The organism is Amycolatopsis sp. NPDC114484 (assembly GCF_055633755.1).
Genome location: NZ_JBVKDQ010000006.1, coordinates 169,729 through 223,104, shown reverse-complemented (window position 1 = coordinate 223,104; position 53,376 = coordinate 169,729). Strand labels below are relative to the sequence as shown.

The 53,376-nt window shown below is 68.1% G+C and carries 56 protein-coding genes and 1 pseudogene (2 of these 57 cut by a window edge); 36 read left to right on the top strand and 21 right to left on the bottom strand.

Features of this window, described 5'->3' with window-relative positions:
• From ACZ7SW_RS17835 to ACZ7SW_RS17820, 4 genes are all read left to right on the top strand, one after another.
• Positions 1-14, top strand: the final stretch of a protein-coding gene (locus ACZ7SW_RS17835; protein WP_470231503.1) for a hypothetical protein. It extends 319 nt beyond the left edge of the window; the window shows 14 of its 333 coding nt (coding positions 320-333); the start codon falls outside the window, past its left edge; it ends in the stop codon at positions 12-14.
• On the top strand, positions 11-826 hold the full coding sequence (locus ACZ7SW_RS17830) for a hypothetical protein (RefSeq protein ID WP_470231502.1): 816 nt from the start codon (positions 11-13) through the stop codon (positions 824-826). The genes ACZ7SW_RS17835 and ACZ7SW_RS17830 overlap by 4 nt, the downstream gene beginning before the upstream one ends.
• Positions 823-3,168: a P-loop NTPase family protein gene (locus ACZ7SW_RS17825; protein ID WP_470231501.1), complete on the top strand. Its 2,346-nt coding sequence runs from the start codon at positions 823-825 to the stop codon at positions 3,166-3,168. Before ACZ7SW_RS17830 ends, ACZ7SW_RS17825 begins: the two co-directional genes overlap by 4 nt.
• A 584-nt stretch (positions 3,169-3,752) precedes the next feature.
• Positions 3,753-4,847, top strand: a complete 1,095-nt coding sequence (locus ACZ7SW_RS17820; RefSeq protein WP_470231500.1) for a hypothetical protein — start codon at positions 3,753-3,755, stop codon at positions 4,845-4,847.
• Between the two features lie 14 nt (positions 4,848-4,861).
• Here the strand turns inward: ACZ7SW_RS17820 and ACZ7SW_RS17815 are convergent, their stop codons facing one another.
• Entirely contained in the window at positions 4,862-6,463 is a 1,602-nt protein-coding gene (locus tag ACZ7SW_RS17815; RefSeq protein ID WP_470231499.1) for a recombinase family protein, read from the bottom strand.
• A 62-nt stretch (positions 6,464-6,525) separates the two neighbouring features.
• On the opposite strand from ACZ7SW_RS17815, the pseudogene ACZ7SW_RS17810 reads away from it, so the two are divergent.
• From ACZ7SW_RS17810 to ACZ7SW_RS17795, 4 genes and pseudogenes are all read left to right on the top strand, one after another.
• Positions 6,526-7,059: pseudogene (locus ACZ7SW_RS17810) on the top strand (alpha/beta hydrolase); the annotation flags it as partial.
• Positions 7,060-7,130: 71 nt separating this feature from the next.
• Positions 7,131-7,682 carry a hypothetical protein gene (locus tag ACZ7SW_RS17805; protein WP_470231498.1) on the top strand — a complete coding sequence of 184 codons (552 nt, stop codon included), beginning with the start codon at positions 7,131-7,133 and terminating at the stop codon, positions 7,680-7,682.
• Between the two features lie 47 nt (positions 7,683-7,729).
• On the top strand, positions 7,730-8,314 hold the full coding sequence (locus ACZ7SW_RS17800; protein WP_470231497.1) for a TetR/AcrR family transcriptional regulator: 585 nt from the start codon (positions 7,730-7,732) through the stop codon (positions 8,312-8,314).
• 69 nt (positions 8,315-8,383) lie between these two features.
• Positions 8,384-8,836 carry a pyridoxamine 5'-phosphate oxidase family protein gene (locus ACZ7SW_RS17795; protein ID WP_470231496.1) on the top strand — a complete coding sequence of 151 codons (453 nt, stop codon included), beginning with the start codon at positions 8,384-8,386 and terminating at the stop codon, positions 8,834-8,836.
• 49 nt (positions 8,837-8,885) lie between these two features.
• Here ACZ7SW_RS17795 and ACZ7SW_RS17790 read toward each other — a convergent pair whose 3' ends face one another.
• Positions 8,886-9,443 (bottom strand): YceI family protein, encoded by a 558-nt coding sequence (locus ACZ7SW_RS17790; RefSeq protein WP_470231495.1) that lies wholly within the window; start codon positions 9,441-9,443, stop codon positions 8,886-8,888.
• Positions 9,444-9,540: 97 nt separating this feature from the next.
• On the opposite strand from ACZ7SW_RS17790, the gene ACZ7SW_RS17785 reads away from it, so the two are divergent.
• On the top strand, positions 9,541-10,023 hold the full coding sequence (locus ACZ7SW_RS17785) for a MarR family winged helix-turn-helix transcriptional regulator (protein ID WP_470231494.1): 483 nt from the start codon (positions 9,541-9,543) through the stop codon (positions 10,021-10,023).
• Positions 10,024-10,048: 25 nt separating this feature from the next.
• The gene (locus ACZ7SW_RS17780) at positions 10,049-11,038 is read left to right on the top strand and encodes a glutathione S-transferase family protein (RefSeq protein WP_470231493.1); all 990 of its coding nucleotides are present in this window, start codon (positions 10,049-10,051) and stop codon (positions 11,036-11,038) included.
• 105 nt (positions 11,039-11,143) lie between these two features.
• Here ACZ7SW_RS17780 and ACZ7SW_RS17775 read toward each other — a convergent pair whose 3' ends face one another.
• The 3 genes from ACZ7SW_RS17775 to ACZ7SW_RS17765 all read right to left on the bottom strand — a co-directional run bounded on the left by ACZ7SW_RS17775 (position 11,144) and on the right by ACZ7SW_RS17765 (position 15,040).
• Positions 11,144-11,812 carry an alpha/beta fold hydrolase gene (locus ACZ7SW_RS17775; protein WP_470231492.1) on the bottom strand — a complete coding sequence of 223 codons (669 nt, stop codon included), beginning with the start codon at positions 11,810-11,812 and terminating at the stop codon, positions 11,144-11,146.
• A 69-nt stretch (positions 11,813-11,881) separates the two neighbouring features.
• Positions 11,882-14,143, bottom strand: coding sequence for a hypothetical protein (locus ACZ7SW_RS17770; protein ID WP_470231491.1), 2,262 nt, complete (start codon positions 14,141-14,143; stop codon positions 11,882-11,884).
• A gap of 51 nt (positions 14,144-14,194) precedes the next feature.
• Complete coding sequence (locus ACZ7SW_RS17765; RefSeq protein ID WP_470231490.1) at positions 14,195-15,040, bottom strand: helix-turn-helix transcriptional regulator; 846 nt, start codon at positions 15,038-15,040, stop codon at positions 14,195-14,197.
• A 103-nt stretch (positions 15,041-15,143) separates the two neighbouring features.
• On the opposite strand from ACZ7SW_RS17765, the gene ACZ7SW_RS17760 reads away from it, so the two are divergent.
• Positions 15,144-16,580, top strand: coding sequence for an MFS transporter (locus tag ACZ7SW_RS17760; RefSeq protein WP_470231489.1), 1,437 nt, complete (start codon positions 15,144-15,146; stop codon positions 16,578-16,580).
• Here the strand turns inward: ACZ7SW_RS17760 and ACZ7SW_RS17755 are convergent.
• The gene (locus ACZ7SW_RS17755; RefSeq protein WP_470231488.1) at positions 16,530-19,592 is read right to left on the bottom strand and encodes an AfsR/SARP family transcriptional regulator; all 3,063 of its coding nucleotides are present in this window, start codon (positions 19,590-19,592) and stop codon (positions 16,530-16,532) included. The genes ACZ7SW_RS17760 and ACZ7SW_RS17755 overlap by 51 nt on opposite strands.
• Before the next feature lie 118 nt (positions 19,593-19,710).
• On the opposite strand from ACZ7SW_RS17755, the gene ACZ7SW_RS17750 reads away from it, so the two are divergent.
• Positions 19,711-20,346, top strand: coding sequence for a TetR/AcrR family transcriptional regulator (locus tag ACZ7SW_RS17750; protein ID WP_470231487.1), 636 nt, complete (start codon positions 19,711-19,713; stop codon positions 20,344-20,346).
• 1 nt (position 20,347) lies between these two features.
• Complete coding sequence (locus ACZ7SW_RS17745) at positions 20,348-20,644, top strand: DUF6204 family protein (RefSeq protein WP_470231486.1); 297 nt, start codon at positions 20,348-20,350, stop codon at positions 20,642-20,644.
• Here the strand turns inward: ACZ7SW_RS17745 and kynU are convergent.
• Complete coding sequence (kynU, locus tag ACZ7SW_RS17740; protein ID WP_470231485.1) at positions 20,619-21,917, bottom strand: kynureninase; 1,299 nt, start codon at positions 21,915-21,917, stop codon at positions 20,619-20,621. The two genes, ACZ7SW_RS17745 and kynU, sit on opposite strands and share 26 nt — an antisense overlap.
• A gap of 182 nt (positions 21,918-22,099) precedes the next feature.
• On the opposite strand from kynU, the gene ACZ7SW_RS17735 reads away from it, so the two are divergent.
• From ACZ7SW_RS17735 to ACZ7SW_RS17720, 4 genes are all read left to right on the top strand, one after another.
• Positions 22,100-23,476 carry an APC family permease gene (locus ACZ7SW_RS17735; RefSeq protein WP_470231484.1) on the top strand — a complete coding sequence of 459 codons (1,377 nt, stop codon included), beginning with the start codon at positions 22,100-22,102 and terminating at the stop codon, positions 23,474-23,476.
• Complete coding sequence (locus ACZ7SW_RS17730; protein ID WP_470231483.1) at positions 23,473-24,312, top strand: MBL fold metallo-hydrolase; 840 nt, start codon at positions 23,473-23,475, stop codon at positions 24,310-24,312. The genes ACZ7SW_RS17735 and ACZ7SW_RS17730 overlap by 4 nt, the downstream gene beginning before the upstream one ends.
• 63 nt (positions 24,313-24,375) lie before the next feature.
• Positions 24,376-24,939 carry a hypothetical protein gene (locus tag ACZ7SW_RS17725; RefSeq protein ID WP_470231482.1) on the top strand — a complete coding sequence of 188 codons (564 nt, stop codon included), beginning with the start codon at positions 24,376-24,378 and terminating at the stop codon, positions 24,937-24,939.
• On the top strand, positions 24,936-25,931 hold the full coding sequence (locus ACZ7SW_RS17720; RefSeq protein WP_470231481.1) for a hypothetical protein: 996 nt from the start codon (positions 24,936-24,938) through the stop codon (positions 25,929-25,931). The genes ACZ7SW_RS17725 and ACZ7SW_RS17720 overlap by 4 nt, the downstream gene beginning before the upstream one ends.
• On the opposite strand, the gene ACZ7SW_RS17715 is transcribed toward ACZ7SW_RS17720, so the two are convergent.
• Positions 25,928-26,449 carry a GNAT family N-acetyltransferase gene (locus tag ACZ7SW_RS17715; RefSeq protein WP_470231480.1) on the bottom strand — a complete coding sequence of 174 codons (522 nt, stop codon included), beginning with the start codon at positions 26,447-26,449 and terminating at the stop codon, positions 25,928-25,930. The two genes, ACZ7SW_RS17720 and ACZ7SW_RS17715, sit on opposite strands and share 4 nt — an antisense overlap.
• A 42-nt stretch (positions 26,450-26,491) precedes the next feature.
• Between ACZ7SW_RS17715 and ACZ7SW_RS17710 the strand changes: the two genes are divergently transcribed.
• Positions 26,492-27,052 (top strand): helix-turn-helix domain-containing protein, encoded by a 561-nt coding sequence (locus tag ACZ7SW_RS17710; RefSeq protein ID WP_470231479.1) that lies wholly within the window; start codon positions 26,492-26,494, stop codon positions 27,050-27,052.
• A 91-nt stretch (positions 27,053-27,143) separates the two neighbouring features.
• Entirely contained in the window at positions 27,144-28,544 is a 1,401-nt protein-coding gene (locus tag ACZ7SW_RS17705; protein WP_470231478.1) for an MFS transporter, read from the top strand.
• Here ACZ7SW_RS17705 and ACZ7SW_RS17700 read toward each other — a convergent pair.
• Positions 28,435-30,024 (bottom strand): DNA polymerase domain-containing protein, encoded by a 1,590-nt coding sequence (locus ACZ7SW_RS17700; RefSeq protein WP_470231477.1) that lies wholly within the window; start codon positions 30,022-30,024, stop codon positions 28,435-28,437. The genes ACZ7SW_RS17705 and ACZ7SW_RS17700 overlap by 110 nt on opposite strands.
• A gap of 18 nt (positions 30,025-30,042) precedes the next feature.
• On the bottom strand, positions 30,043-30,519 hold the full coding sequence (locus ACZ7SW_RS17695; RefSeq protein WP_470231476.1) for a MarR family winged helix-turn-helix transcriptional regulator: 477 nt from the start codon (positions 30,517-30,519) through the stop codon (positions 30,043-30,045).
• An 84-nt stretch (positions 30,520-30,603) separates the two neighbouring features.
• Between ACZ7SW_RS17695 and ACZ7SW_RS17690 the strand changes: the two genes are divergently transcribed.
• Positions 30,604-31,236, top strand: coding sequence for an FMN-dependent NADH-azoreductase (locus tag ACZ7SW_RS17690; RefSeq protein ID WP_470231475.1), 633 nt, complete (start codon positions 30,604-30,606; stop codon positions 31,234-31,236).
• A gap of 426 nt (positions 31,237-31,662) precedes the next feature.
• Here the strand turns inward: ACZ7SW_RS17690 and ACZ7SW_RS17685 are convergent, their stop codons facing one another.
• Positions 31,663-32,196 carry a GNAT family N-acetyltransferase gene (locus ACZ7SW_RS17685; protein WP_470231474.1) on the bottom strand — a complete coding sequence of 178 codons (534 nt, stop codon included), beginning with the start codon at positions 32,194-32,196 and terminating at the stop codon, positions 31,663-31,665.
• Positions 32,197-32,306: 110 nt separating this feature from the next.
• Here ACZ7SW_RS17685 and ACZ7SW_RS17680 point away from each other — a divergent pair, with 110 nt between their 5' ends.
• Positions 32,307-32,663 (top strand): ArsC/Spx/MgsR family protein, encoded by a 357-nt coding sequence (locus ACZ7SW_RS17680; RefSeq protein WP_470231473.1) that lies wholly within the window; start codon positions 32,307-32,309, stop codon positions 32,661-32,663.
• On the opposite strand, the gene ACZ7SW_RS17675 is transcribed toward ACZ7SW_RS17680, so the two are convergent.
• Positions 32,656-33,420, bottom strand: a complete 765-nt coding sequence (locus tag ACZ7SW_RS17675) for a sulfite exporter TauE/SafE family protein (protein ID WP_470231472.1) — start codon at positions 33,418-33,420, stop codon at positions 32,656-32,658. The two genes, ACZ7SW_RS17680 and ACZ7SW_RS17675, sit on opposite strands and share 8 nt — an antisense overlap.
• Positions 33,421-33,505: 85 nt before the next feature.
• On the opposite strand from ACZ7SW_RS17675, the gene ACZ7SW_RS17670 reads away from it, so the two are divergent.
• The gene (locus ACZ7SW_RS17670) at positions 33,506-34,270 is read left to right on the top strand and encodes an AraC family transcriptional regulator (protein ID WP_470231471.1); all 765 of its coding nucleotides are present in this window, start codon (positions 33,506-33,508) and stop codon (positions 34,268-34,270) included.
• Between the two features lie 85 nt (positions 34,271-34,355).
• On the top strand, positions 34,356-35,045 hold the full coding sequence (locus ACZ7SW_RS17665) for an alpha/beta fold hydrolase (protein WP_470231470.1): 690 nt from the start codon (positions 34,356-34,358) through the stop codon (positions 35,043-35,045).
• 600 nt (positions 35,046-35,645) lie between these two features.
• Here the strand turns inward: ACZ7SW_RS17665 and ACZ7SW_RS17660 are convergent.
• Positions 35,646-36,254, bottom strand: a complete 609-nt coding sequence (locus ACZ7SW_RS17660; RefSeq protein WP_470231469.1) for a hypothetical protein — start codon at positions 36,252-36,254, stop codon at positions 35,646-35,648.
• Positions 36,255-36,431: 177 nt separating this feature from the next.
• Here ACZ7SW_RS17660 and ACZ7SW_RS17655 point away from each other — a divergent pair, with 177 nt between their 5' ends.
• The 4 genes from ACZ7SW_RS17655 to ACZ7SW_RS17640 all read left to right on the top strand — a co-directional run bounded on the left by ACZ7SW_RS17655 (position 36,432) and on the right by ACZ7SW_RS17640 (position 39,001).
• Positions 36,432-36,761: a hypothetical protein gene (locus ACZ7SW_RS17655; RefSeq protein ID WP_470231468.1), complete on the top strand. Its 330-nt coding sequence runs from the start codon at positions 36,432-36,434 to the stop codon at positions 36,759-36,761.
• A gap of 143 nt (positions 36,762-36,904) precedes the next feature.
• Complete coding sequence (locus tag ACZ7SW_RS17650; RefSeq protein WP_470231467.1) at positions 36,905-37,324, top strand: hypothetical protein; 420 nt, start codon at positions 36,905-36,907, stop codon at positions 37,322-37,324.
• Positions 37,325-37,334: 10 nt separating this feature from the next.
• Entirely contained in the window at positions 37,335-38,396 is a 1,062-nt protein-coding gene (locus ACZ7SW_RS17645) for a sensor histidine kinase (protein ID WP_470231466.1), read from the top strand.
• Positions 38,393-39,001 carry a response regulator gene (locus ACZ7SW_RS17640; RefSeq protein WP_470231465.1) on the top strand — a complete coding sequence of 203 codons (609 nt, stop codon included), beginning with the start codon at positions 38,393-38,395 and terminating at the stop codon, positions 38,999-39,001. Before ACZ7SW_RS17645 ends, ACZ7SW_RS17640 begins: the two co-directional genes overlap by 4 nt.
• A 495-nt stretch (positions 39,002-39,496) precedes the next feature.
• Here the strand turns inward: ACZ7SW_RS17640 and ACZ7SW_RS17635 are convergent, their stop codons facing one another.
• Complete coding sequence (locus ACZ7SW_RS17635; protein ID WP_470231464.1) at positions 39,497-39,871, bottom strand: DUF5997 family protein; 375 nt, start codon at positions 39,869-39,871, stop codon at positions 39,497-39,499.
• Positions 39,872-39,914: 43 nt separating this feature from the next.
• Here ACZ7SW_RS17635 and ACZ7SW_RS17630 point away from each other — a divergent pair, with 43 nt between their 5' ends.
• Both ACZ7SW_RS17630 and ACZ7SW_RS17625 read left to right on the top strand, forming a co-directional pair.
• Positions 39,915-40,652, top strand: a complete 738-nt coding sequence (locus ACZ7SW_RS17630; RefSeq protein WP_470231463.1) for a LysR substrate-binding domain-containing protein — start codon at positions 39,915-39,917, stop codon at positions 40,650-40,652.
• A 16-nt stretch (positions 40,653-40,668) separates the two neighbouring features.
• A complete protein-coding gene (locus ACZ7SW_RS17625; RefSeq protein ID WP_470231462.1) occupies positions 40,669-41,463 on the top strand; it encodes an SDR family NAD(P)-dependent oxidoreductase in 795 nt (264 codons plus the stop codon).
• A gap of 137 nt (positions 41,464-41,600) precedes the next feature.
• On the opposite strand, the gene ACZ7SW_RS17620 is transcribed toward ACZ7SW_RS17625, so the two are convergent.
• Complete coding sequence (locus ACZ7SW_RS17620; protein WP_470231461.1) at positions 41,601-41,783, bottom strand: hypothetical protein; 183 nt, start codon at positions 41,781-41,783, stop codon at positions 41,601-41,603.
• A 139-nt stretch (positions 41,784-41,922) separates the two neighbouring features.
• Between ACZ7SW_RS17620 and ACZ7SW_RS17615 the strand changes: the two genes are divergently transcribed.
• Both ACZ7SW_RS17615 and ACZ7SW_RS17610 read left to right on the top strand, forming a co-directional pair.
• Positions 41,923-43,170 carry a sensor histidine kinase gene (locus ACZ7SW_RS17615; protein WP_470231460.1) on the top strand — a complete coding sequence of 416 codons (1,248 nt, stop codon included), beginning with the start codon at positions 41,923-41,925 and terminating at the stop codon, positions 43,168-43,170.
• On the top strand, positions 43,158-43,811 hold the full coding sequence (locus ACZ7SW_RS17610) for a response regulator (RefSeq protein ID WP_470231459.1): 654 nt from the start codon (positions 43,158-43,160) through the stop codon (positions 43,809-43,811). Before ACZ7SW_RS17615 ends, ACZ7SW_RS17610 begins: the two co-directional genes overlap by 13 nt.
• Before the next feature lie 504 nt (positions 43,812-44,315).
• Here the strand turns inward: ACZ7SW_RS17610 and ACZ7SW_RS17605 are convergent.
• Both ACZ7SW_RS17605 and ACZ7SW_RS17600 read right to left on the bottom strand, forming a co-directional pair.
• Positions 44,316-44,456 (bottom strand): hypothetical protein, encoded by a 141-nt coding sequence (locus ACZ7SW_RS17605; protein WP_470231458.1) that lies wholly within the window; start codon positions 44,454-44,456, stop codon positions 44,316-44,318.
• On the bottom strand, positions 44,453-44,689 hold the full coding sequence (locus ACZ7SW_RS17600) for a hypothetical protein (protein WP_470231457.1): 237 nt from the start codon (positions 44,687-44,689) through the stop codon (positions 44,453-44,455). Before ACZ7SW_RS17600 ends, ACZ7SW_RS17605 begins: the two co-directional genes overlap by 4 nt.
• Positions 44,690-44,925: 236 nt before the next feature.
• On the opposite strand from ACZ7SW_RS17600, the gene ACZ7SW_RS17595 reads away from it, so the two are divergent.
• The gene (locus ACZ7SW_RS17595; RefSeq protein WP_470231456.1) at positions 44,926-45,615 is read left to right on the top strand and encodes a TetR/AcrR family transcriptional regulator; all 690 of its coding nucleotides are present in this window, start codon (positions 44,926-44,928) and stop codon (positions 45,613-45,615) included.
• A 63-nt stretch (positions 45,616-45,678) separates the two neighbouring features.
• Here ACZ7SW_RS17595 and ACZ7SW_RS17590 read toward each other — a convergent pair whose 3' ends face one another.
• The gene (locus tag ACZ7SW_RS17590) at positions 45,679-46,509 is read right to left on the bottom strand and encodes an SAM-dependent methyltransferase (RefSeq protein WP_470231455.1); all 831 of its coding nucleotides are present in this window, start codon (positions 46,507-46,509) and stop codon (positions 45,679-45,681) included.
• A gap of 147 nt (positions 46,510-46,656) precedes the next feature.
• Here ACZ7SW_RS17590 and ACZ7SW_RS17585 point away from each other — a divergent pair, with 147 nt between their 5' ends.
• Both ACZ7SW_RS17585 and katG read left to right on the top strand, forming a co-directional pair.
• Positions 46,657-47,085: a Fur family transcriptional regulator gene (locus ACZ7SW_RS17585; protein WP_470231454.1), complete on the top strand. Its 429-nt coding sequence runs from the start codon at positions 46,657-46,659 to the stop codon at positions 47,083-47,085.
• 23 nt (positions 47,086-47,108) lie between these two features.
• Positions 47,109-49,352 carry a catalase/peroxidase HPI gene (gene katG / locus ACZ7SW_RS17580; protein WP_470231453.1) on the top strand — a complete coding sequence of 748 codons (2,244 nt, stop codon included), beginning with the start codon at positions 47,109-47,111 and terminating at the stop codon, positions 49,350-49,352.
• Between the two features lie 87 nt (positions 49,353-49,439).
• Here the strand turns inward: katG and ACZ7SW_RS17575 are convergent, their stop codons facing one another.
• The 3 genes from ACZ7SW_RS17575 to ACZ7SW_RS17565 form a co-directional block, all read right to left on the bottom strand.
• Positions 49,440-50,336: a C1 family peptidase gene (locus ACZ7SW_RS17575; protein ID WP_470231452.1), complete on the bottom strand. Its 897-nt coding sequence runs from the start codon at positions 50,334-50,336 to the stop codon at positions 49,440-49,442.
• Between the two features lie 242 nt (positions 50,337-50,578).
• Positions 50,579-51,259: a TetR/AcrR family transcriptional regulator gene (locus tag ACZ7SW_RS17570; RefSeq protein WP_470231451.1), complete on the bottom strand. Its 681-nt coding sequence runs from the start codon at positions 51,257-51,259 to the stop codon at positions 50,579-50,581.
• Between the two features lie 48 nt (positions 51,260-51,307).
• Positions 51,308-51,880: a TlpA family protein disulfide reductase gene (locus ACZ7SW_RS17565; RefSeq protein ID WP_470231450.1), complete on the bottom strand. Its 573-nt coding sequence runs from the start codon at positions 51,878-51,880 to the stop codon at positions 51,308-51,310.
• Positions 51,881-51,940: 60 nt separating this feature from the next.
• Between ACZ7SW_RS17565 and ACZ7SW_RS17560 the strand changes: the two genes are divergently transcribed.
• Both ACZ7SW_RS17560 and ACZ7SW_RS17555 read left to right on the top strand, forming a co-directional pair.
• Complete coding sequence (locus tag ACZ7SW_RS17560) at positions 51,941-53,107, top strand: sensor histidine kinase (protein WP_470231449.1); 1,167 nt, start codon at positions 51,941-51,943, stop codon at positions 53,105-53,107.
• Positions 53,104-53,376 carry the start of a BTAD domain-containing putative transcriptional regulator gene (locus tag ACZ7SW_RS17555; protein ID WP_470231448.1) on the top strand. It continues 1,182 nt past the right edge of the window, so only the first 273 of its 1,455 coding nucleotides appear in the window; it begins with the start codon at positions 53,104-53,106; its stop codon lies off the right edge, out of view. Before ACZ7SW_RS17560 ends, ACZ7SW_RS17555 begins: the two co-directional genes overlap by 4 nt.

Below are 53,376 nucleotides of genomic sequence, written 5' to 3'. Positions count from 1 at the left end.
GTGGTCGCCGATGACTGTCCACGGGGCGGAATCGGTCGAACGGGTTGCCGTGCAAGTGGATCGGTTGTGCTGGGCGGGGGTGCTGCTGGGGTTGGCGTTCACGATGACCAACGTTCAGCAGTTCGCCGCGAACGGCGCGGCGGCGTGGTCGCTGCCGTGGTGCACGGCCTGGCTGCTGGATCCGATGGTGTCGGTGGTGCTGCTGTCCATCCTGCGGGCGGAGCAGGTGACCGCACGGCACGGGGTCCGGACGGGCCGGTGGGTGCGGGCAGCGAAGTGGTTCACGCTCACCGCCACCTATGTCATGAACACCTGGGAGGCGTTCACGGCCGGGAGCCCGGCCGGGGTTGTCTTGCACTCGGTGCCGCCGCTGGTGGTGTTCGTCGCCGCCGAAGCGGTGACCGATCTGCGGGACAAGCTGGGCGCGGCCCAGTCGGCGGCGGAGTCCGCCGGGCGCCCGTCGGCGCCGGGGCCGCAGCGGTGCTTGTCGGCGCCGGAATCGGCGGCGTTCGCCGGTGCCGTTGACCAGCCGGAACCGTCCACGATCGGACCAATGCCGGCGAATTCCGCGGTGAGGTCGCCGGCCGCGGACGGGCCGAAAAAACCCGCCTCTGACCAGGGAGTTTCTGCGGGCACGGCATCCGGCCGTCGGCGCCGGACGTCGTTCGCCGAATACCTCGCCGTAGCCCGCGAGGCACGCGCGGTCGGGTCGCCGGAGGCACCCGTCACCCCCGCGTGGGTGCGGGAGGTCACCGGATGCTCACGTGGCCTGTCCTCCCGGCTGGCCGCCACTCTCGCCGCCGACGCGGACGGGGGTGAGCGATGAGCACGCCGGAGGACCCGCGCGGGGGCGAACTGGTGCCGAAGGTGTACGACGGCGAGATCGTGACCGCCGACGACAGCCGGGCGACGGCGGACCGGCGGCCGGTGGCTGTGGTGCGGCGGGCGTTCATCGAGTGCACCGGGCGCCTGCTCGGCCGGGTGCGCGAGTCCGGGCGGGTTGCGCGCTGGCGGGGCCTGCTGGCCTACCGGGCGCGGAAGCTCCCGCGTGATTTGGCGCGGCTGTTGTGGTTCCTGCTGCGGGGGCACGGCCGGTGGATCGTCAAGGCATGGACGTGGGCCACCTACGCGGATCTCCGCAGCGATGCGCGGCAAGCCCGGATGTCTGGGGACGCGCAAGCGCGGCGGGAGGCGCAGGAAACCATCCGCGCCGACGCCAAAGCACGATGGGCGAAACTCGGCATCGGGTTGCGCCGGGTCCTGATCGGCTCGGCTGCGCTCACCGTGGTCCTGGTCCTGCTGGCCCTGACGAACATGTTGTTCGACCGGGCGGCCATGCCCCGATGGCTGGCCACGGTGTACGACGTGCGCGACGTGTGCGGCACGGTGCTCGTGACTGCCGCGCGATGGTTGGCGGTGCTCGGCCCGCTCGGCTGGGCCGTGGCGGCGGTGTGGGAAGGACGCGACCGCGCCCCCGGTGCGGGCTGGCTGACTCAGCCGGACCGGGCGGATGCGGATTCCTGGGTGGACGAACGGATGATCTCCCGGGCGCTGGCGCATCTCGGTATCGCGCCGATGAACGCGTTTTTCAAGAACGGCGGGGAACTGGTCTACCCCATCCCTCCCCGCACGGACGGAGACGGCACGTTCGCCCGCATCCGGATGCCGCTCGGGGTGACCGCCGACATGGTCGCCGACCGGCGGCCCACGCTGGCCGCGAACCTCGGGCGCGCGTCGCTGGAAACGTGGCCCACCAAAGGCGACGAAGACGGAGTGCTGGACCTGTGGGTGGCCGACAAGGGCACCTTGCAAGGCGGTGCGGGTGACTGGCCGTTGTTGCACGAGGGCAGCGCGGACGTGTTCGAGGGCGTGCCGTTCGGGCTGACTCAGCGCGGCCTGATCGTGAACGCGCCCTTGCTGGAAGCCAATTGGCTGATCGGCGGGCGGCCGGGGCAGGGCAAGACCTCAGCGATGCGGACACTGCTGCTCGGCGCCGCGCTGGACCCCACCGCGGAACTGCAGGTGTTCGTGATGGGCGAGAGTCCCGATTTCGAGCCCCTGAAACCGCGCCTGAGCCGCTACCGGATGGGGATGGACGACTCGGTGGCCGCCGACGCCGTGGCGGCGCTGAGGGACCTCACAGAGCAGATGGAACGGCGCGGCCGGACGCTCGGGGCTCAGCCGGGGCAGCCGCCGAAGGTCTCGCGCAAGCTCGCCGACCGTGCCGCGTTGGGCTTGCATCCGCTGGTCCTTGCCATCGACGAGTGTCACGAACTGTTCCAGCACAAGAAACACGGGAAGCAAGCCGAAGAACTCGCGGTCCGGTTGATCAAGCGCGGCCGCAAGTACGGCATCATTCTCCTGCTGGCCACCCAGTCGCCGACGAAAGACAGCATTCCCAAGGAGATCACCCGCAACGTCTCGTGCGGGGTGGCGTTCGCGGTCGCCGATCACATCGCCAATGACGGGCTGCTGGGCGCGGGCCGGTACCGGGCGGGCATCCGCGCCACGGAACTGAGGATGAAAACCGACCGGGGAACCTGTGTCGCGGTCGGCATCACCGACGAGCCGTGGGAACTGGTCCGCACCTTCTACGTGACCTTTGAGGACGGAACCGACCTGGTGACCCCAGTCATCGCCCGAGCAATGGCCCTGCTCGCCGAACACGGGCGGCCGGTCGCCCTCACCGCCAGCACGGACCAACAGGCACCGGAACCGGCTGATCACCTCGCCGACATCGCGGAAGTCTGCGGCGGGGAGAAGCGAGTCCGGACACAAACTGTCCTAGCGCGCCTCATTGTCCACAATCCTGAGGAGTACGACGGATGGACATTCACCGACCTGTCCGCCGCCCTCGCTGATCATCACATCGCCCCGGCAAAGTCGCACGGAGTCATGGTCATCCGGGCCGACGACGTGGCTGCCGCACTCGCCACGCGCCAAGACGGAGAGGACGAAACCAGCGGGGAGGCGAGCGGGGAAGACTCGGGGAGTCGGGGAGTTCTCCCCGTCCGCGGAAACACCCCGACTCCCCCTTCTGAACAGGTAAAACGCGGCAAGGGGAAGCGAGGCGGCACCCGCCGGAGCACCTCCGAAACCCCCGAGAAAAAAGCCCGAGAGATCGCACCCCCGGACTCCCTCCCCAGCGGAGGTGCCGATGACGACTAGGCCAGCCGACGCGGCAGAAAGCGCCCTCCGCCCGGCCACGCCGCAAGCCCAGACGAAAGGCAGCGACTATGACCACAACCACGACCGCGAGGCCAACGGCGAGGATGGCCAGCGTGCCTGCGTTCGGAATGGATCTGACGCATCAGGTGGTGAACAAGCCGACAGCAAGGGGAACCCGGCGAACTCGGCTCGATCTCGGTCGAGCACCGCCACGCTTATTGCGGGGCCGGACGGTGCGTTGTGGGTCTCCGTTGACGGCGCAGATGTTGAGCAGGTGGCGGCCAGGATCAGCGCAGCATGCGAAGCGCTGAGCCGAGGCGGCTGTCAGGATTAACGCGGCGCGTAACGGGGTTGCTACGCGCACTGCCCGGTCCCGGCATGACGATAGAGCGCCCCTTCGCCCGTACGGCGAAGGGGCGCTCCCTCGTTGAGGGAGATCACGGGGAGAGCGCCGAGATCGCATCCGTGTCGTCCGAACTTGATCCAGTTCGCCGGGGCAGTGTTCGCGCTTGGGCGTCGTCCGTGAAACGCAATTGCCACGATCACCGACTACAGGGGACAACGTCAGGATGAGGGAGGACCAAGTGGCCAGCGACGAAACTTCGCGACCAGAAGAGTCTGATGAGGCCAATGGCCATTCGGCTGACGAGCCCGAGCAGTTCGAGTCGTCTGCCGGAGAGCCAGATGGCCCACCGTTCCCAAACTACATCGCCAAACTCGGTGACGACGCCTGGAAAAATCCGTATCGACAGATCGCTGCTGAGATGCAGAAGATCATGCGTCCCTACAGTGAACTGTCATTGGGTATTCAGCAATGGACTGAACGGGCGAACGGTGTCGCTGAGGCTGCACGGCGAATTGAGGAACAATCGAATAATTACGAATGGCTCATTGGCCGGTTTCAAGAGCCAATCATCAAAATTCCGGCACTTGACTACAGTCGTGTATTTAAGTTCCAGCAGCCGGAATTTTTTCTGGCTCCCTATATATCGACTGTTCAAGATGTATTTTCTGACATCACGTCCAGGCAGCGTGAAGCCCTTAGGCATCAGGGTTCTGACAATTGGGCTGATCTGGAGAAAAGGACTGACCCGTTCAAGCTTATGGAGCTCGCGGAGGCGGGAATTCCTGTCACGTGGGTACCAAGAGCTGCTGTCCTAAAGGAACTCCTGGCTGTCGATCCGGACCAGCATCATGATGTACTGCGCAAATTTATGCCGGAAATTATTAATGACTGCGCGGCGGTGGTCTCATTGACTCGCACGGGGCCGTATGGAACACATGCTGATTTCTTGGGTAAAGCGATAGCCGCATTTCAGCAGGATAATTCTGCTGCTGCGCAAGCTCTGGCTACCAATATATTGGACACCGTGCTTCGTGATGCTGTTCAGGAGCCGGTGAATAATGGATACTACGTAAGGCTTAGGCAAAAGATCGAAAACACCCCGTTTGCGATGAGGTGGGCTATAACGCATTGGCCCGTTCTCGGTCTGGTTGAGAAATTCGACCACAAGGCTCCTCCGTCAAAATGGAACAGGCATGCCACTGCTCATGCTGTGGGCGATACTCAGTACTCGCCAACGAATGCGCTCCTTTCCTTAATGCTCACCGCTTCCGTGATTCGGGAGGCGCATCAAGTTGGCCTAGACGGGGAACCGGATGAACACTGCGAAGAATAGTTGCTTCACTGGGCCTATTCTTGTAATGGTTCAAGGAGATCTGTGAACTCTAACGCATCGCCCGTATTGGCAGATTTGTCGTACCATTCGGCCAGTTCTGGCATTGCCTCTCGCCAGCCGTCCGGTAACAGCCACCCGGCTTTCCATGTGCCGTCCCAGCGCTTCTGTGCCGCGAACGTAAACCCGAGTTCCAGCCACCTGAGGCGGCGGTCTTCTGGGGAGAGTTCTGCCAGTTCTTGTTGCCAGGTCCGGTCGGTCGGCACCCACTGCACGCCCCCGGGGTCGACTGGAAGCGCTCGCAATGTGTCGATTTCGGTGAGAATCTTGTTTCCGTCGTCTGTGATTCGGCGGCGGTCTTCTGGTGACTTGGCTCGTGCGACCTTGGACATCAGCTTTCCGTATTCGCGCTCAAGTTTTGCGATTTGGTTTGCATGGCTGGTTGGCGGCAAAATGATGCGCTCTCGAACTGGGACCATTGCAAATATTTTATAGAAAGCCTCAGTGGCGAGCGGTTCGACTTCTTCGGCGCGCATGGACGGACCATGCTTGCGTGTCGGGCATCGCCAGTAGTGGTATTCGTAACTGGCTTCCTTTCCGTTCTGCCGGATCTCTTTCTTTCTGGCCATTCGGTGCCAAAGTGGTTCAAGGCAATCCGCGCACACCAGGACGCCAGAAAATTCGTATGCCCGGTTGCTGCCACGTGCCTGTCGGGGAGCTTTTTCCTGAAGTTTGGCAATTATTTCATCTTGTTCGGCTGGCTCGAATATTCCGTAGTCCACGAGTTCCGGATTTGTCAGCAGGCGGGTTATTGTGTGCGGATGCCACTCGTGCCCTTTTAGCTCAACTTCTGCGGGATCCTCTCCGCGTCGTTCTGCTGCTAGCTGCAATTGCCTGTCCCGTGGGGCCACGACGTGGTTTTCTTTCAGCCAGTTCGACATGTCGGTGACCCCCTTTCCCGTTCGCGCCAGCTTTGAGAGAGAGTGAAGAATTTTAACCGCGTAAGGGTCAAGTCCGAGAATCCAACCACCGCCGGGCAGTTCTACTGGCATGGTTCCGTAAAGGTGGCCTTCTCCACTCCATCGACCGGCTTCCTTGAGTGCTGCTTTTGCTGAACGGAAACGCTCCCTCATGCGTTCACGTTCCATGCGGGCAAATGCGGCGATTAGTGTAATCATGAACTCGGCCATCGAGTTGCTTGAGTCGATTCCTTCTGCGATGCAGATCAGTCGTTTACCGCGTGCCCTGAGCCATTCCAGCAGATTGAGTGCGTCCAACACGTTGCGCACGAGTCGATCCAACTTGGGGACAACCAAGGTTTTCCACGGCTTCGGCGGCAAATCCGACAACCAGACCTTGAGTCCCTCTCGTTTGTGGGGTTCTAGGTCTCCAGACACATGCAGGTCTTCGATTGTTGCCACAATCGGAACGTCGTAAGCATTGCTCCAGCGATGCGTGTCCCTAACTTGGATCTCGCTGGACATGCTCTCGTCTGTGTAATGCGACTGGCGGGCGTAGCACACCGCCGCGTCGCCGTCTGGAGTGAACGGGACGACCGGCGGCCGTTCGCTCTGCTGCTTCTTGAACCGCCGCCGCTTCCGGGGTGCCGATGCGCTCATGGTCCGTATCCTCGCTGGTAGACGCACTGAACAGTGTAGTTGGTTGACGCGCTTGGTGTGGTTACGACGCACCGAACGAGCTCGTGGACGCCGCCAGCGAGAAATACGCCGACGGCGGCAAGGAATCGTTGTCGAAATTCGAGGACGGCCTGCGCGCGTCGCATGAGGGTGCGCCGTCGCACAACACCGTGCTCGGCCACAGCTACGGCACGACGGTGATCGGCCACGCGGCTCGCGACGGCGGGCTCAACGCGGACGACCTGATCTTCGTCGGCAGCCCCGGCGTCGGCGTCGAGCACGCGAATCAACTGCATCTCGACGGCGTGCCGCAGGACCAGGTAGCCCAGCACGTGCACTCGACGGTCGCGCAGCACGACCTCATCAAGATCACCAACATCGGTCTCCCCGGCCATGACCCGCTCGGCCCGAGCCCGGCAGGCGACGGGTTCGGCGGCCAGGTCTTCGAATCGGCGCCGGGCGACAAGGGACCCTGGTACGAGGGCGGCCTGTCCGGGGCCGCGCACAGCCAATACTGGGAGGACAACAACCCGTCGCTGCGCAGCTTCGGCCGGATCATCGCCGGGTTGCCGGCGTGACGGCGCGCCGAACCGCGCTGGCCTGCCTCGCCGCCCTTCCCCTCGTAGCCTGCTCCCCAGGAGGTGGAGCCATGACCCCCACGATCACCGAAAACGAAGCCCGCGACCAGGTCGAGGACTACGTGCGCGGCGCGTTCTCCGCACTGCCCGCGCCCGCCGCCCGGGAATTGTTCTCCCGCAACCGTTCCGAATGCACCGATCCGACCGACAACGGTCCGGCGGGGCGGTTCGAGATCTCCGCCACCTACGAGGTGACCGGCCTCGAACCGGACACCTTCAAGGCGCAGTTCGAGGCCGTCGTGAAGTGGTGGCAGGGGCACGGCTTCACCGTGCTGACCGACCGGCGGCCCACCGACCAGTACGTCTTCGCGCGCAACGAGCGGGACGGCTTCGACATGTCCTTGCAGGCCAACGAACTCGGCAAGCTCTACCTCGGTGCGACGTCGCCGTGCGTCTGGCCGAAGGGGGCCCCCGAAGCCGCGGCCGACGTCGAGGAGCCCGAGGAAGCCGTCGCGGAGGCCGAGGAAGCTCCGGAGCCGGAACGGCCTCGCCCGCGCCGGGCGCCGGTGGACGACGAGGACTTCGGCCAGACGTCCTGGTCAGACGGAGGCTCGGCGTTCTGATCTTTCGCGCGTAGAGTGGACTCGCTGGTCCATTCAGGAGGCAGGCGATGACGCTCACGCGCAAGGGCGAGGCCACGCGACAACGGATCGTGGAGGGCACGGCCGAGGTGATCCGCGAGCGCGGCGTGCTCGCGACGACGCTGGACGACGTCCGCGCGCAGACCGGGACCAGCAAAAGCCAGCTGTTCCACTACTTCCCGGACGGCAAGGAAGAACTGCTGCTGGCCGTCGCGCGCTGGGAGGCCGACCGGGTGCTGGAGGTGCAGCAGCCGTCCCTCGGCACGCTGCGCACCTGGGAGGACTTCCGGACGTGGCAGAAGGTGGTGCTCGCGCACTACACCGAGCAAGGCCGGCACTGTCCGTTGAATGTGGTGATGTCGCAGATCGGCCGCAATACGCCGGGTGCGCAGGCGGTGGTGACGCAACTGATGCAGCGCTGGCTCCGCGAGCTGACCGCCGGAATCGAGAACCTGCGGGCGGCGGGGGAGGTCCGGCCCGGGCTGGACCCGAAGCAGGCGGCGTCGGCGCTGCTGGCGGGGGTGCAGGGCGGGGTGCTGATGCTGCTGACGACCGGCGAGCCGCAGCACCTCGAAGCCGCGCTGGAGGTAGGTATCGCCGGGTTGCGCGCCTGAAAACAGGGGGTGCCGGAAATAGGGGTGGCTCGCGGAAATTTGCCGGACGGGTGGAGAGTTGGCCAAGGCATGAGTCAAGGACCCGCACCCCGGAAACTGTCTGACGAAGCCCTCTCGGCCCTGCTCGGCCGGCAGCGGTTCGGCACCCTCGCGACGATCAAACGCAGTGGTCAGCCGCATCTGACGACCATGTTGTACAGCTGGGATCCCGACGCCCGGACGGTGCGTTTCTCGACGACTGCCGACCGCAGCAAGGTCGGCCACCTGCGCCGCAACCCGCGGGCGACGCTGCACGTTCAGGGCGGCGACGTGTGGTCGTTCGCCGTCGCTGAGGGACAGGCGGAGGTTTCCGAGGTCACCGAGGTTCCCGGCGACGCGGTCGGACGGGAGTTGCTCGCGATGCTCCCGGAGGCCGCGCGGCCCGAGGACGCGGAGGCGTTCCTGAAGCAGCAGGTGGACGAGCGACGGGTCGTGCTCCGGCTCCCCGTCGAGCGGCTCTACGGCACCGCGCTCGACGTCTGAAGCCCGCGGTGAAGGGCTCCGATTCCGGAACCCTTCACCGGCTGTTCCTTCAGGCGCTCTTGATCGCGGAGATCTCGAACTCGAGGGTGATCTTGTCCGAGACCAGCACGCCGCCGGTCTCGAGCGCGGCGTTGAAGGTGACGCCGTAGTCGCTGCGGTTGATCGAGGTCGAGCCCTCGAAGCCGACGCGGTCGTTGCCGAACGGGTCCTTCGCGGAGCCGCCGAACTCGAACGGGATGGTGACCGACTTGGTGATGCCCTTGACGGTCAGGTCGCCGGTCACGTCGAAGGTGTCCTCGCCGGTCTGCGCGATCCCGGTGGAGGTGAAGGTGATGGTCGGGAACTCGTCGCAGGACAGGAAGTCGTTGTTGCGCAGGTGGCCGTCGCGGTCGGCGTTGCGGGTGTCGACGCTCTTGGTCTGGATGGTGACGTTCGCGCTGGAGTTCGCCGGGTTCTCGCCGTCCAGGGTGAACGAGCCCTCGAACTCGTTGAAGGAGCCGCGGACCTTGGTGACCATGGCGTGGCGGGCGACGAAGCCGATCCGGCTGTGCGAACCGTCGATCGTGTAGGTGCCGGTCAGGTGGGCGTAGGTGGTCGCGCTGGTCATGTGTTCCGTTCCTTCGGGTTCTTGGTTGAGTGTTCAACTAGCACTGTAGCCCACAATAACTGATTGCGCGAGCAAGTGTCGGATATACTCCCCCTCTGTGGTGAACAGATCTCCGCTGACCAGCGAAGAAGAGGCAGTGTGGCGTCCGCTGATGCGGGTCGTCACGGTCCTGCCGAGGGCGCTCGAGGACCAGTTCGCGCACGACAACGGCGTCTCGCTGACGGATTACACCGTGCTCGTGTCGCTGTCGGAAGCGCCCGAAGGCAGGCTGCGGCTCACCGATCTGGCGGAGGCCGCGGCGCTGTCGCTGAGCCGGATCAGCCGGGTCGTGGAGGCGATGGTGCGCCGCGGACTGGTGCGGAAGGTGAAATGCCCGCAGGACCGCCGGGCCGCGCACGCGACGCTCACCGAACTCGGGCGGGCGAAGCTCGCCGCCGCGTATCCCGGGCATCTCCAGCGCGTGCGTTCGTTCCTGTTCGACCACCTCTCGCCCGAGGAGGTCCGCGCCGCGGGCCCGATCCTCGCCCGGCTGGCCGCCGCACTGGAGCCGCCGGACTGTTCGGCCTGCCCGGACGACTAGCCCCGCCCCCGACGAAAGGCTTCCGATGCCCGACCAGGGTGAGTTCAAGCGCGACACGAACTACATCGCCGACCGCGTCACCGCCGACGGCCGCGACGGCTGGCCAGTGGAGCCGGGCCGCTACCGCCTGGTGATCGCGCGCGCGTGCCCGTGGGCGAACCGCGCGTCGATCGTGCGCAGGCTGCTGGGTCTCGAAGAAGTGCTGTCGATGGGCCTGTGCGGCCCGACACACGACGAGCGCAGCTGGACCTTCGACCTCGACCCCGGCGGCCGCGACCCGGTGCTCGGCATCGAACGGCTGCAGGAGGCGTTTTTCGCGCGGTACCCGGACTATCCGCGCGGGATCACCGTTCCGTCCATTGTGGATGTCCCTAGTGGACAGATCGTGACGAACGACTTCAAGCAGATGACCGTGGACCTGTCTCTGGAATGGGGCGCCTACCACCGGGACGGCGCGCCCGAGCTGTACCCGGAGCGGCTGCGCGACGAGATCGAGGACGTCGCGGAGAAGGTGTTCCGGGACGTGAACAACGGGGTGTACAAAGCCGGTTTCGCCTCTTCGCAGGAGGCTTACGAAGAGGCGTACCACGCGTTGTTCTCCCGGCTGGACTGGCTTTCCTCGCGGTTGACGGATCAGCGGTACCTGGTGGGAGACACGATCACCGAGGCGGACGTGCGGCTGTTCACGACGCTGGTCCGGTTCGACGCGGTGTACCACGGGCATTTCAAGTGCAACCGGCAGAAGCTCACGGAGATGCCGGTGCTGTGGGCGTACGCGCGGGATCTGTTCCAGACGCCCGGTTTCGGGGACACGATCGATTTCGGGCAGATCAAGGAGCATTACTACGTGGTGCACCGGAACGTGAACCCGACCGGGGTGGTGCCGCTGGGGCCGGAACTGGCGGGGTGGCTGACGCCGCATGGACGGGAGGGCCTGGGCGGGCGTCCGTTCGGGGACGGGACGCCGCCTGGGTTGCCGCCGGTGGGGGAGCGGGTTCCTTCGCTGGAGGGGTGACGGCTTGGGGCGGGGCGCACTTGCTGTGCCCAGTGGACTGCTTCCGCCGAGCATGCTCCTACGTGTGCTTGCGCGGTAATCTTGCCGGCCGTAATCGAGCGCTTTCTAGGATGCGGCGTCGATAAGAATCCGCAGCAGTTCCTCCGGTGCGTCGCGCATCACGTCGTGCTTGCTGTCCAGTGCGTGGACATTCCACTGTGGATCGTCGAGAAGCCGCCGGTAAGTCGGCTCGAACGGCGACCCGCCGTCCCAAATCCGGGCGTACACATAGTCTCGGCGGCGGAATCGGCTCAGGTCCGTGTCGAGCCGGATTGACTGCAGCAGCGACGCCAGCGGGTGAGCCGACGCGCGCGGGTCGAAGAACGGCAGCGGTGGCACGGCGTATCCGGTCTCGCCGACGCTCAGGTACCACTCGCGCTGCCGGTCATCGGTGAGCGTCCAGCAGGAGTCGCCGTTTTCCGGGACGAAAGCGTCGAGGTACACCAGCGCGTCGACCAGTTCCGGCACCCGGTCGGCGGCACCGGTGATGACCATCCCGCCATAGCTGTGCCCGACCAGCACGGCGCGTTCGACCTGCTCGGCCTGCATCGCGCGCACGACGTCCTCGATGTGGGTGTCGAGGTTGACCCCGCCATTGAGCAGGTGCTGCCGTTCGCTGAGACCGGTGAGCGTCAGCGGGAGGACGCGGTGGCCGCGGTCGCGCAGTTGGCCGGCGAGCCGGTCGAAGCACCAGCCGCCGTGGCAGGCGCCGGGGACGAGGACGTAGGTGGTCATGGGCGCAACGCTAGAAGCGGCGCGGCGAGAAGTCCAAGAGCTGGCTCTTCCGTGCCCCAGAAGGGCTGGTTATGCCTGGCCGGGCAGGGGCAGGTCGTGCGCTTTGCGGAAGTCGGTCAAGGCGGCCCACGCGAGGTGCGGGTCCAGCGCGAGCCGGCGTCGGGCGATGGCCAGTTCGTGCAGGCTCGGCGTGAGGCGGGACTTGGTGAGGGCGTCGGTGAACATGTCCAGGACGGTGGCGCAGAAGAGGACGAACGCGCCGCTGTGCAGACGCAGCCGGTTGACCGCGTCGGCTAGGTCGGGCGTTGCGCCTTCGTGCAACTCGGTGGCTAGTTCGGCGAGTTCGACTGCTTCGCGGGTGTCGGGGATGCGGAGCAGCTTCGGCCACAGTTCCGCCAGTTCCGGTGTCTGCGGGAGCCCGCGAGCCTGCGCGATGAAGCCGCTCGACTTCGCTGCCAAGTCGGTGCTGACCAGGATGCCGGTGACCGTCGACAGCGACGGCTCGTAGTGTTCGGTCGTCACGTCCACCATGTCGATCGTGGTGCGGCGCAGGTCGCGCGGCAGGCCGCCGGAGAGGCAGTGGCCGAGATAGCAGAACTGTTCCGGGACGCCGGGCAGCCGTTGCGCGATCCACAGCCTGCTTTCGTCGAGGGTGAACGATTCCAGGCGCACTACCTCGGAAAACGCGCTGTCGAACGCGTCGCGCACGGCCAGGCCGCGTTGCTCGAAGCTGAGCACCGCGTCGTCGGACACGGCCACGAAATACAGGCAGCCGGGCACGCCGAAGATGCCCTTGATGTCGTTCACCAGCTGCTGGGCCTTGTCCTGCTCGCCGATCTTGTCCAGTTCGTCGATGGCGACCACGACCCGGTCGGTGATCCCTTCCTCGCGCAACGATTCGGCGGTCAGCTGGGCGAACGCGCGGAACTCGTCGACGACCTCCGGATGGGTCAGCTGCTGTTCGGCCCGTTGCGTGGTGCGGGTGCGGCCCAGTTCGCCGCCTGCCGGGACGGCGAGTTTGCCCGACCAGCCGGTGGTGTAGGTCAGCAGGTACTGGATACGGAGCAGTTGTCGGCGCGCTTCGGCTTGCAGGGCGCGTGGTCCGGTTGACGACTTCCGCCGCAGTAGGAGCACCAGTGCGCCGACCGCTGCCGTGAGGAGTTTCGCCACCCAGCGGAGCGTGAGGACGGCGACGGCGGCCAGTGCGATCCGGTTGGTCAGCGGCTGGTCTGTCCACAAAGGACCAAGTAAGTCAGGGAACTGCATCCTGGTGATGGTTTGCCACAGTTCGGCGGGGAAGTGCGGGAAGTTCCCGTTCCACAGCAGGCCGCCGATTGCCCAGCCGAGCGCGGCCGACACGACGAGGTCGACCGTTCCGCGCAGGATCCGGCGGGTCCACCATCGCCAGCCGGTTCCCGGACCCAGTACCTGCCGGACCCGGGCGAGCACGGCTTGGCATAACAGTTTGTGCAGGTGCAGCACGAAATCGCGGGCGTCATAGGTAGCTGGAGCGGAGGCGACTACCACCAGCGGCGCCGGGTTTTCGCTGCCGTGCAACAGACCTCGTTGCATGGAACGGATCGCGGTGGTCTTGCCCGATCCGCGTTGCCCGCCAAGAGCGACCGCGCCGGAGCCCGCGCGTTCGAGGACGCGTCGGAGCCGTTTCGCCGCCGCTGTCGGCACAATTCGGCTGCTGTCCTCCTCGCCGAGGTCGTGTTGCTGGTCGAAAACCAGTGTCGTGCCGAAATGCAGCCGCCGGTGCGCGGAGATGACGTCGCGGACCTCGGGCAGCACGATCTCGCGCGCGGCGAACGAACGGCGCGGCCCCAGGCCGAATTGCTCCTCGTGGAACTGCATGGCGTCCGGGTTGATCCACTCGCGCAACGCGGTGACTTTGCGGACCGCGAGCGCGCCGGTGGCGAACAGGACGCACGGCATCATCAGGCCGGCGAAGATCCGGAAGAACAGGGGGAGCTGCGCCCACGCGGCGGTCATCAGGCTGAGGTAGGCGAACCCGAGCAGCACCGCGGCGAGCAGCCAGGTCACCTCGCGCGGCGACATCGCGCGGTTTCGCGGACGGAAGCCTCGGTCGCCCTCGGCCATGACCTGGTCCTGCAGCGTCCGGATCTTCGCGAGGAGCGTCTCGTTCGCGAACAGTTCTTCGCGGACGACTTCGGTGCGCAGCGATTCACGGGCGAGGAGCCGGGTGACCTCGGGGGAGCCGAGCGTTTCGTCGATCAGCGAGGCGAGCGCGGCCTGTGCGGTCCAGGAGTCGAAGTCCTCGAGGTCTTCTGCCCCGATGGAGTGCGGGTCGCTCCGCTCGCCGGTCACCGGCGGATGATGCCATAGGAAGTGCTTCGGGCAGGCCGGTTTCGCCGACCGTTAGCGGGAAGCGACCTCAAGCAGCCGCAGTGCGTCCCGGGAGGCGGCGTCGCGCGGGGTGTAGGCCTCGAGCTGGTGGTCGGGGCTGTCGGGCTGGAGCCAGACCTGGTAGTCGATGTTCACGTGGCCGAGCGTCGGGTGCCGCAGGTCCATCGGGCCGCTCGTGCAGTCCACGACGTCTCCGGCCGCCCAGAGCGCGGCGAATTCCGGGCTGCCCATGGCCAGTTCGCCGATCAGCTCCGCGAGCCGGGCGTCGGTCGGGTGCTTGCCGGACATCAGGCGCAGGTAGCCGACGTGGGTGCGGGCGAGGTCGGCCCAGTTGCGGTAGAGGTCGCGGTGCAGCGGGTCGAGGAAGAACATCCGCGGGATCGACGGCCGGGTCTCGGGCGAGTCCGGTGCGGCGTAGTCGAGATGTTCGGCGTGCAGGAGGTGACCGGTGCGGTTCCAGCCGAGCACGTCGCCGCGGCGGCCGAGGACGATCGCGGGCACGCTGTCGCTCAGCGCGTGCAGCAGGGTCGCGACGTGCGGATCCAGGGTTTCCGGCGCGGGGCGCACCAGCCGGGGGACTCCGCCGCGCCGAGCGAGGTTGTGCAGGTGGCTCGACTCGGTCTCGTCGAGGTTGAGCATCCGCGCGAGAGCGTCGAGCACCTGGGGCGACGCGGTGCCGGACTGGTCCTGCTCCAGCCGCGTGTAGTAGCCGGCGCTGACGCCCGCGAGCTGGGCGAGTTCCTCCCGGCGCAGACCGGGAACCCGGCGGAGCGTGCCGTACGTCCGCATCCCGGCGGCGTCCGGCGTCACGCGGTCGCGGCGGGTCTTGAGGAACACGCCGAGGGTCTCGGTCTGCATGGCTTCGATCGTAGGCAAGCGCGCGGACCGGTGCCTGCACCTGCGAGGGGTACTCATCGCCGGTGCTGGCCGAGGCGGGCCGCGGGTTCCGAGGATCGGGGGCATGACGGAAACTCGCCGTGCCTGGCTGGGGCTGCTCGTGGTGCTCGGACCGGTCCTGCTGGTCTCGATGGACGGTTCGATCCTGTTCCTGACCATGCCGACCATCACCCGCGCCCTAGCCCCGACCGCCGACCAAGCCCTGTGGATCCTCGACAGCTACGGTTTCGCGGTCGGCTCGCTGCTCATCGCGTTCGGCAGTCTCGGCGACCGGTACGGGCGGCTCAAACTGCTGATGATCGGGGTCGCGGTCTTCGGGGCGGGTTCCGCGGGCGCCGCGTTCGCGCCCACGCCGGAATGGCTCATCGGCTGCCGCGTGCTCATGGGGCTCGGCGGCGCCACGCTGCTGCCCTCGGGGCTCGCGATGCTCAGCGAACTGTTCCCCGAGCCGAAGCGGCGGGCCAGGGCGATCGGGATCTTCGCCGCGACGTTCGCCGCGGGTTTCGCGATCGGCCCGATTCTCGGCGGGCTGCTGCTGAGCCGATTCGGCTGGGGATCGGTGTTCCTGGTCAACCTGCCGGTCGTCGCGGTTTTCCTCGCGGCCGCGCCGGTGGTGCTCCGGGAAGCCAGGACGACCCGGCCGGGCAAGGTCGATCTGCTCAGCATCGCGTTGTCCGCGGGCGGGTTGCTGCTGGCGGTCTACGCCGTCAAGGAATTCGCCGCCTACGGTCCTTCTTGGCCGGTGGCGTTCGCCGGCGTCGCCGGGGCCGGGGTGCTGACGTGGTTCGTGCTGCGGCAGCGGACGTTGGAGTATCCGCTCCTCGACGTGACTTTGTTCCGCGAGAAGGTGTTCACCGTCGCGGTGATCACCGGGGTGCTGTCGCTGTTCGCGTGGTCGGCGGCGGCGTATCTGACCGGGGTCTACCTCCAGTCGGTGCTGGGGTTGTCCGTGCTCCACGCCGCGTTGCTCGCGCTTCCGGGTGCTGTCGTCCTGACCGTGACGTGCGTGCTCACCCCGGCGTTCGCGGCGCGGATCGGGAACCGGGCGGCGTTGGTGACCTGCCATTTCGCGATCGCGCTCGGGCTGGCGTTGCTGCTGGCGACCACCGTCACCGGAGGGGCCGGATGGTTTGTCGCTTCGACGGTGGTCGCCGGTTTCGGCTACGGGATCTCGTTCTCGCTCGTCGCGGACACGGCGGTCGGCGCGGTCCCGGCTGAGCGAGCCGGTTCGGTGGGAGCGATCAGCGAGACGGCCAACGAGATCGGCCACGCGCTGGGGATCGCGTTGCTGGGTTCGGTCGCGGCGTTCGTTTTTCGGTGGCTGGCCCCGGAGGGTGCGGCAGCTGTGAAGGGGGCTGTCGTGACCGGGTTGCATGTGGCGATGGGCGTCGCGGCCGTGCTGTGTGCGGGGCTGGGAATGCTTGCGTTGCGGTGGCTTCCGAAGGATTCGTCAGTCGAGGACGTCGTAAGCGAGGGCGACCGGGTCGTCGACTGTGCCTGATGGCTGGGCCTGGACGGCGGCTTCGACGGCCGTCGCGTCGGGCAGGGCGAGGTGGGGGCCGCCGAGGAGGCGGTGTGCGGCGGCCAAGAGATCGGCGGCGGCGACCGGACGGTGGACGCGCAGGGCGTGCTCGGCGATGCCCACGAGGATGATCGCCAGATACAGCACCTCACCGGCTTGCGCGGCTATAGCGAGTGCTTCGCGGCGGCGCTCCCGGGCTGCGGCCAGGTCGCCGGATTGGGCGTCCAGGTAGGCGTGCGAATGCTGGATCATCGCGCGGAACAACGGATGCGGCTCGGTTTCGCTCAACAACGCTTCGGCGCGGTTCAGTTCCAGCCTGGCGTCCGCCAGCTCTCCCCGCCAGCGCGCCAGATCGGCTTTCGTCTGGGCCAGAAACGCGAGCGAGTCCGGGAACGGCACGCTCAGCGCGTCGCGTTCGGCCGCGGCTGCCGCGGCCGCCGCGGCTGCTTCGTCACCGAGTTGCCAGAACAGGTGAGCTTGCCGTCCGCGGGCGAAGAGAACGTCCTCCGTCGAGCCGATTTCCGAGACGACTGTGATCGATTCCTCGTAGCACGAAACGGCTTCCTCCAGTTCGCCGCGCCGGCCGACGACCTCGGCGAGGTTGTTCAGCGCGAGTGACATTCCCCAGCGCTCCCCGCTCATCCGGAACAGCCGGACGGCCTCGCGGATGTCGGCTTCCTGCGCGGCCGCGTCGTGCCAGAGGTTCAGCTGCGACCGCGCCCGGTGCAGCCGGGCATGGGCGCGCAGCCACGGATCCTCATCGGACATCAATTCGTCCAATGTGGACATTACAGTGTCGTTGTCCGCGGTGTGCGTGAACACCGGGATGATGGACCGCAGCAAGGAGTTCTTGCTGCCGTGGCTGAGTTCGAGTGCTTTGCGGCCCAAGGCGTCGGCGGAGGTTTCGGCGCTCATCCCGATGGTCAGCAGCAGTGCGGCCATCGCGTATCCCATCGCGCGCAGTTCGCGGTCCGTCTCGCCGGGCAACGCCAGCGCCGCCTCGATCAGTTCCTGCGCCTCGGTTTTGTGCCCGGTCAGCATCCAGAACCACGCGCACGAGGTCGCCAGCCGAAGCGACGTCGTGGCTTCTCCGGCGGCAATCGCGCCGCGCGCCGCGGAGATCAGGTTGCCGTGCTCGGCGGCGAAGCGGGTCAGCCATTCGATCTGCTCGGCCCGGCGCAAGTATTTGTCGCCAGTTTCGGCGAAGCGGGCGAACCACTCGGCGTGCGCCTGACGCAGTTCCTCGCGTTCGCCCGCCGCGGTGAGCTGTTCCAGGCCGTACGCCTTGATCGTCTCGAGCATCCGATAGCGCGGCTCGGCGTCCTCGGAGATGGTAACTAGCGATTTGTCGACTAATGTGCTGAGCAGTTCAGCCGTGCCGCCGCAGACCGCTTCCGCCGCGTCGGCGGTCGCCCCGCCGGAGAACATCGACAACCGGCGCAGCAGCTGCCGTTCGTCCGGCTCCAGCAGATCCCAGCTCCAGTCGACCACCGCGCGCAGCGTGCGATGTCGCGGCAGCGCGTTCCGGCTGCCCGCTGTGAGCAGGCGGAACCGATCATCGAGCCGGGCGGCCAGCTGCGACACGGTCAGCGACCGCAGCCGGGCCGCGGCGAGCTCGACCGCGAGCGGCATTCCGTCGAGCGCCCGGCAAATCCGCACCACGTCGTCCACAGTGAACTCATCAACGGTGAATCCCGGCCGTACGGCAGCGGCGCGGTCGGCCAGCAGCCGCACCGAGGCGCGCGACATCGCTTCGACCGGCGTCGCGTTTTCCGCGGGCAGGCTCAGCGGTTCGACCGGCCAGAGCGCTTCGCCGGTCACGGCCAGCGGTTCCCGGCTGGTCGCGAGAATGCGCAGCCGCGGGCACTCGCCGAGCAGGTGTTCGGCCAGTTCCGCGGCGGCTTCGATGACGTGCTCGCAATTGTCGAGCACCAGCACCGCGTCCCGATCGCGCAACGCGCTCGCCGCCCGCTCGCGCGGAGTGCCGGCGGCGAGCGCTCCGGGGTACCTCTGTTCGCGCAGGCCCAGCGCGTCGAGCACGGCCTGCGGGACGTCCGCGCCGCCGCCGACCAGAGCCAGTTCGACGAACCACACGCCGTTGCGTTCGGACAGCAGATGCCGTCCGGTTTCCGTGGCCAGCCGGGTCTTTCCGGCCCCGCCGGGCCCGGTCAGCGTGGTCAGCCGGTATTCGCCGACCAACTTGGCCACGCGGGTGACCTCGGTGTTCCGGCCGACGAAACTGGTCAGCCCGGCCCGCAGGTTCGTGCGCGTCTGGTCCTCGTCGGCCACCGTTTCGCGGAGGATCTTGGTGTGCGCGGCGGACAGTTCCGCGGCCGGATCGGCACCGAGTTCATCCGCCAGCGCCAACCGGATTCGCGCGAACACCCGCAGTGCTTCGGCCGGGCGTCCGGCGGCTTGCAACGAGAGCATCAACGCCGCGGCCAGCCGTTCGCGCAGCGGATGTTCGGCCAGCTGTTTCGACAGCTCCTCGGCGAGATCCGCGCCGTGCCCCAACCGGAGCACGGCTTCGGCGTACTCCTCGGTGGCGGAAAGCCGCAGCTCGTTCAGCCGCACGATATGACTCTGGAAGAACTGCGCGTCCGAGACGTCGCCCAGTGCCGGGCCGCGCCACAGGTTGAGCGCCTCGCGCAGCAGCACGACTCGTTTCTCGTCCGGTGCCGTCCTGGCCGCGGTGACCAGCTCCTCGAAGCGCGCCGCGTCCACGGTCGCCTCGGGCAGCCGGTAGCCGGACGGCGTGGAATCGAGCCGGGTCCCGGCCCGGCGAAGCCGCGAGACGAGCGCCTGCAACGCGTTGGCCGTGGCCGGCGGACGCGTCCCCCAGACGGCGTCGACGAGCCGCCCGGCCGAGACGACCCGGCCGGGCTCCAGCGCGAGGGCGCTCAGCAGCGTCCGCAATCGGGCACCGGTGAGCTCGACTGCGGCACCGTCGTCGTTCCGGACCTCCAGCGGGCCCAGCAAGCCGATCCGCACCTGGTCGATGATGCCGCGTCGGCGGCCGTCCCGTCCTCCGGGATCTCCCCGATATCCAGGGGCTCCGGGAAGAAAAATGGAGTCGACACCAAGTTTGCAGTCTGCTTCACTCTTCGGCGTGGGACTTCGGGAGCGGAAGAAGCAGGAGACGGTGCGGCGCATCGCGGAAACCGCGCTGCGGATGTTCGTCGAGCGCGGATTCGACGCCGTGACGATCGCCGAGGTCGCGGAGGCTTCCGACGTCGCGGTCAACACGGTCTACAACCACTTTCGCGTCAAGGAAGACCTGGTGCTGCCGCCGTCGGAGGCCTCGGCGGGACGGCTGGCCGGGATCGTGCGGGCGCGCGGGCCAGGGGTGTCCGCGGCGCGCGCGGTGCTGGACCGCCTGCGCGGCGAGATCCAGCAGCGCTCGCGGACGATCGGGCTCAGCCCGGGGTTCGGCCGGGTGCTGCCGATGATGCTGGCCGCGCCCACGCTCGCCGCCCGGCTGCAGGACCTCGGTCAGCAGATGGTCACCGAACTCGCCGACCTGCTGATCGCGGAAACCGTTGCGGCGCAAGGCGATCCGGTACCCGGGCTGGTCGCCGCGCAGATCGGGTGGGTGCACAGCCTGCTGTACGGCGAGATCGGCGAACGCACCGTCGCCGGAGAGCGGCCGGACGACATCGCGGAGGCGGCGTTGACGCTCCTCGACGCGGTAGAAGGCCTGCTCAGCGACCAAGTACTGACCTATGCGACCCGGAAGGACGCCTGACATGGACGCGTTCCGCGTGATCATCCGCGGCAAGTTCGACTCTCTCGACGAGAGCACCCGGGCATTGCTGGAGGGCAAGACCGACGTCGCCTTCACCGAGGAAGGCACGTTCAGCCACGACGTCAACGCGACGGCGTTCACCTTCCGCTGCCAGGTCCCGGCCGGTCCGGACGACGACGAACGCGCGGCGAAAGACAGCGCGGTTGCGGCACTGGCCGCGCACGGACTGCCGTATCGGGACCTGAACTACGCGGTCACCGACTTGCGCGCGATCAAGATCCGGCGAAAGAAGCGCTGACGACCTCCGCGAGTGCCGTCGCCGCGCGCCAGCAATCGTGGAAGGTCGAGTACATCGGGACCGGTGCCAGACGGATCACGTCGGGGCGGCGTGCGTCCGCGATGACCCCGTGCCGGGTCCGCAGTTCGCCGCTGACGGCGTCGGCGTCCAAACCGTGTAGCCGGACGGAAAGCTGCGCACCCCGGCGGTCCGGATCGCGAGGCGTGAGCACCTCGATCGGGCGGCCGGCGCAGGTCTCGTCGAGCAGCGTTTCAAGGTACCCGGTCAGTCGAACGCTCTTGGCGCGCAAGGCATCCATGCCCACGGCGTCGAACATCTCCAGCGCGGCTCGCACCGGGGCCATGGCAAGGATCGGCGGGTTCGACAGCTGCCACGAGTCCGCGGTGTCGACCGGGGTCACCGTCGGCCGCATCCGGAACCGCACGTCCGGGTCGGTGCTCCACCAACCGGCCAGCTTCGGCAGCGACCGATCCGCGAGATGCCGTTCGTGCACGAACGCGCCGGCGATCGCACCCGGTCCGCTGTTGAGATATTTGTAGCTGCACCAAGCGGCCCAGTCGACGTCCCAGTCGTGCAGCCGCAGCGGCACATTGCCCGCCGCGTGCGCGAGATCCCAGCCCACGACCGCTCCGGCGGCGCGCCCGGCGCGGGTGATCGCCGGGAGGTCGAGGAATTCCCCGCTGTAGTAGTTGACCCCGCCCAGCAGGACGAGCGCGACCCGGTCCCCGTGCTCGGCGAGCCAGCTGACGACGTCCTCGCTGCGCAACGTCGATTCCCCGGGACGCGGCGAAAGCCGGATGACCGCTTCATCCGGGTCGTAGCAGTGGAACGCGACCTGGCTGCGGACCGCGTAGCTGTCGGAGGGAAAGGCGGTGTCCTCGATGAGAATCGCGTGCCGCTCCGGGGTCGGCCGGTAGAAGCTGACCATCATCAGGTGCAGGTTGACCGTCAGCGAGTTCATCATCACGACCTCGCCCGGCCGCGCACCGACGAGCCGCGCCGCCGGATCGCGCAGCTGCTGGTGGTAGGAGACCCACGGCCGCTCGGCCTCGCCGTGTCCCTCGACGCCCAGCCACGCCCAGTCGTTGAGTTCCGCGTCCAGCGCGGCGCGGGTCGCGATCGGCTGCAGGCCGAGGGAGTTCCCGGCGAAGTAGGCCGTCTCGGCGTAGCCGCCGCCGGTCGCGGGCGGGACGTGGAACTGCGCCCGCGACGTCGGCAACGGATCCTGGGCGTCGAGATCGCGGGCAGCCGCCTCGGTGAGGGCCACGGTCATGGGAACTCCACAAAGTCGGACGGAGAAACTCAGATTCCTCATCGTTCTTGCCGTACGCCATGCCCGTCCAATGCCTGATTCGCTCGGACCTATGCCCGTCCGGCTATCCCGGCGGTATTCCCGAACGGCTATGCCGCGACGGGCATTCGGTATTTCCGCACCGTCGCGGATTGGGTCACGCTGTGCCGATCGACAACGGCCAGCAGAAGGCAGTGATCACGATGCCGACCGAACCCGTAGACGCGAACCTCAAGCGAAGCATCTCCCTCTTCCAAGCCGTCGGAGTCTCCTTTCACCAGGTAGTCGGCGGCGGCGTCGTCGCGCTGATGGGCACGGCTATCGCGCTGACCGGGGCCGGCGCGCCGATCGCCTTCGCGCTCGCGGCGCTCGCGGTGGTCGTCTACTCGCTGCCGATCGCGTCCCTCGGCAGCGCGATGCCGGTCACCGGCGGTCGCTACACCTACGCCGCCCGGCTGGTCTCGCCCGCCGCCGGATTCGCGTCGATGTGGTTGTCCGCCGTGTCGGTCATCCAGCTCAGCCTGATGGCACTGACCGGGGCGAGTTACGTCAGCGCGCTCGTGCCGGGAGTTCCGGTCCGGCCGCTGGCGATCGCCCTGATCACGGTGTTCTTCCTGACGAATCTGGCGGGCGCGACGTTCTCCAGCCGGGTGGGCATCGTGCTCGCGGTCGTCATGCTCGCCGCCTTCCTGCTGTACGGGATCGCCGGAGCCGGGCAGGTGCGGTGGAGCGAGTTCGGGAACCTGGCCCCGCACGGCATCGGCGGATTGCTCAACGCGGCGGCCCTGCTCACCTTCGCCACCACCGGCGCGTTTCTCATCGCCGACATCGGCGGGGAGATGAAGCGCCCGGGACGCGACATTCCGCTTTCCGTCGTCGGCGGCACTCTCGTCGCGGCGGTGATCTACGTGGTCGTGGCGATCCCGTCGGTGGGCGTGCTCGGCGCGGAGGCGTCCGCGGGCAGGTCGATGTCCGACGTCGCCCGGCACCTCCTTTCCCCGGGCGGGTTCGTGTTCTTCATCCTCGGCGGCGCGATGGCGTCGGTGCTCGGCCACATCAATTCGCTGCTGCTGGCCGCGACGAAACCGGCGCTCGCCGCGACCGGGGACGGCTGGCTGCCCGCCGGGCTCGGCGCGGTGAACCGCAGGTTCGGCACCCCGCACTGGCTGCTGGCGATCCTCTACCTGATCGGCGTGGTCCCGGTGCTCGCCGGCTTCAGCGTCGCGAACATCGCGGCCATGACGTCGATCGTCACCGGGCCGTTGCTGGCCTTGCTGATCCTCGCGTCGTGGCGGGTGCGCCGGCTGCGGCCGGACCTGCACGCGGGCGCCCCGTTCCGGATGCGCCGGACGTCGCACGCCGTGCTGTCCCTGCTCGGCGTCGCGATCCTGGGCGGGCAGACTTGGTTGCTGCTCAAGCAGATCACCCTGCCCGGGCTCCTCGCACTGGCGGCCTGGAGCGTGCTGGGCGTCGGGGTGTGGCTGGCCCGTCGGTCGCGAACTGTTCCTGCTCCGCTCAACCTCGAAAGCGAGTGTGTATGACCACGCGGCTGATCCTCCTCGGCACGGCGGGCGGTCCCGCGCCGAAACGCACCCGGAGCGCTCCGGCACAGGCGATCGTCGTCAACGGAGCCGCCTACGTGCTCGATTGCGGCAACGGAGTGGCCCGGCAGCTGGTGCACGCCGGGATTCCGCTCGACTCGCTGCGCGCGGTCGGCATCACTCACCACCATTCCGACCACAACGCCGACTACGGCAACCTCTACCTGCTGGCCTGGGCCGCCAATCTGGAACGGCGGGTCCCCGCGTTCGGCCCGCCGCCGCTCGCGGAGATGACCCGGCACTTCCTGGCGATGAACCGCTTCGACATCGATACGCGGGTCGCCGACGAGGGCCTGCGGCCGCTGGACCAGCTGCTCGATCCGCGCGAAATCACGGCGGACGGCGTGGTTTTCGAGGACGAGAACGTGCGGATCACGGCGGCCCGCGTGGACCACCCGCCGATCGTCGACGCCTTCGCCTACCGCATCGATACTACGGACCGCTCCATCGTGATTTCCGGCGACACCGCGCCGTGCGAGAACCTCGTGCGGCTCGCTGAAGGTGCGGATGTGCTGGTGCACGAGGTGATGTACGTCCCCGCGGTTGACGCCATGGTGAGCCGGTACAACGGCACGACGCTGCGGGACCATCTGCTGGCGAGCCATACGAGCGTCGAGCGGGTCGGTGCGCTCGCTAAGGAAGCGGGCGTCGGGACTCTCGTGTTGTCGCATTTCGTCCCGACTGACGCGGACATTCCCGACGAGGTCTGGCGTGCGCACGCCGCTGCCGGGTTCGACGGCGAGGTCGTCGTCGGCCGGGACCTGCTGAGCCTCTGACTGGACCCGGCGGAAGTCGCGTCGTTCCCCGGCTTCGGTGCGTTTCGTACCTACAGTGGCGAGGTGACTACGCCCGCAGAGGACCAGCGCGACCACGTGATGGCGCGCGCGTCCGCGCTCCGCCGCGAGCTTCGCGCGGGTCTGGCGCAGCTGCCGGACCAGGCGGACGCCGAACGCACGCAGACGCTCGACGCACTGGTCGAGCGAGCGGAGGCGCTGCTGAGCACCGAGAAGGAAGTCGACGCCGCTGTCGAGCAGGTACGGCTCGCCCGGCTGGAAGCGAAGCGCGGAAAGGTGCAGCGGACGACGCTGTACCTTGCGGTCGCGCCGGTCGCGGTCGGGATGGTGAGCGGCGCGATGATGTTGTTCGGCGCGCTCAACCCGGTCTGGCTGCTGCTCGCGTTGCCGTTGCTGGGCTCCGGATTGCGGATCGCGTTCGGACCGCTCGGGCCGACGCCGTTGATGGTCAACCGGCGGCAGCGCGCCGCGTACAGCGGAGTGCTGGCCGCGATCTTCACCGCGGTCGCGCTCATCGGGGCCGGGCCGACCGTCCAGCCGATCGCGGTCATCCTGGCCGCGCTCACCACGGTCGCGACTTTGGCGTTTCTGGTTCAGGAGGCGCGGTGACCTACTCCGAGTACTACCGCGACACCGAGTACTACCCGGGCGAGGAAGGCCCGGAGGCCGAACACGACCCGGAACTGCTTGCCCTCACCGACACGGTCGGCGGTATGCAAGAGACCGTCGACGATCTGGAAAACCGCACCGTCCGCGAGCTTTCCGAACTGCGCGAGACGGTCGAATCGTTCACCGAAACGCATTCCCGGCACGAAACCCGGCTGGACCACACCACCCGGCAGCTCGAACGGCTCCGGCAGCGGCTGCTGGTGCTCGAACGTGCGGTGCGGGTGTCGGAGAAGGTTCCGGTAGTCGATTTGGACGACGTCGGCCCGCGGCTGCGACAGCTCGCCGCCGAGGCGGAACGGCGGCACAGTCTCGCCGCGCAGCTGCTCACGCCGAGCCAGCGCCGACCGCACGAAGAGGACGTCGCACGGCTGCCTCAGGCGCTAGAAGCGTTGGCGCAGAGCGAAGTAGCGTTGATCGGAGTGCTGGAGGTGCTGGCGAAGGCCGAACGCGGCACGCCGGAGCGGGACGACGCGGAGTCGCGACTGTCCGAAGTGGTCGCTCGCCGGCGTGGTGTGCTGGACCGTCAGCTCCCTGCCGCGAAGCAGGATGCCGAAGCGGCGCAACAACTTCTGGCCGCGGACGAGGTGACGCGGACCCGGGTGCTGCCCCAGATCGAGAAGTGCGAACGGGACTGGGAAGAACTGCATTCCCGGCTGCGCGAGCGGATCACCGACGCGATCGGGTCGAGCGCGCTGCTGCCGGTGTGGTTCACGCACGCGTTCGGAGTCGCGCCGCCGTCCGGTGCGGCGGGGGACAAGTGGATCCGCGCGGCGACGTCAGCGCTGGCCTACCGGGTGACGCACGGCGTGGTCGATCCGGCGCTGCCGCTGGGGGAGCCGCCGCCGTCGGACACCGACTGGACGGAACCGAAGTGGTCTTGGCGGGCCCGGTTGGAGCACGACATCGAGGAACTGGACCTCGGAGTGGATTAGCGCGGTTCCTCCGGCGTGGCGTCCGAGGTGGGGGCGAGCTCGCGCTGCATCCAGGTGACGTCGCGCCAGGCACCGTGTTTCCAGCCGATCTTGCGCCAGGTCCCGATCAGTTCGAAGCCCATCGCCTGGTGCAGTCCGACGCTCGGCTCGTTCGGCTGTGTCATCCCGGCCACCGCGGTCCGCAAGCCGCGTTCGGCAAGCCGGGAGAAAAGGGCTTCGTACAAGGCTTTTCCGCCGCCCGCCCGGCGACGGTCCTGCGCCAGGTACACGCTCACCTCGCACGACCAGCGGTAGGCCGCGCGCTCCTTGTACGGGCTGCCGTACGCGTATCCGACGACCTCGCCGTCGATTTCCAGCACCAGCCACGCGTACGACTTCGTCGCCTTCGCGATGCGGGCCGCCATTTCCGTCGGCGTCGGCGGTTCGGTCTCGAAGGTGATCGCGGTTTCCCGGACGTACGGCGCGTAGATCGCCGCGCAGGCTTCGGCGTCCCGTTCTTCGGCAGGTCGGATCAGCATGTGCACGATAGTAGACACAACCCGCTGCTATAGTCGACCACTGTGACCGATCCCCTCTCTGCCTCGCTCGCCGCGGCGGTGCGCGAAGCCCGTCAGGACCGCGAGCTCTCAGCAGGCACGCTCGCTGAACGCTCCGGTGTTTCCCGTGCCATGATCGGGAAAATCGAACGCGGCGAGGCTCAGCCGACGGCCGTGCTGCTGAGCAGGCTCGCCGCCGCGCTCGGGCTCTCGCTGTCCGAGCTGGTCGCCCGCGCGGAGGGCGACGACGACCGCCGCCTCGCTCGCCGGGACGACCAGGCGACCTGGCAGGACCCGGTCACCGGCTACGTGCGCCGCGCGGTCTCGCCGCCGGGGCGCGGGGCGACCGAACTCGTGGAAATCGACCTGCCGCCTGGTGCGAAAGCCGGTTTCCCGGCGGTGTCCTACGTCTTCGCCGACCATCAGATCTGGGTGCTGTCCGGTCAATTGCGCTTCCACGAAGGCGAAGTGGTGCACGAACTCGCCGAAGGCGACTGCCTTCAACTGGGCCGCCCGGTCGACTGCGCGTACGAGAATCCCGGGACGCGGCCGTGCCGCTACCTGGTGGTGCTCACCAAGCGTTGAATGTGACCCAGTTCACGCCTGATTTGTCTGATTACCGGGGTCTCCCGCCCGGAGATGATGCGACCGCAAATGCATCCGGGAGGAGAAACGAGTGGGTTCGTGGCGCGAATTGGGAGCGCACTTCAGCACCGCGGTCGTGCTGGCCGGCGGGGTGCTCGTCGGTGCGGTCAACATCTATGTGGCGGCAAGCCTTTTGCCGACCGCGGTCGCCGACATCGGCGGGGAACGGCTCTACGCGTGGAACATGACGGCGTTCCTGGTCGCCCAGGTCGTCGCGACGATGTTCGTCAGCAGGGCGCTCGCCCGGCTCGGCAACGCGGCGGCGTACTACCTCGGGTTCGGCGTTTTCGCGGCGGGCTCGGTGGTCTGCGCGGTGAGCCCGGCGATGCCGGTGCTGCTGGCCGGGCGCGGAGTGCAGGGATTGGGTGCGGGGTTGCTGACCGGACTTGGGTTCGCGGTGATTCATTCGGCGCTGCCGCCGCAGTTGTGGGCGCGGGGGAGTGCGTTGATCTCGGCGATGTTCGGCGTCGGCAACCTCGTCGGCCCGGCGCTCGGCGGACTGTTCGCGCAATTCGGTTCGTGGCGGGTGGCGTTCGTCGTGCTGGCGGTTGCGGCGGTCGTGATCGCGGCATTGGTGCCACGCGCGCTTCCTCGCAGTGCACGAAGCGGCGAGGCGGTCCCGGTGCCAGCCTTCGCGCTGGTGGCCGTCGTGGGCGCGGTCGGGGCGGTGAGCGTCGCCGGAATTTTGACGAACGTCGTCGCGATGGCCGCGTTCATCGTGCTCGGATTTGGTTTCGTACTGGCGTTTCTGCTCGTTGAGAAGCGCGCCGCGATCCGGGTGCTGCCCGCTGCGACGTACGAGTCCGGCTCGTCGCTGAGGTGGATCTACCTGACCATCATGTGCCTCGCGGCCGGAGTCTCGGTGGAATCGTTCCTGCCGCTGTTCGGCCAGCATCTCGGCGGATTACCGCCTGCCGCAGCGGGATTCTTCTCCGCCGCGCTGTCGTTCGGCTGGTCCGCGGGGCAGATCGTCAGCTCGTCGGCCCGCCGGGTCCGGCTGCTCTGTCTGGCCGGACCGACGCTGCTGGCTCTCGCGTTCGTCGTACTTGCCTTACTGCAAAAGGAAAACGCTTCGGTCTTGGCGTGGCTGATCGTGCTTCTCGCCGGTGGCACCGGGATCGGTATCGCGATGCCGCACCTGTCGGTCGCCGCGATGGCCAGCGGTCAGCAAGCGGCGGCCGCGATCGCGACCGTGCTGACGATGGCGACCGCGTTCGGTGCGTCGATCGCCGGTCTGCTGGTGAACTTGGGCGCACCGTCGATGGTGACGTCCGCGCGCTACCTGTTGATCGGCTTCGCTGTCGTTGCCGCGGCGGGGATTTTCACGACAGCTGCGGCAGGTGTTGGTGCACGTCCAGCAGTTGCGCGAACGGATCCCCCGCCTTCGCCACGCGATCGAGCACCGTCCGGATCGTCCACCGATCCGGAGTGAGGTCGGGGTCGTCGAGTTCGTCCCACTCCAGCGGGACGGACACCGGCGCCCCCGGCTTCGGCCGCACGCTGTACGGCGCGACGAGGGTTTTGTTCAGCACGTTCTGCGTGTAGTCGAGCCGCGCCAGCCCGCCGCGGCGATCCTTGTGCCACGCCCAGCTCACCAGGTCCGGCACGATCTTGCCGATCGACTTCGACACGGTTTCCGCCCACGCCCGCGTCTCCGCGTAGGTATGCCGCGGCTCGACCGGAACCCAGATCTGAATGCCGCGCTGCCCGGTCGTCTTCGGCCGCCCGACGAGCCCGAAGTGGTCGAGCGCGGTGCGGTGCAGCCGGGCGAGCGCGAGCACGTCGTCGAACGACGTCTCGGAGCCGGGGTCGATGTCGAACAGCAGCCAGGTCGGATGCTCGACGTCGGACGTGCGCGACGTCCAGGCGTGCAGCTCCAGCGCGGCGAAATTGGCCAGCCAGGCCAGATCCGCGACGCCGGACGGCACGAGGTACTGCTGCACGTCGCCGGGGTCGGCTGCCTCGTAATGCCAGCGATGCAGCCACTCCGGCGCGTGGTCGGGCACTTCCTTGTGCCAGAAGCCGGGTTTGCCGACGCCGCCGGGAAACCGGTTGGTGTTGAGCGCGCGGCCGGCGAGGTAGGGGAGCATCGTGGGCGCGATCCGGGTGTAGTACTCGATCAGCTCGCGTTTGGTGATCGGCGCTTCGCCGTCGCGGCCGGGAATCAACGTCTTGTCGAGATTGGTGACCTTCAGCTGCCGCCCGGCGACCGTCCAGGTGCCTTGCTTGCCCAGGTCTTGCAGCGCCTTGAGCTCGTCCTCCGACGCCGGCTCGAACACCGCGTGCAACGGCACTTCCGCCTCGGCCGCAGGCAAATCGCCCCGCCACAACGCAGGCGGCGCCGCGGCGATCTCGTCATTGGTGAGCCCGCTTTTCACCGACTTCGGATGATCTTCAGCGTCCCAACCGGAGGCGGCGTGGTCATCCTGCTTATGGAGCAGAAACCACTGCTTCCCGTCGCCGTCCCTTTTGGGATGGATCAACACGAAGCGCCCGGCCAGCTTCTCGCCGAACAGATCGAAGTGCAGGTTCCCGTCCGCGAGCGCCTGCTCGGGATCGTCGGTGCCGACCGGCTCCCAGCGCCCGCGATCCCACACGATCACGTCGCCGCCGCCGTACTCGCCGTGCGGGATCACCCCCTCGAAATCGGCGTACTCCAGCGGATGGTCCTCCACGTGCACCGCCATCCGCCGAGCCTTCGGATCAAGCGTCGGCCCCTTTGGCACCGCCCAGCTGACCAGCACGCCACCCAGCTCGAGCCGGAAGTCGTAGTGCTTGCGCCGCGCCCGATGCCGCTGCACGACGAACCGGTAACCAGGTTCCTTGGGGGCGTTCGCACCAGACGGCTCGTCGGTCTTCGCGAAGTTGCGCATCGCGCGGTACTTCGCAAGCCGCTCGGCGGCACCGTCCATTCGCTGGCTCCCTCCCCGTCAGCAGACCGGAGGCTCCTTCGCGCAGGAGCTGCTGTCGACCGTTCCGGAAGCCGCTTGCAACAGCAAGTTGTAAAGCTGCTCGCGCTGGTCAGGATCGAGCGCCGCGAAAACCTCGTCCTCAACCGCCGCGAGCGCCGCCTCGGCCCGGGCCAGCTCCTTCGCGCCCCGCTCGGTCAACACGACGACGTGCCGCCGGCGATCCTCCGGCGAACGCCGCCGCTCGATCAGCTGGTCGGCTTCGAGGTCGTTGAGCAGGCCGACGACGTTGGTGCTGTCCATCTCGAGGATCTGCGCCAGGGACTGCTGAGTGCTGGAACCGCGGGTCTGAAGGACGGTCAGTGCGATCAGATGCCGAGGACGCAGCCCGAACGGAGCCAGCACGCTTTCCGCGCGCAGCCGGATCCGTCGCGCGAAGTGCTCGAGCAACGCACCAGACCTGCGCGGAGCCTGGGCGACGAGCGGCAACGGAGCCATGTGTCCATTCTACGAGACGCGTCTGGTAGCTGCCGTGCTATAAATGGTTTGTTCAACACAAACTATCTACGGACGGTCATCGACATGGCACACCTGCTGCACCTCGACTCCAGCATCACCGCCGACCGCTCGGTAAGCCGCAAACTCAGCGCCCGCGCCGCTCAGGCCTGGCGCAAAGCCCACCCCGAAGGGACGGTGACCTACCGAGATCTGGGTGCGAACCCCGTCCCACACCTGGACCGACGGGCCTGGGAAGCCCGCCTCACGCCCGCCGCCGAGCGCACCGCAGACCACTACGAAGCCGCACGAATCGGCGAAGAACTGGCGGCGGAGGTGCTGGCCGCGGACACCGTGCTGCTGGGCCTGCCGCTCTACAACTACGGCGCGCCAAGCTCGGTGAAGGCCTGGGTAGACCGCCTGATCACCTCCGCGGGCGAAGACCCGTCAGTACTGGGCGGCCGAGAACTGCTGGTCCTGGCGAGCCGAGGCGGAGGCTACGGAGAAGGCACCCCAAGACACGGCTGGGACCACGCCGAAGGCTGGCTCCCGCACGGCCTTTCCCTGACGGGCCTGGAGCCGCGCTTCATCACGGCGGAATTCACCATGGCAGACGTCAACCCCGCACTGGCGCAATTCCGCCCCCAAGCCGACGAAAGCCTGGCAGCCGCGGAACGAGAAATCGACGCCCTCTGGACCCCCGCAAGCGCCACCCCCTGACTACCCGAACGCCTTCACGGACCGACAGCTGCATGGTCCGTGAGGGGAACCCTCAGAGACGCTGATTCCCTCAAGGTTCCCCTCACGGACTTCCCACCAGATACTCGCGCACTCAACTCGCCCACCCACTCAAGCCGCGCGCACCCACCCACGCAACCGCAGCCTGCACATCCAACGCGACAAGGCACCCAAGCCACCGCGTCACACCCACAAAACCCGCACCAACGCACCCAACGAACCATGCACCCACACCACCCCCGCACCCCGATACGAAGCCAAAATGCGGTCTGAGGGTGCTTGTCAAGGCATCTTTCCCGCCTTGACAAACACCCTCAGACCGTCATCACAATCAAGCTTCGGGGTGCCCCCGCAACAACGAGGCGCAATGTCGCCCCCAGGCGACGAGCCGAAACCAGGGAGCAGAAATCAAACAACATCCCCCCGCCGAACCCGATAAACCTGCAACCTCAACTCATAATACTTAGTAGTCTCCCCCACCCATTGCATCCCAATCCTCTCCGCAGTAGCAATGGCCCGGGAATTACTAGGCCGCGCCACCGCGAACAACTCATCCGTCCCATCCTGGGAAAACGCCCACTCCACCAACGCCCGCCCAGCCTCAGTCGCGTACCCGTGCCCCCACTCCTCGGGCCGCAACTGCCAGCTCAACTCCAAATCCTCCCGATAAGGAGGCAACAACCGAATCCCCAACCCGCCGACAATCCGCCCGTCCTCCCGGCGCTCAACCGCCCATCGCCCCCGAGGCGGAATCAAATTAGGCTGCGCCTCCTGCCACGCCTGCAACACCGACCGCATCGCCGCGGCGTCCGCGACCCGGTCCATGGCAGGAGTCAGCCAATGCGTCACATCGGAAGAGCCGTAGATCTGAAACGCGGCTTCGGCGTCGTCAGCCGTCCAGTCCCGGATCACGAGACGTTCGGTGGTAATCGGCAGGGTCATGTACGAACGGTACGCCCGTTCCACCCGGTCCGGGCAGGTGATGCAGGACGCACCCAAGACTCTTGTCCGGCAACGACTCCTCCCGATAAAGGGGCGGTTAGACTGCGCGGGTGGAGATCTGGGTGAACCCGCGTTGTTCCAAGTGCCGCTCGGCGGTGTCGCTGCTCGACGAGGCCGGCGCGGAGTACACCGTGCGCCGCTATCTGGAGGACCCGCCGACCGGGGCGGAACTCGTCGCGGTGCTCGACCGGCTCGGCCTCGATCCGTGGCACATCACCCGCACCGGCGAGAAAATCGCCGGTGAACTCGGGCTGAAATCCTGGACGCGGACCCCGGAAGACCGTCCACGGTGGATCGCCGCGCTCGCCGAGCACCCGGAGCTGATCCAGCGCCCGATCATCACCGCCGACGACGGCACCACGGTGGTCGCCCGCGACGAGGAAACCGTGCGGTCGGTGCTCAGCTGACCGCCACGGCGATCAGCGCCGCCGCGAGCAGCAGCACGTACGCGACGGCATGCACCTTGTCCGGCAACCGGTCGGCGACCCGCCGGACGAGCGCGATCGTCGGCAGTGAACCGGCCAGCAGCGCCACGCCCGCGATCGGGTCTAGGTATCCCGACGGTCCGCCGCCCGCCGTCGCGTAAACCGCAGTCGCCACCACCGCGACAGGCACACTGAGCGGGTTCGCCATCGCGGCCGCGTCAGCCATCGGAAGCCCTTTGCGGCGCAACAACGGCACCGTCATCACACTGCCGCCCACTCCGAGGAAGCTCGCCACCGCACCGATTCCGACCCCGCCCGCAGTAGTCGTGAACGTGCTCAACGGCTTCGGTTCCTCTGGTGGCTTGAGGAATCCGCCGCGCGCCAAGCTGTCCACAATGGTCAATGCCAGGTAGACGATGAACAGGACGCGCAACAAGCCGTCCCCCGCGTAAGTCGCGGCCACCGAGCCCGCGACAGCACCGATCGCGACAAACGCGGCGAGCGGCCAGATGTAGTCGCGCCGGAGACGTCCGGCCCGGGCTTGCACGACGGTCGCGCTGATCGCGTTCACGACCATCACCGCGGTGGACGTGGCGACGGCGACATGCATCGCGTCGCCGCGGGTCGTGACCGCCGCGACCACCGGCACAGTGACGAATCCGCCGCCGAAACCGAACAGCACGGTCGTCACGCCGCTCAGGCAGCCGAAGAGCAGAAGAATCAGGATCGAGGTCAACACTGGCTTCAAGGTAGGTCGCCAGGGCGCGGCGTGCATCCGAAGATTCGCCAGGTTCTTTCGAGCTTCGGACACCTACTCTGGAGGCATGCGCAACGTTCCGTTATCCGAGGTCGACGCCCTCCCTCGGGCCGTGCTCGCGATCAGCACGGACTACCCGCCGGACCACTTCCTGCCGCCGCATCGCCACCGCCGCGCGCAGTTCCTCTACGGCGCCACCGGTTCCATGCGGGTCGGAACGGCCGACGGAACGTGGACCGTCCCGACCCGGCGCGCGGTCCTGATCCCGCCGGAGACCGACCACAGCGTCGTGATGATGAACGTGACCACGCGCAGTCTCTATCTGGAACCATCCGCCGTGCCGTGGTTCCCGCGCCGCTGTCAGACCGTCGATGTCTCATCTCTGCTGCGGGAATTGCTCCGGGAAGCCGTGGACGTCGCCCCGGAATACCCTCGACGCGGCCGCGATGCCGCGCTGATTTCCCTTCTGCTGCACGAGATCTCCCGCTGCGTTCCGTTGCCGCTTGAACTCCCGTGGCCGCGGCACGAAGGCTTGCGCGCACTGTGTCAGTCCTTTTCGGACGCTCCCGATGTGCATGACCCGCCGTCGCGCTGGGCGGAGGAGCTGCACGTCAGCGAACGGACCCTGCACCGGTTGTTCCGCGCCGAAACGGGCCTGAGCTTCGCCCGCTGGCGAGAGCGGGCCTGCGTGCTGCGCGCGCTCCCACTGCTGGCCGCGGACCTTCCGGTCGCGGAGGTCGCGGTCACCCTCGGATACGAAAGCCCGGCCGCCTTCACGACGATGTTCAGCCGCCTGCTCGGCGCCCCGCCGCGGTCCTACCGCGAGCAGTGACCCAGATCGCATTGGATACAACTTGATTGTGCACAACTAAGTTGTACTGTTGTCCTCGTTCGGAACTTTCTCTGAGGAGGACCCCATGACTGCCACTGTCGTTCTGGTACACGGCGCGTTCGCGGATTCGTCCAGCTGGAACGGGGAGATCGAGCGGCTGCAAGCAGCCGGGCACCGGGTGATCGCGGCCGCGAACCCGCTGCGCGGAGTCGCCGAGGACGCCGCTTACGTGCGGTCTGTACTGGACAGCGTCGAGGGCCCGATCGTCCTGGTCGGCCACTCCTACGGCGGCTCGGTGATCTCGGCCGCCGCGGTGGGCCACCCCGGGGTGCGGGCGCTGGTCTACATCGCGGGCTTCGTCCCGGACGAGGGCGAAAGCGCGGGCGAACTGGCCGGGAAGTTCCCCGGCGGGACCCTGGGGGAGACGTTGGAGCAGGTCGCCCTGCCCGAGGGCGTCGACCTCTATGTCCGGCAGGACCTGTTCCACCAGCAGTTCGCGGCGGACGTCCCGGCCGCGCAGGCCCGGCTGATGGCAGCGGGCCAACGCCCGATCGCCGCGGCGGCCTTGGACGAGGCGTCACCCGCACCGGCGTGGAAGGGGTTGCCGGTGTACAGCCTGATCCCGACCGCGGACAAGAACATTCCGGCCGCGGCGCAGCGTTTCATGGCGGAACGCGCGGAGGCGGAGGTAGTCGAGGTGGCGGACGCTTCGCACGCGGTGCTGGTTTCCCAGCCGGACGTGGTCGCGGAGCTGATCCTGCGCGCTGCCAAGTGACCGTGGGCGGGTGAGGCTGGTCCGCGCTGCGCGGTTAAAGGTGCGGTGCGGGCGGGCGAAGGTGCGGTGCGGGCGGGCGAAGGTGCGGTGCGGGCGAGCGAAGGTGCCGTGCGCACAGGCGACTGCGCGGCGCTGCGCGGTTGAATGCGGGGCGCGGGCGGGCGAAGGTGCGACGCGGCAGGCGAAGGTGCCGTGCGCACGGTGCGGCGGCGCGGTGCATGGCGTTGGTTCGCGGGGTGTGGCCGGGTGTGTGGTGCCGGTTCGCGGGGTGTGGCCGGGCGTGCGGTGCCGGTTCGCGGGGTACGGCCGGGCATGCGGCACCAGTTCGCGCTGTGCGGTTTGGAATCGGTGTGCAGCCCGGTCCGGCGGGGTGCGCCGCGACGTGCGGCAGGCGGAGCGGTGCGATGTGGCGGACTCCGCCCGACGGTCCGGCCGCCTGGTTCCGCCGGGCGGGGTTTCGGTGATTGGCCTGGTCAGCGGCCTTGCAATGCGACGCCAGGGGAGCCGCCCGGTCCCGTTGTGCGGACTTGTCATGACCGAGCCGGAATTTCGCCGTTCACCGCGTCGGCGCGGCAGTTACCATCGGCGGCCATGAGTACCTCAGGGGGTCCACAGGAGCAGCCGGGCACGCCGCAGGAGCCGGGTGCGGTCCCGCCGGGATGGCAGGCGCCTCCGCCGGGTGCCGGTTATCCGCAACAACCCGCGCAGCCGGGAGCGGGGCAGTATCCAGGCCAGTCCGCACCGGGCACTTACCCCGGCCAGGCCGGGCAGTCTCCGCAGTATGGGCAGCCTGCGCAGCCGGGCCAGTACCCAGGCCAGCCCGCGCCGGGCTCCTACCCTGGACAGTCCGGGCAGCCGGGCCAAGGCCAGTTCCCGGGCCAGCCACAACCCGGTCAGTTCCAGCCGGGCCAGCCCCAGCAAGGTCAGCCGCAACCGGGCCAGCCCCAATCCGGTCAGTTCCAGCCGGGCCAACCGCAACCGGGCCAGTCCCAACCCGGCCAGCCGCAACCGGCCCAGCCCCAACCCGGCCAGCCGCAACCGGGCCAGTCCCAATCCGGTCAGTCGCAACCCGGCCAGCCGTACCCGGGCCAAGCCGCCTACCCCGGTCAGCAGGGTTATCCAGCACAACAGCCGGGCTACCCCGCCCAGCCGCGGCAGCCAGGCGCCGGTTACTCCGCGCCCCAGCCCGACCAGGGCTACCCGGCTCAAGGCCGCCCCCTCACCGGCCCCGGTCTCGGCGCCATTCCGGTAGCGCTCGGCGGCATCCTCGAGATCGTCGCCCTTTTCCTCCCCTGGGTCACCTTCACCAGTGGCTCCCAAAGCGCCTCCGTCACCTTCATCGACGCCTTCAGCAAGATCCCGTCCAGCTCCGACGGCTTCTCCTCGATGTACGTGCGGTTCCTCGCCTTCATCCTGATCGCCGCGACACTGGGCGCCACCCTCCCGTGGGTGCTCGGCGCGCTGCGCACCAAGAAATCCGCCTACTGGCTGAGCGGGATCCGCAGCCGCGAGCTGACTCCGCCGAACTTCTGGTGGTACCGCACCGTCTTCGCGGGCCGGGCCACTGTCCTGCTGATCTTCCACATCGCGGGCATCATCGCGATGTTCTACGAGGACCTGTCGCTGATCGGCCTCGGCGCGTACCTGCTGGTCGCCGGCGGGGTGCTCGTGGTCGTCGGCGCGGCGATCGGGCCGAAGCTCAACGCCGCCCGCTGACGTCGCGGATGACCGGGTTCTGACAAATGTCATCGCGCACCGATGCGCGGTGACACTACGGCTCGCTTGCCCGTCCGCCCACCATGGGACGGGCAAGCGGTTCCGGATCCGCCGGGCCGAACAAGGGTCCGGAAAGGACAGTCATGAACTCCCGTCCCGCAACGGTTTCCGATCAACCTCGCACCGACCCGGCAGTCCGGGCGGTCCGCGTCCTCACCGGGGCTTACCTGGCGCTGAGCGTGCTCACCCTCGGCGCGATCTTCCTCCTCCGCGACGACCCGGCCATGGTCACCGACGTCGTCTGGGTTCGCGCGACGATCGTGGCCGCCAGTGCGCTGCTCACGTTCCTATTCGCCAGAAGCACGGCCCGCGGGTCGAAACGAGGGCTGCTGCGGCTCCGGATCGTCTCGGCGGTGATGACGGTCGCGATCATCGTCATCGTGTCTATCCCGGGTTTCCTGCCGCTGTGGGTCCGGGTCGAGCAGGGCGTCTGCGGATTGCTGCTGCTGGCGGTGGTCGTCCTGGTCAACGGACGGCACGTGCGCTCGCTGTTCTCCGAGTAGCGTGCCGGACGTGGACCGCGGCCCCGATTCCGACGCGCAACGCTGGGTACTGGGCTGGCGCCGGCTCGTGCTGGACGCCGGCCTCCTGGTGTACCCGCTGATCGTTCTCGCCCAAACTGCGGACCAGCCGGTGGCGGTGGTGGCGCTGCTGGCGTTCTGTGCCTGCTATATCGGGGCGGCAGTCGCGGCTTATGCCTTCCGGAGCGGGGTTTTCTGGGCCCTGACCGGCGTGCTGACGGCGCTGTTCGGCGTCGTGCTGCCGATCGCTCGCGAGAACGCGTTCTATTTGCTCGCGATGGTGGTGTCGCTCGCTGTTCCGCGGTTGCCGCGCTGGGGCGTGGTCATCGTGCCGGTCGCCGCCGCGGTGACTGTGGTGGTGCCGTGGGTGGTCTGGCACACCGATCCGGGTTGGGCGCAGGCGGCGGCGTTGGTGTTCACCGTGTTGGTGGTCGTCGCGTTCGCGGAGGCGCTGCGGGCGAATCGGGCGTTGGTGCAGGCGCGGGCGGAAGTGGAGCGGTTGGCCGCTGATGCGGAGCGGTCGCGGATATCCCGGGATTTGCATGATCTGCTTGGGCATTCGCTTACCGCGATCACGGTGAAGAGCAATCTCGCCCGGCGGCTCGCGGCTAAGGGGGACGAGCGAGCGGTCGAGGAGATTGGCGAGGTCGAGCAGTTGTCTCGGCAGGCTCTCGCGGATGTTCGGGCCGCGGTTTCCGGGTATCGGGATGTCACTCTTGCCGGGGAGCTTGCGCGTGGGCGGGAATTGTTGCGGGCGGCGGGGATTAGTGCGGAGTTTCCTGCTGCGGTGGATGGGCCGCATCAGGAATTGTTCGGGTGGGTGGTTCGGGAGGGGCTGACTAATGTGGTGCGGCATTCTCGGGCTGCTGCTTGTGCGGTGATTGTTTCGGGGGATTCCGTGGAAGTCCGTGACGATGGTGTTGGTTCTTTGGCGGATTCCGGGAACGGACTGTCCGGGCTGCGGGACCGGGTGGTCGCCGCTGGCGGGCGGATGGAGGCGGGGCCGGTTCGGCCTCGGGGGTGGCGGTTGCGGGTGACGGTGGGGGAAGCGTGACTATTCGGTTGTTGCTCGCTGATGATCAGGCGTTGGTGCGGCAGGCGTTGAGTACCTTGCTCGATCTTGAGGACGATTTCGAGGTGGTCGCTCAGGTGGGGCGGGGGGATGAGGTAGTGGGGGCTGCGCTGGAGCAGCTGCCGGATGTGGCGTTGCTGGATATCGAGATGCCTGGGCTGGACGGGTTGGCTGCGGCTGCGGTTTTGGCTGAGCAGGTGCCGGGGTGTCGGGTGGTGGTGTTGACGACGTTCGGGCGGGCTGGGTATTTGCGGCGGGCGATGGAGGCTGGGGCGGTGGGGTTTGTGGTTAAGGACGCGCCTGCGGAGGCGTTGGGGGATGCGATTCGGAGGGTGATGCGGGGGGAGAGGGTGGTGGATCCGGCGTTGGCGGTGGCGACTTTGGCGGCGGGGGAATCGCCGTTGACTGCTCGGGAGAGGGATGTGCTGATCGCGGCTCGGGGCGGGGGGTCGGTGGCGGAGATCGCGGGGAGTTTGTATTTGTCCGAGGGGACGGTGCGGAATTATTTGTCGGGGGCTATTGCTAAGACCGGGGCTCGGAATCGGATGGGGGCGGTTCGGGTTGCTGATGATCGGGGGTGGTTGTGAGTTGGGCTCGTCGCCTGGGGGCGACATTGCTCCTCGTTGTTTGCGTGGGGCACCCCGAAGCTTGATTGTGATGACGGTCTGAGGGTGCTTGTCAAGGCGGGAAAGATGCCTTGACAAGCACCCTCAGACCGCATTTTGGCTTCGTATCGGGGTGCGGGGGTGGTGTGGGTGCCTCGTTGGTTGGGTGCGTTGGTGGCGGTGGCGTGGGTGTAGTGGGGAGTTGGGTGCGCGGGCTGCGGTGGTGTGGATGTCTCGGTGGTTGGGTGTGCGGGGTGCGGTTGGGTGAGGGCTGTGAAGGGACCCTTGAGGGAATCTAAGTCCGTGAAGGGGGCCCTCACGGATCGTCGTGGGTCGTGGAGGGCCTGCTGAGGGGATCCGGGTACGTGAAGGGGCCCCTCACGCACCGTCGTCGGTTGTGAAGGGCCCGGAGGAGTCCGTGTCTGTGAAGTTTTCCCTGACGGATTTCTCGTTGCGTGGAACGTCCGAAGTGGACGGCTAGTCGGTCTTTTCCGCGTTCACCCGGGCGGCTTCCCGGCGGACTTCAGCCTGGGTTTCGCGTTCGTGTTGCAGCCAGGCGGGGTTGTCGGCTTTCAGGGCCTCGATCTGGTCCGTCGTCAGGGCCTCGGTGATGCCGCCCCGGGCGAGGCCGCCGATGGAGACTCCCAGTTTCGCCGCTACCACCGGGCGCGGGTGCGGGCCGTTGCGGCGCAGGTCGCGCAGCCATTCTGGCGGGTCGGTCTGCAGGGCGTTCAGCTCGTCGCGCGAGACGGCGCCCGCGCGGAACTCTGCGGGGGTGGCTTCGAGGTAGACGCCCAGCTTCTTCGCTGCCGTCGCCGGCTTCATGGTCTGGGGGGTCTTCTGCGCCGTCATGCCCATCAGCGTAACCGGCACCCCGCGCCGGTAGCCTTGCCACGTGACAGGAGCCGACCAGGCCTCGGCGTTCCGGCTCGCCTACGTTCCGGGTGCGACCCCCGCGAAGTGGGTCCGGATCTGGGGCGAACGCAATCCCGAAGTGCCGCTTGACCTGGTCGCGGTCACCGCCGCCGAGGCCGCCGACGTGGTCCGCGAAGGGCGGGCGGACGCGGCGTTGCTGCGGCTGTCCGAGGACCGTGAAGGTCTGCACGCGATCCCGCTCTACACCGAGACCACGGTGGTCATCGTCCCCAAGGAGCACCTGGTCGCGGCGGCTGACGAGGTGTCCATCGCGGACCTCGCGGACGAGCTCGTGCTGCATCCTCTCGACGACTCGCTCGGCTGGGACGAGCTGCCCGGCAAGCCTGCGCTGGAGCGGCCGGAGACGACCAGCGACGCGATCGAGCTGGTGGCGGCGGGGGTCGGCGTGGTGCTGGTGCCGCAGTCGCTGGCTCGGCTGCACCATCGTCGTGACCTCACTTACCGGCCGGTCGCGGACGCTTTGCAGTCGCGCGTCGCGTTGTCCTGGCCGGAGGGCGAGACCGGCGACCTGGTGGAGCAGTTCATCGGCATCGTCCGCGGGCGCACGGTGAACAGCACCCGCGGACAGCAGGAAACGCAGGCGAAGACCGGCAAGGCGGCACCGGCGAAGAAGAAGCCGCAGCCGCAGCGCGAGCAGGCTCGTCGGCGGAACACGCCCAAGCCCGGCGGGCGCGGGAAGCCTCGCCGGCGCCGTTAACGCTTAGGGAGAAGCCGTGGATCTCGGTTTGCAGGGCAAGTGCGCGGTCGTCACCGGGGCCAACCGCGGGATTGGGCTGGCGGTTGCCGAGGTGCTCGCGGCGGAGGGGGCGGACCTCGCGCTCGTCGCCCGGGACTCGAAAGCGCTCGCCGAGGCGGTGGAAAGCGTCGGCAGGCACGGCACGAAGGTCATCGCGGTGCCCGCCGACACCGCCGACGACGCCGCGGTCGCGGCGATGGCGGAGCGGGTCAAGGCGGAGTTCGGCGCGGCGGACATCCTGGTCAACTGCGCGGCCCCGGCGTCGAGCGGGGTCCGGACGCCGCTCGACGACCTGCGCGACGAAGACCTGCGCACCGAGATCGAGACCAAGGTGCTCGGCTACCTGCGGTGCGCTCGCGCGCTCGCGCCGGGGATGCGGGAACGCGGCTGGGGACGGATCGTGAACGTCAGCGGGCTCAACGCGCGGATCGCCGCTTCGACGTTCGGTTCGATTCGCAACGTCGCGGTCGCGGCGATGACCAAGAATCTCGCCGACGAACTGGGGCCCCAGGGCATCACCGCGACGGTCGTGCACCCCGGTTACACGGTGACCGAGCGGACGCCGGAGAAGTTCGCCGAGATCGCCGCGATGCGGGGGATTTCGGTGGCGGAGCTGGAAAAGGGCCTCGCCGCCGGGGTGAGCATCGGACGGTTGGTGACTGCGGCCGAGGTGGCGGACGTGGTGGCGTTCCTGGCGTCTCCGCGCAGCGTCGCGATCAACGGGGACGCCATCGCGGTCGGCGGCGGCGTACCTGGGCAGATTTACTACTGAACGGCCCGGAGTTCCCGCGCATGCAGCTCCCGGCCTTCGGGGAGCGTGGTGCCGAGTACTGGCGGGAGTCCAAAGTAGACGATACCGAGTCTGTTGGCGCGCAGTGCGGTCATAGTAGGTAGTCCTTTGTGGACAGTTTAGCGGCGGGTGCGGTAGTTCGCGATGAGTGCGATGCCCGCAGCAAGCGTGATGACGCCGAAAACGGTGCTCAGTACGAGGTTGACGCCGAGTGCTGAGGTGATGGCGTTGGTTGCGGCGCTGAGCACCAGCACGCCCCACAGCAGTGGCCGGGTGCTTTGTCGCGCGGGTGTTTTCGTCATGTGGGGAACGCTATGAATCAGGGCTCGCCAAGACGATCCCGTGCGCGGGAGGATCGAGGTACAGCAGGCTGTACTTTCGCGCTTCACCGCAGCTTCGGGGCGGATTTCTCGGCTAGGGTTCGGCGGCGTAGGAGGTGCGATGGCAACCGCAGGCGAACCTCGGCCGCGTCCGTGGAGCGTGCGCGTCCGGGCTGCTCTCGACGCGTTGGAACACCTCGTCGGCGGGATCGGTACCTCGGTGCTGGCGCTGTTGGTGCTGCTCGGCGTGGTCGCGGTCGCGCTGCTGTGTCTTCTCGGCGTCGGATTGCCGCTGGCGCGGCCGATGCTGAGTGTGGTGCACGCGGTCGCCGACCGGGAACGGATCCGGCTCACCGCGATGAAGCCGGACGTCATCAGTCTTGGATCGGGCCCCGAAGGGCTCGGTGCGGCCTTGCGCGACCGGACGGTGCAACGCGAAGTGCTGTGGGTCGCGGTGCACGGACTCGCAGGTCTCCTGCTCGGCTTCATCGCGCTGACGATCGTGCTCAACACCGCGCGGGACGGGCTTTTCCCGCTCTACTGGTACCTGTTGCCGCCGGACGACGCGACGGCATCGCTCGGCTGGCCGGTGCGCAGCCTGGCGGAAGCGCTCCCGGTGTCGCTGCTCGGTGTCGCGTGGGCGTTTCTTTCGGTCGCGCTGCTGCCCGCGATGGCGCGACTGCAGGCGCTGCCCGGCCGACGGCTGTTGCCCGCGGGCTCGGACGCGGACGTCACGCTGCGGATCGCCCACCTCGCCGCCACTCGCGCCGCCGCGCTCGACGCGCATTCCACTGAACTGCGTCGCATCGAGCGTGCCCTGCACGACGGCACGCAGAACCGGCTGGTCGCGGTGAACGTCCTGGTCGGCGCGGCTCGCCGGGCTGCCGCTCGGGGTTCGGCAGACGTCGACGAAATCCTCGGCCGCGCACAGGACGCCACTGAGTCCGCGCTCGCCGAATTGCGCGCGGTGGTGCGCAGCATCCTGCCGCCCGTACTGGCTGATCGGAGCCTCGCCGACGCGTTGACCGCGCTCGCCGCGGACTGTCCGGTGCCGTGCACGATCGACGCCGACCTTCCTGGCCGGTATGCCGTTTCGGTGGAGGCCTCGGTGTACTTCGTGGTCGCCGAGGCGCTCACGAACGTCGCCAAGCACAGCGGCGCACACAGCGTCGAGGTGGTGTTGCGGCGGCAGGACGACGTACTGCGCCTCCGGATCACCGACGACGGCCGCGGCGGCGCTGCGGAAACCGGCGGCTCGGGACTCAGCGGGATGCGCCGCCGGATCGAGGCGCTCGACGGAACTTTCGCGCTGGCGAGCCCCGCCGGCGGACCGACCACTCTGACTGTGAGCCTGCCATGCGGATTGTGATCGCCGAGGACGACCCGTTGCTGCGCGAAGGACTCGCGCTGCTGTTGCGCGCGGAAGGCCTCGACGTCGTCGCGACCACTGACAACCCGGCCGATTTCCTTGCCGCAGTGGACAAATACGAGCCGGACACCGCGGTCGTGGACGTCCGGATGCCGCCGACGCACACCGACGAGGGCATCGTCGCGGCTGTCGAAGCCCGTCGCCGCCGTCCGGGGCTGGCGGTGCTGGTGCTGTCGGCGTATGTCGAGCAGGCCTTCGCGACCGACCTGCTGGGCAGCGGCAGCGCGCGGCTCGGGTATCTGCTGAAGGAGCGCGTCGGGCGGGTCACGGAATTCATGGAAGCGCTGAACCGGGTCGCCGGAGGAGGGACGGCGATCGACCCGGAGGTGGTGGCGCAGTTGCTGACCCGGACGCGCGCGGATTCCGGACTGGAACGGCTCAGCCCGCGGGAACGGGACGTGCTGGCGCTGATGGCCGAGGGATTGGGAAACGGCGCGATCGCGGAACGGTTAGTGGTGACCGACGGCGCGGTGCACAAACACATTCGCAGCATTTTCGCGAAACTGGATCTGGCCCCGGACGACAGTGCTGATCGGCGGGTTACGGCGGTGCTGCGGTATTTGGAGGAAGCGCGTCGTTGATTTTTCGCGTGCTTCTGGATGAATCAGTGAAGATCTGGCGATAGGCGGGACGGGGCAATCGGCGCGGGCGAAGGCGACAGGGCGGATCAGGCGGGGCGTTGTCCGGCGATGGGTGAAATGGGCAGCATTCACCGACGCGCAGTTCACCCGGACGAGTGCAGTATCGCGCTCGCAAACCGGTGACACCGAACTGGCCTAACCGCGCCCGCGACCGACTCGGGCGGCCCGGACGCGGGCGCGCGAGTCGGAACGCTCGTCTGCGTCTCGGAAGGCCGCTCGACCGGGATCGCCGGGAGGGCGAACTGGTGCCGGGCTGTCCGACCGGGGTGGGTCGAACGGAGTGCCGCGTCGGGGAGAACTGGCGCCGTGCTGTCCGATGCGAGCCGAGTGCCGCGCCGGAGCGAACTGATGCCGGGCTGTCCGACCGGGGTGGGTCGAACGGAGTGCCGCGCCGGGGCGAACCGGTGCCGCGCTGTCCGGCCAAGGCGAGCCGACCCCCGCGGCCTACTTGCCCGAGTTCGCCTTCTTGGCCTCGTCCGTCCCGCCCTTGCCGCCGGCCGGAACGTCCTCTTCGGACCAGTCCAGCCCGGCCTCGGCGACCACGCCGTCGAAAATCGGGGTGGCCACGGCCTGCTCGGCGCTCATGACGCGCTCACCACGTCGATGATCGCGTCGGCCGCGATCCACTGCGGGTTCGCGTCTCTGGCCTGGCCGTCGACCTGGACCGGGACCCAGATGACCGCCGTCGCGTTGTCGATGACCGGGGCTCCGGTGACCACCCCGCGCCTGCACAGCTGCCGCCTGCCGGTGCGCTGGCCGACCAGGTAGGTGACCCGGTGACCGGTGGACAGTTCGGGCCGGTGCTGTTCGCCGTCCATGTGTTCCTCCCTGCACGCCACCCTTGTGGGCGACGCTCGCGTCATCGACGCGACTCGCTCCCCGCGTGTCGATGACGCATTCCCGGTCCATGATCTGGGTCACACCAAAGCAACGGCCGCGGTGAAAGCGACTGCTACATCGAAGCAACCCCGACCACTGACAGTCATCCCTCTATACCCAAAGTAACAGGTACAGCGCCGTATCCAGTATGTGACCCGGCGATACACTCGCGCGGATGACGTCCTCAGGTACTCCGCCCGACGGGCGGGCCACCCGGTGGGCAGGGCAGCGGGAACGCCGGCGCCGGGAATTCGTGGAAGCCGGGATGCGCGCGATCGCCCGATACGGGCCGGAGGTGTCCACCGAGCAGATCGCCGACGAGGCCGGTGTCGCTCGCACGCGCATTTACAAGCATTTCGCCGACACCGCGGATCTGCAGCGCGCTATCGCGTTGCGGGCGGCGGAAATGATCGGCGCGCAATTCTCCCCGCTGTGGGGAGTTTCCGGGACTCCGCGCGATATGGTGCACGCGACGATCGGCGCGCATATCGAATGGCTTTCCGAACACCGCGAGCTCTACCAATATCTGATGCGGCAGTCGGTGACCGGGCCGCGCGACGTCGTCGCGGACGTCAAAACCGCGATCGCCCGGCAGTTGACCGTGCTGTTCGAGTACTACCTCGGCCTGTTCGGTGCGGACCAGCGGGTCGGCGAGACCATCGCCTACGGACTGGTCGGGCTGGTCGAATCGAGCACCGCGCACTGGCTCGAAGCGCCGCGCGGCATCGACCGCGACGATCTGCGCCAGCTGCTCGCCCGCTGGGTCTGGTCGATCCTCGACGACACCCTGCGCACGGTCGGCGTGGCGCTCAACCCGGATTCGCCGTTGTCCGAGCTGGATTTCCGCATCGTCGAACATCCGTGAAGGGCCCCTTGAGGGAATCAGATTCCCGGAAGGGGCCCTTCACGGACAGTCAAGCGAGAAGCGTCAGGCCTTCCGGCCGACCCCGCCCGCGATGCACTCCTGCACCTTGTTCAGCGGCTGGTACCGCGGGCCGTCCGGCCACCAGTCCTCGCACAGCACCAGGCCCGGGTCGACCAGTTCGGTCCCGCCGAACATCCGGCCGATCTCCTCGTAGGTGCGGAAAACGCCGCTGCCCATCGGGCTGTGCGTGAACTTCTCCTCCATCTGCCGGGCGATCTCGCTGTGCTCCTCGGTCTTCGGGTCGAGGAAGTGCGCGATCACCACGAACGACCCGGACGGCAGCGCGTCCACGTACGTCTGCATCATCTCGGCGTAGTCGTCGCCGAGGTAATGGTGCAGGGTTCCGTTGTGCAGCAACGCGATCGGCTTGGTCCAGTCGAGGAATTCGCGCGCGGTCTCGTTGCCGAGGATCTGCTCGGGCTTGAAGATGTCCGCGTCGATGAAGCGGGTGTTCTCGTTCTCCTCGAGCAGCGCGCGCCCGTGCGCGAGGACCACCGGGTCGTTGTCCACGTACAGCACGCGGGCCTCCGGGATGATCCGCTGCACGACCTGGTGCGTGTTCTCCGCGGTGGGCAGGCCGGAGCCGCAGTCGAGGTACTGGGTGATCCTGCCCTGGGTGGCGAGGAAGCGGCAGGCGCGGATGAGGAAGTTGCGGTTGGCCCAGGCCAGGTCATTCACCTGGGGGGCCACGGTCCGGACCTGTTCGAGCACCCTGCGGTCGATCTCGTAGTTGTTCGTGCCGTTCAGCGCGGCGTCGTACACCCGGGCAATGCTCGCTCGCGTGATATCGACCCCGACCGGGTGCGAACTGGGCGATTCGACGGCCTCGGTCATTTCTGGCGTCACCTCGGATGTGTCGGACGTCTCTTTGGTCTACTCACCGTAGACCTTCCGGGCTGTCAAGCGACCGCCAGGAGGAGGACAACCGGAGTGGGTGACAGATTCTTGATTCATTCCAGAAAATGCGGCAGACTCCGGGGCATGCCGACGACCACGGACTTCGAGCAGCTGCTGCGCGGAGTGCAGTTGCGGATCACGCGCCCTCGGGTGGCCGTGCTCTCCGCGGTGCACGCCAACGCGCACGCGGACACCGAATCCGTCATCGGCATGGTGCGCGCGGATCTCGGCGAGGTTTCCCACCAGGCCGTCTACGACGTGCTGCGCGCGCTGACCGAGGCGGGGCTGCTGCGGCGCATCCAGCCGCCCGGTTCGGTCGCGCGGTACGAGGCCCGGGTAGGGGACAACCACCACCACGTCGTGTGCCGCTCGTGCGGTGCCATCGAGGACGTCGACTGCGCGGTCGGGGAAGCACCTTGCCTGACCGCTTCCGATGCACACGGTTTCGTCATCGACGAGGCCGAGGTCGTCTACTGGGGCCGATGCCCCGCCTGTTCGACGGCAGCAAACTGATTCTGATTTCCGGAAGGATTCCCGTGTCTGACACCCCGAACGCCGAAGTCGGCGAGATGAATGAGGAGACCGCTGGCGGGTGCCCGGTCCACACGGGCCGCTTCGCGCACCCGACCGAGGGCGGAAGCAGCCGTGACTGGTGGCCGAATCAGCTCAACCTGAAGATCCTCCGGAAGCATCCCGCCGTGGCGGACCCGATGGGCGACGGCTTCGACTACGCGAAGGAATTCCAGAGCCTCGACCTCGACGAGCTCGCCCGCGACGTCGACGCGGTGCTCACCGACTCCCAGGAGTGGTGGCCCGCCGACTTCGGCAACTACGGCCCGCTGTTCATCCGGATGGCCTGGCACAGCGCGGGCACCTACCGGATCGACGACGGCCGCGGCGGGGCCGGTGCCGGGCAGCAGCGGTTCGCGCCGCTGAACAGCTGGCCGGACAACGGGAACCTCGACAAGGCTCGCCGTCTGCTGTGGCCGGTCAAGAAGAAGTACGGCAAGAAGATCTCGTGGGCCGACCTGATGATCTTCACGGGCAACCGCGCGCTCGAGACGATGGGCTTCAAGACCTTCGGCTTCGCCGGCGGCCGCGCCGACGTGTGGGAGCCGGACGAGGACGTCTACTGGGGCCCGGAGCGCACCTGGCTCGGCGACGAGCGGTACCAGGGCGACCGCGAACTGGAGAACCCGCTGGCCGCGGTCCAGATGGGGCTCATCTACGTGAACCCGGAAGGCCCGAACGGCAACCCGGACCCGATCGCCGCGGCGCGCGACATCCGCGAAACGTTCGGCCGGATGGCGATGAACGACGAGGAGACCGTCGCGCTGATCGCGGGCGGGCACACCTTCGGCAAGACGCACGGCGCGGCCGACGCGGACGTGCACGTGGGCCCCGAGCCGGAAGGCGCCTCGATCGAGCAGATGGGGCTCGGCTGGAAGAACAGCTTCGGCAGCGGCAAGGGCCGGGACGCGATCACGAGCGGGCTGGAGGTCACCTGGACCCCCACTCCGACGAAGTGGAGCAACTGGTTCTTCCACAACCTCTTCACCTACGAGTGGGAGCTGACCAAGAGCCCGGCGGGCGCGCACCAGTGGAAGCCGAAGAACAACGCCGCCGCGAACACCGTGCCGGACCCGGAGACCGGTGACCTCAACCGGGCGCCGAGCATGCTGACCACCGACCTGGCGCTGCGCTTCGACCCGATCTACGAGCCCATCTCGCGCCGGTTCTACGAGAACCCGGACCAGTTCGCGGACGCCTTCGCCCGCGCCTGGTACAAGCTCACCCACCGCGACATGGGCCCGATCCAGCGCTACCTCGGCCCGCTGGTGCCGCGGGAAGAGCTGATCTGGCAGGACCCGATCCCGGCCGTCGACCACGAGCTGGTCAACGACGCGGACGTCGCGGACCTCAAGGCGAAGATCCTCGAGTCGGGTCTTTCGGTCGCGCAGCTGGTGTCCACCGCGTGGGCGTCGGCGTCGACCTATCGCCACAGCGACAAGCGCGGCGGCGCGAACGGCGCCCGCATCCGCCTTGAGCCGCAGCGCGGCTGGGAGGTCAACGAGCCGGACGAGCTGGCTCAGGTGCTGCGCACGCTCGAGGGCGTCCAGGAAGCGTTCAACAGCGCGCAGACCGGCGGCAAGAAGATTTCGCTCGCCGACCTGATCGTGCTGGCCGGCGCGGCTGGGGTGGAGAAGGCGGCGAAGGACGGCGGCGTCGACATCACCGTTCCGTTCACGCCGGGCCGCGCCGACGCGACGCAGGAGCAGACCGACGCGGACTCGTTCGCGCCGCTCGAGCCGAAGGCCGACGGGTTCCGCAACTACCGCGGCAAGGCCAACCCGCTGCCGTCGGAGTACCTGCTGGTGGACAAGGCGAACCTGCTCAACCTGAGCGCGCCGGAGATGACCGTGCTGGTCGGCGGCCTGCGAGTGCTGGGCGCGAACTACCAGAACTCGGCGGCCGGCGTGCTGACCGACCGGCCGGGCACGCTGACGAACGACTTCTTCGTCAACCTGCTCGACATGGGCACCGAGTGGAAGCCCGCCGACGGCGAGGGCACGCACGCGGAGTCCTTCGAGGCCCGCGATCTCGCCACCGGCGAGGTCAAGTGGACCGGCACCCGCAACGACCTGGTGTTCGGCTCGAACTCCGAACTGCGCGCCGTCGCCGAGGTGTACGGCAGCGACGACGCCAAGGAGAAGTTCGTCCGCGACTTCGTCGCCGCGTGGCACAAGGTCATGAACAACGACCGGTACGACCTGGTCTGAGTTCCGCCTGAACGTCTGAGTACGTGAAGGGCCCCTTGAGGGAATCCGATTCCCTCAAGGGGCCCTTCACGGCTTTTCCGGTGCGGGTCAGCTCTGGACGAGCTTGCCCATCGCGTTGACCTCGTCGACGTCGCCGGTGCTGAAGAACGACCACGGCACGGTCACGAAACCGCTTGCGCCCCAGCCGGATCCCCAGCTGTTCTCGATCTTCACGCCCTGGTCGTTGTAGGCCACGATGGTCACCTCGTGCCCGCCGACGACCGGGTCGCTGTTCGAATCGCCGGGCAGGTACGAGTAGTCGCTCGCGGTCGAGGAGTCCAGGTTCATGAAGCTCTGGTGCACATTGAACCCGATCGCGACCGGCTCGCCCTGGGAAATGGCGTTCTCGATGTCGGACCGCGCCGCGTCGCCGCTGGACGACAATTGCGTGTAGCCGGACAGCTTGTAGTGCGCCGCATTCGACTTTTCGTTCTGGTCGGGCTGAGTCGTGTAGTCGAAATCGCCCTGCCAGTAGTCGGATTTGGTGTCGATGCCCTGCTGCTGTTCCATCGGCAGCGCGACGCTCGCCCAGGTGCCCTGGTCGTTGCCCTTGGCGATCTGGGAGTAAATGAACATCGGGGCCATCGGGCCGCCGGTGATGCCCTGTTCGTTCATCAGCACGCCGTAGCCGGTGTAACCGGTGGCCCAGGTGACGCACGAGCCGACCTGGCCCTGGTCGCCGGGGGTGTTGGCGTACTGGGTGAGGTCGCCGCTGGAGGGCAGTTCGGCGGTGGTGCGCGGGTGCACGGGGAGCGCGGAGTTCGCGTGGGCGTGCATCTTGGACTGCGCGGCCTTCAGCCCGGCGACGTTCAGCCCGAGGCCGTGCTTGAGGTGCTGCGGGTGGTGCTGGGCGGCGGCCGCGGAGGCAGGGGCCGCGCCCAACGCCGCGGCCAGGCCGGCGGCGGCGAACAGGGAAACGAGTGCGGACGTTTTTCTGATCTGCATTCTGGTACTCCTTGTGGGCATGCAGAAAAAGAAATCGGAAAGGGTGGGGAGGTGGATCCGACCACAGCAAAGGTAGATCGGCGGAAATTTTCCGGACACCTACGAAAGGAGGGAACGTATCAACTGTCGTATTTGCGGGGGATCGATCAAGCGGACATTACGCCCGTTACCGCCGCTATTCCGGCGTACTGGTCCATTATGGACCCGTGGGAAACCCTTGGCCCGTCAGTGGTTTGAACCACTCAGTCGGGAAGCGGGGTCGTGCGCGCGCCGTTGAGGAGGGCGTCGATCGCCCACCGGGAACGGGCGTCTCCGTTGCCGGAGAACAGATTCCCGCTCGCCGCGACGATGTTCGGATGCGTTTCGGGCGAGAGGCCGCGGACAGTTTCGGCGAGCGCGTCGTGCCGCTGTTCGGAGTCCGGGCGGTCCTTGCGGGTGCTGTGCTCGACCGCGCTGGCGGTGGCGACGAGCAGCAGCAGATCGACTGTCCACGCGGCGGGGCCGGACGGCACCCCGGCTTCGGCGAGGAGGCCGAGCACGGTGTCGACGACGGCGAGGTAGTTCGGCCCGTGCAACGGGGTCACGAGCGCGACGCGGGCGAGCCCGGGGTGGGCGTACAGGACGTCGCGGTAGGTGGACATGACTGTCCACAAGCGACTCCGCCAGTCGGCTTCGGCGGCGCCGGCGGTGGTGGGGACTTCGCCGAGGAGTTCGTCGAGCACGGCGGCGTGGAGTTCGTCGGTGTCGCGGACGTAGACGTAGAGCGAGGCCGGGCCGGTGTCCAGTTCCTTCGCGAGCCGCCGCATGGTGACGCGCTCGGCCCCTTCGCGGCGCACGACGTCGAGAGCGGCCGCGACGATGCCTTCGCGGCTCAGCGCGGGCTTGGCGGGACGCTCCCGGCGGTTGTAGCCACTCGCGGTCATCCGCCCATGGTAGGCGCACGCCGCCGGAACGGTCTGGACCTTGCCGGTCTACTCGGCGAGCACGCCGTCCAGGGCGGGCTGGACGTCGGTCTGCCGGACCGCGCCGAGATAGACGGCCGCGACCCGTTGCTGTTTGTCCACGATCAGGGAGATCGGCACCGCGGCCAGCGGGAGGCCGCGCAGTTGCAGGGCGACCCGGCCGGAGGGGTCGAAGATCGACTCGTAGCCGAGCCCGAGGTCCTTGACGAAGTCGGCGGCGTATTTCTGGTTGTCGCGGACGTTGAGGCCGAGCACCCGGACCCCGCGGTCCCGGCCGTCCTCGGCGATGGCCCGAAGGGTGCGCGATTCGGCGCGGCAGGGGCCGCACCAGGCGCCCCAGAGGTTGAGCAGGACGACTTCGCCGGAGTAATCGGCCAGCGAGATGTCCTTGCCCGGCTCGCGCAGGCTCTGGCCCTTGAGGTCCGCTACCTTTTTGCGCTCCGGCACGGGATAGTGGATGGTCGTCTGCCCGCCCGGCGAGACGAATGCGAAGGTGTCCGACTGGCTGACCGCGTCCTTCCCGGTCGCGCACGCGGCGAGGGGAAGCAGTGCCAGCAGGAGGAAGAGGCGAGCGAAGCGCACGCGGCATCGTATCGCCGATACACCCGGCGGCCTCCGATGCGGTTTTCTAGGCTGAACCCCGTGTGGGAAACAGCGAGGGACCGGCTGCGGGGCCGACTGGCGGACGGCTTGGCCCGGTCCGGGCTGACGCTGCCCTGGTGGGTGCCGATGGGCACGACCGCCTTCACGGTGATCGGGCTGATCGTCGCGGTGGGGCAGCGGGTCGGCCCCGCGCTGCCGGTGGCGATCGCCGGGTTTCTGCTGGCCACGTCGTCGACGCTGCTGTTCGCGTGCACCGGACGGCTCGCGCCCTCGTGGGTGAAGGCGCTCGGGATGCTCGCCGGGATCGGGCTGCTGCTGACGTATCCGGTGGTGCCGGACTTCGCGCCGATGCCGCTGGCCGTGCTCACCGGCGAACTGGGGTCCATCGCGACGGCGCGGGTGGCGTTCGCGGCCACCGGCGGAGCGGTCGCGATGCTCGGGGCGGCCGCGCTGACAGTCGGGCTCGTCGGATACCCGGTGTACATGCTCGCGGTGCTGGTCGGGATGGCCGCCGGGTTCATGCTGCGCTGGTACGTGCGCGCGCTGGACGCCGAGCGCGGCAAACAGGAGGCCGTGCGCGAACAGGCGCGGCTCGGCGAGCGGCAGCGGATCGCGCGCGAGGTGCACGACGTCGTCGCGCATTCGCTGAGCATCACGTTGCTGCACGTCACGGGCGCGCGGCACGGGTTGCGCACGGACCGCGACGTCGACGAGGCCGTCGCGGCGCTCACCGAGGCGGAGCGGATCGGACGGGCGGCGATGGCCGATATCCGCCGCACGGTTGGATTGCTCTCGCAGGAGTCGGCGGGAACGCGGCCGTTGCCCGGTGCGGGCGACATCGCGGACCTGGTGGCTGAGACGTGCGCGGCCGGGCTGGTCGCGGACTACGAACTGGAGGGCGACGTGACCGCGGTCGACACCACGGTGGGGCTGGGGCTCTACCGGATCGTCCAGGAGTCGCTGGCGAACGTGGTCAAGCACGCCCCGGCGGAGAAGGCGTTGGTACGGCTGAAGATCGGTGCCTCAGACGCCCGGTTGACTGTCCGCAATGGACACAACGGTGCCGCGCGCAATTCGGGCGGCTCGGGGCTGGCGGGCATGACGGCGCGTGCGGAGCAGCTTGGCGCGCGGTTGACCGCCGGGCCCGAGGGCGACGAGTGGGTAGTCGACGTGACAGTTCCGCTGGCGCGCGAGGCCGTGTCGTGACCGCAGCGTCGGAGGAAATGCGGGTCTTGCTCGTCGATGATCAGGAATTGGTGCGGTCCGGGCTGCGGTTGATCCTGCGCCGCCGCGACGGGTTCGTGGTGGCGGGGGAGTGCGCCGACGGCGACGAGGTCCCGGCCGCGCTCGAAGTGGCCGGCGGGGTCGATGTCGTGGTGATGGACCTGCGGATGAAGCGCGTCGACGGCATCGAGGCGACGCGACGGCTGCGCGCGTCCGGCCCGCGCCCGCCGGTGCTCGCGCTGACCACGTTC

Excerpts from the sequence above, each read along its gene's own strand:
- ACZ7SW_RS17830 (WP_470231502.1), top strand. The coding sequence starts at position 11 with ATGACTGTCCACGGGGCGGAATCGGTCGAACGGGTTGCCGTGCAAGTG.
- ACZ7SW_RS17825 (WP_470231501.1), top strand. The coding sequence starts at position 823 with ATGAGCACGCCGGAGGACCCGCGCGGGGGCGAACTGGTGCCGAAGGTG.
- ACZ7SW_RS17815 (WP_470231499.1), bottom strand. The coding sequence starts at position 6,463 with ATGAGCGCATCGGCACCCCGGAAGCGGCGGCGGTTCAAGAAGCAGCAG.
- ACZ7SW_RS17805 (WP_470231498.1), top strand. The coding sequence starts at position 7,131 with ATGACCCCCACGATCACCGAAAACGAAGCCCGCGACCAGGTCGAGGAC.
- ACZ7SW_RS17800 (WP_470231497.1), top strand. The coding sequence starts at position 7,730 with ATGACGCTCACGCGCAAGGGCGAGGCCACGCGACAACGGATCGTGGAG.
- ACZ7SW_RS17795 (WP_470231496.1), top strand. The coding sequence starts at position 8,384 with ATGAGTCAAGGACCCGCACCCCGGAAACTGTCTGACGAAGCCCTCTCG.
- ACZ7SW_RS17790 (WP_470231495.1), bottom strand. The coding sequence starts at position 9,443 with ATGACCAGCGCGACCACCTACGCCCACCTGACCGGCACCTACACGATC.
- ACZ7SW_RS17780 (WP_470231493.1), top strand. The coding sequence starts at position 10,049 with ATGCCCGACCAGGGTGAGTTCAAGCGCGACACGAACTACATCGCCGAC.
- ACZ7SW_RS17775 (WP_470231492.1), bottom strand. The coding sequence starts at position 11,812 with ATGACCACCTACGTCCTCGTCCCCGGCGCCTGCCACGGCGGCTGGTGC.
- ACZ7SW_RS17765 (WP_470231490.1), bottom strand. The coding sequence starts at position 15,040 with ATGCAGACCGAGACCCTCGGCGTGTTCCTCAAGACCCGCCGCGACCGC.
- ACZ7SW_RS17760 (WP_470231489.1), top strand. The coding sequence starts at position 15,144 with ATGACGGAAACTCGCCGTGCCTGGCTGGGGCTGCTCGTGGTGCTCGGA.
- ACZ7SW_RS17745 (WP_470231486.1), top strand. The coding sequence starts at position 20,348 with ATGGACGCGTTCCGCGTGATCATCCGCGGCAAGTTCGACTCTCTCGAC.
- kynU (WP_470231485.1), bottom strand. The coding sequence starts at position 21,917 with ATGACCGTGGCCCTCACCGAGGCGGCTGCCCGCGATCTCGACGCCCAG.
- ACZ7SW_RS17730 (WP_470231483.1), top strand. The coding sequence starts at position 23,473 with ATGACCACGCGGCTGATCCTCCTCGGCACGGCGGGCGGTCCCGCGCCG.
- ACZ7SW_RS17715 (WP_470231480.1), bottom strand. The coding sequence starts at position 26,449 with ATGCTGATCCGACCTGCCGAAGAACGGGACGCCGAAGCCTGCGCGGCG.
- ACZ7SW_RS17700 (WP_470231477.1), bottom strand. The coding sequence starts at position 30,024 with ATGGACGGTGCCGCCGAGCGGCTTGCGAAGTACCGCGCGATGCGCAAC.
- ACZ7SW_RS17695 (WP_470231476.1), bottom strand. The coding sequence starts at position 30,519 with ATGGCTCCGTTGCCGCTCGTCGCCCAGGCTCCGCGCAGGTCTGGTGCG.
- ACZ7SW_RS17690 (WP_470231475.1), top strand. The coding sequence starts at position 30,604 with ATGGCACACCTGCTGCACCTCGACTCCAGCATCACCGCCGACCGCTCG.
- ACZ7SW_RS17685 (WP_470231474.1), bottom strand. The coding sequence starts at position 32,196 with ATGACCCTGCCGATTACCACCGAACGTCTCGTGATCCGGGACTGGACG.
- ACZ7SW_RS17670 (WP_470231471.1), top strand. The coding sequence starts at position 33,506 with ATGCGCAACGTTCCGTTATCCGAGGTCGACGCCCTCCCTCGGGCCGTG.
- ACZ7SW_RS17665 (WP_470231470.1), top strand. The coding sequence starts at position 34,356 with ATGACTGCCACTGTCGTTCTGGTACACGGCGCGTTCGCGGATTCGTCC.
- ACZ7SW_RS17655 (WP_470231468.1), top strand. The coding sequence starts at position 36,432 with ATGTACGTGCGGTTCCTCGCCTTCATCCTGATCGCCGCGACACTGGGC.
- ACZ7SW_RS17650 (WP_470231467.1), top strand. The coding sequence starts at position 36,905 with ATGAACTCCCGTCCCGCAACGGTTTCCGATCAACCTCGCACCGACCCG.
- ACZ7SW_RS17635 (WP_470231464.1), bottom strand. The coding sequence starts at position 39,871 with ATGACGGCGCAGAAGACCCCCCAGACCATGAAGCCGGCGACGGCAGCG.
- ACZ7SW_RS17620 (WP_470231461.1), bottom strand. The coding sequence starts at position 41,783 with ATGACGAAAACACCCGCGCGACAAAGCACCCGGCCACTGCTGTGGGGC.
- ACZ7SW_RS17615 (WP_470231460.1), top strand. The coding sequence starts at position 41,923 with ATGGCAACCGCAGGCGAACCTCGGCCGCGTCCGTGGAGCGTGCGCGTC.
- ACZ7SW_RS17610 (WP_470231459.1), top strand. The coding sequence starts at position 43,158 with ATGCGGATTGTGATCGCCGAGGACGACCCGTTGCTGCGCGAAGGACTC.
- ACZ7SW_RS17605 (WP_470231458.1), bottom strand. The coding sequence starts at position 44,456 with ATGAGCGCCGAGCAGGCCGTGGCCACCCCGATTTTCGACGGCGTGGTC.
- ACZ7SW_RS17600 (WP_470231457.1), bottom strand. The coding sequence starts at position 44,689 with ATGGACGGCGAACAGCACCGGCCCGAACTGTCCACCGGTCACCGGGTC.
- ACZ7SW_RS17595 (WP_470231456.1), top strand. The coding sequence starts at position 44,926 with ATGACGTCCTCAGGTACTCCGCCCGACGGGCGGGCCACCCGGTGGGCA.
- ACZ7SW_RS17590 (WP_470231455.1), bottom strand. The coding sequence starts at position 46,509 with ATGACCGAGGCCGTCGAATCGCCCAGTTCGCACCCGGTCGGGGTCGAT.
- ACZ7SW_RS17585 (WP_470231454.1), top strand. The coding sequence starts at position 46,657 with ATGCCGACGACCACGGACTTCGAGCAGCTGCTGCGCGGAGTGCAGTTG.
- ACZ7SW_RS17575 (WP_470231452.1), bottom strand. The coding sequence starts at position 50,336 with ATGCAGATCAGAAAAACGTCCGCACTCGTTTCCCTGTTCGCCGCCGCC.
- ACZ7SW_RS17570 (WP_470231451.1), bottom strand. The coding sequence starts at position 51,259 with ATGACCGCGAGTGGCTACAACCGCCGGGAGCGTCCCGCCAAGCCCGCG.